The organism is Veillonella intestinalis (assembly GCF_943193155.1).
Taxonomy (GTDB): domain Bacteria; phylum Bacillota; class Negativicutes; order Veillonellales; family Veillonellaceae; genus Veillonella_A; species Veillonella_A intestinalis.
This window is the reverse complement of sequence record NZ_CALPDB010000001.1, coordinates 230,687-288,357: the sequence shown is the minus strand read 5'-3', so window position 1 is coordinate 288,357 and position 57,671 is coordinate 230,687. Positions and strand designations below refer to the sequence as shown.

48 protein-coding genes and 1 tRNA gene (2 of these 49 running past the window's edge) are annotated in these 57,671 nt (G+C 37.4%); all 49 read right to left on the bottom strand.

Features of this window, described 5'->3' with window-relative positions; genetic code table 11:
* Window positions 1-167, bottom strand: the 5' end (the start) of a protein-coding gene (gene thiE / locus NFR44_RS01255) for a thiamine phosphate synthase (RefSeq protein WP_251440286.1). The gene continues 1,390 nt to the left of window position 1, outside the view; only the first 167 of its 1,557 coding nucleotides appear in the window; the start codon lies at window positions 165-167; its stop codon lies off the left edge, out of view.
* Window positions 168-264: 97 nt separating this feature from the next.
* Window positions 265-1,059 (bottom strand): bifunctional hydroxymethylpyrimidine kinase/phosphomethylpyrimidine kinase, encoded by a 795-nt coding sequence (thiD, locus tag NFR44_RS01250; protein ID WP_251440284.1) that lies wholly within the window; start codon window positions 1,057-1,059, stop codon window positions 265-267.
* Between the two features lie 80 nt (window positions 1,060-1,139).
* A complete protein-coding gene (locus NFR44_RS01245; RefSeq protein ID WP_251440282.1) occupies window positions 1,140-2,669 on the bottom strand; it encodes an RNA-binding domain-containing protein in 1,530 nt (509 codons plus the stop codon).
* Between the two features lie 591 nt (window positions 2,670-3,260).
* The gene (locus NFR44_RS01240) at window positions 3,261-5,153 is read right to left on the bottom strand and encodes a type I glutamate--ammonia ligase (protein WP_251440280.1); all 1,893 of its coding nucleotides are present in this window, start codon (window positions 5,151-5,153) and stop codon (window positions 3,261-3,263) included.
* Between the two features lie 133 nt (window positions 5,154-5,286).
* A complete protein-coding gene (locus tag NFR44_RS01235; protein ID WP_251440278.1) occupies window positions 5,287-5,742 on the bottom strand; it encodes a GatB/YqeY domain-containing protein in 456 nt (151 codons plus the stop codon).
* A 21-nt stretch (window positions 5,743-5,763) separates the two neighbouring features.
* Window positions 5,764-5,943, bottom strand: coding sequence for a 30S ribosomal protein S21 (gene rpsU / locus NFR44_RS01230; protein WP_004695751.1), 180 nt, complete (start codon window positions 5,941-5,943; stop codon window positions 5,764-5,766).
* 131 nt (window positions 5,944-6,074) lie between these two features.
* Window positions 6,075-6,419, bottom strand: coding sequence for a histidine triad nucleotide-binding protein (locus NFR44_RS01225; protein WP_251440276.1), 345 nt, complete (start codon window positions 6,417-6,419; stop codon window positions 6,075-6,077).
* Between the two features lie 39 nt (window positions 6,420-6,458).
* Entirely contained in the window at window positions 6,459-7,757 is a 1,299-nt protein-coding gene (gene mtaB / locus NFR44_RS01220; protein WP_251440274.1) for a tRNA (N(6)-L-threonylcarbamoyladenosine(37)-C(2))-methylthiotransferase MtaB, read from the bottom strand.
* 26 nt (window positions 7,758-7,783) lie between these two features.
* Window positions 7,784-8,512: an RsmE family RNA methyltransferase gene (locus NFR44_RS01215; RefSeq protein WP_251440272.1), complete on the bottom strand. Its 729-nt coding sequence runs from the start codon at window positions 8,510-8,512 to the stop codon at window positions 7,784-7,786.
* Between the two features lie 137 nt (window positions 8,513-8,649).
* Window positions 8,650-9,504 (bottom strand): 50S ribosomal protein L11 methyltransferase, encoded by an 855-nt coding sequence (locus NFR44_RS01210; protein WP_251440269.1) that lies wholly within the window; start codon window positions 9,502-9,504, stop codon window positions 8,650-8,652.
* Between the two features lie 10 nt (window positions 9,505-9,514).
* Entirely contained in the window at window positions 9,515-10,696 is a 1,182-nt protein-coding gene (dnaJ, locus tag NFR44_RS01205; RefSeq protein WP_251440266.1) for a molecular chaperone DnaJ, read from the bottom strand.
* Between the two features lie 14 nt (window positions 10,697-10,710).
* Window positions 10,711-12,558 carry a molecular chaperone DnaK gene (dnaK, locus tag NFR44_RS01200; protein ID WP_251440263.1) on the bottom strand — a complete coding sequence of 616 codons (1,848 nt, stop codon included), beginning with the start codon at window positions 12,556-12,558 and terminating at the stop codon, window positions 10,711-10,713.
* Window positions 12,559-12,654: 96 nt separating this feature from the next.
* The gene (gene grpE / locus NFR44_RS01195; RefSeq protein ID WP_251440260.1) at window positions 12,655-13,233 is read right to left on the bottom strand and encodes a nucleotide exchange factor GrpE; all 579 of its coding nucleotides are present in this window, start codon (window positions 13,231-13,233) and stop codon (window positions 12,655-12,657) included.
* Between the two features lie 31 nt (window positions 13,234-13,264).
* Complete coding sequence (gene hrcA / locus NFR44_RS01190; RefSeq protein ID WP_251440257.1) at window positions 13,265-14,287, bottom strand: heat-inducible transcriptional repressor HrcA; 1,023 nt, start codon at window positions 14,285-14,287, stop codon at window positions 13,265-13,267.
* Between the two features lie 218 nt (window positions 14,288-14,505).
* Window positions 14,506-16,434, bottom strand: coding sequence for an OPT family oligopeptide transporter (locus NFR44_RS01185; RefSeq protein WP_251440254.1), 1,929 nt, complete (start codon window positions 16,432-16,434; stop codon window positions 14,506-14,508).
* Between the two features lie 296 nt (window positions 16,435-16,730).
* Entirely contained in the window at window positions 16,731-17,384 is a 654-nt protein-coding gene (locus NFR44_RS01180) for a potassium channel family protein (protein WP_251440252.1), read from the bottom strand.
* Window positions 17,385-17,402: 18 nt separating this feature from the next.
* The gene (locus NFR44_RS01175; protein WP_251440249.1) at window positions 17,403-18,710 is read right to left on the bottom strand and encodes a TrkH family potassium uptake protein; all 1,308 of its coding nucleotides are present in this window, start codon (window positions 18,708-18,710) and stop codon (window positions 17,403-17,405) included.
* A 241-nt stretch (window positions 18,711-18,951) separates the two neighbouring features.
* Complete coding sequence (locus NFR44_RS01170; protein WP_251440246.1) at window positions 18,952-19,551, bottom strand: NAD(P)/FAD-dependent oxidoreductase; 600 nt, start codon at window positions 19,549-19,551, stop codon at window positions 18,952-18,954.
* A 138-nt stretch (window positions 19,552-19,689) separates the two neighbouring features.
* Entirely contained in the window at window positions 19,690-20,214 is a 525-nt protein-coding gene (locus NFR44_RS01165; protein WP_251440245.1) for a hypothetical protein, read from the bottom strand.
* A gap of 130 nt (window positions 20,215-20,344) precedes the next feature.
* On the bottom strand, window positions 20,345-20,569 hold the full coding sequence (relB, locus tag NFR44_RS01160; RefSeq protein ID WP_251440242.1) for a type II toxin-antitoxin system RelB family antitoxin: 225 nt from the start codon (window positions 20,567-20,569) through the stop codon (window positions 20,345-20,347).
* A gap of 234 nt (window positions 20,570-20,803) precedes the next feature.
* On the bottom strand, window positions 20,804-21,385 hold the full coding sequence (locus tag NFR44_RS01155; protein WP_251440239.1) for a hypothetical protein: 582 nt from the start codon (window positions 21,383-21,385) through the stop codon (window positions 20,804-20,806).
* 252 nt (window positions 21,386-21,637) lie between these two features.
* A tRNA-Ala gene (locus NFR44_RS01150) sits at window positions 21,638-21,713 on the bottom strand.
* 158 nt (window positions 21,714-21,871) lie between these two features.
* Window positions 21,872-23,056, bottom strand: a complete 1,185-nt coding sequence (gene hemW, locus NFR44_RS01145; RefSeq protein ID WP_251440237.1) for a radical SAM family heme chaperone HemW — start codon at window positions 23,054-23,056, stop codon at window positions 21,872-21,874.
* Between the two features lie 59 nt (window positions 23,057-23,115).
* Entirely contained in the window at window positions 23,116-24,918 is a 1,803-nt protein-coding gene (gene lepA / locus NFR44_RS01140; RefSeq protein ID WP_251440235.1) for a translation elongation factor 4, read from the bottom strand.
* A 14-nt stretch (window positions 24,919-24,932) separates the two neighbouring features.
* Window positions 24,933-25,994: a tRNA 2-thiouridine(34) synthase MnmA gene (gene mnmA, locus NFR44_RS01135; protein ID WP_251440233.1), complete on the bottom strand. Its 1,062-nt coding sequence runs from the start codon at window positions 25,992-25,994 to the stop codon at window positions 24,933-24,935.
* Between the two features lie 196 nt (window positions 25,995-26,190).
* Window positions 26,191-27,432, bottom strand: a complete 1,242-nt coding sequence (locus NFR44_RS01130) for a methionine gamma-lyase family protein (RefSeq protein ID WP_251440231.1) — start codon at window positions 27,430-27,432, stop codon at window positions 26,191-26,193.
* A 114-nt stretch (window positions 27,433-27,546) separates the two neighbouring features.
* Window positions 27,547-28,476 (bottom strand): tRNA (adenosine(37)-N6)-dimethylallyltransferase MiaA, encoded by a 930-nt coding sequence (gene miaA / locus NFR44_RS01125; protein WP_251440229.1) that lies wholly within the window; start codon window positions 28,474-28,476, stop codon window positions 27,547-27,549.
* A gap of 15 nt (window positions 28,477-28,491) precedes the next feature.
* Complete coding sequence (locus NFR44_RS01120; protein ID WP_251440227.1) at window positions 28,492-29,271, bottom strand: class I SAM-dependent methyltransferase; 780 nt, start codon at window positions 29,269-29,271, stop codon at window positions 28,492-28,494.
* Between the two features lie 2 nt (window positions 29,272-29,273).
* Window positions 29,274-31,283: a DNA mismatch repair endonuclease MutL gene (gene mutL / locus NFR44_RS01115; RefSeq protein ID WP_251440225.1), complete on the bottom strand. Its 2,010-nt coding sequence runs from the start codon at window positions 31,281-31,283 to the stop codon at window positions 29,274-29,276.
* Window positions 31,283-33,946 (bottom strand): DNA mismatch repair protein MutS, encoded by a 2,664-nt coding sequence (gene mutS, locus NFR44_RS01110; RefSeq protein WP_251440223.1) that lies wholly within the window; start codon window positions 33,944-33,946, stop codon window positions 31,283-31,285. Before mutS ends, mutL begins: the two co-directional genes overlap by 1 nt.
* A 25-nt stretch (window positions 33,947-33,971) precedes the next feature.
* Window positions 33,972-35,282 (bottom strand): tRNA (N6-isopentenyl adenosine(37)-C2)-methylthiotransferase MiaB, encoded by a 1,311-nt coding sequence (miaB, locus tag NFR44_RS01105; protein WP_251440222.1) that lies wholly within the window; start codon window positions 35,280-35,282, stop codon window positions 33,972-33,974.
* A 19-nt stretch (window positions 35,283-35,301) separates the two neighbouring features.
* Window positions 35,302-36,147, bottom strand: a complete 846-nt coding sequence (locus NFR44_RS01100) for an Asp23/Gls24 family envelope stress response protein (RefSeq protein ID WP_251440221.1) — start codon at window positions 36,145-36,147, stop codon at window positions 35,302-35,304.
* 61 nt (window positions 36,148-36,208) lie between these two features.
* Window positions 36,209-37,027, bottom strand: a complete 819-nt coding sequence (locus tag NFR44_RS01095; RefSeq protein WP_251440220.1) for a PHP domain-containing protein — start codon at window positions 37,025-37,027, stop codon at window positions 36,209-36,211.
* Window positions 37,028-37,229: 202 nt separating this feature from the next.
* Complete coding sequence (locus tag NFR44_RS01090) at window positions 37,230-38,948, bottom strand: proline--tRNA ligase (protein ID WP_251440218.1); 1,719 nt, start codon at window positions 38,946-38,948, stop codon at window positions 37,230-37,232.
* A gap of 8 nt (window positions 38,949-38,956) precedes the next feature.
* Window positions 38,957-40,033: a flavodoxin-dependent (E)-4-hydroxy-3-methylbut-2-enyl-diphosphate synthase gene (gene ispG / locus NFR44_RS01085; protein WP_251440217.1), complete on the bottom strand. Its 1,077-nt coding sequence runs from the start codon at window positions 40,031-40,033 to the stop codon at window positions 38,957-38,959.
* Window positions 40,034-40,047: 14 nt separating this feature from the next.
* Window positions 40,048-41,067: an RIP metalloprotease RseP gene (gene rseP / locus NFR44_RS01080; protein ID WP_251440786.1), complete on the bottom strand. Its 1,020-nt coding sequence runs from the start codon at window positions 41,065-41,067 to the stop codon at window positions 40,048-40,050.
* A gap of 11 nt (window positions 41,068-41,078) precedes the next feature.
* A complete protein-coding gene (locus NFR44_RS01075; RefSeq protein WP_251440216.1) occupies window positions 41,079-42,224 on the bottom strand; it encodes a 1-deoxy-D-xylulose-5-phosphate reductoisomerase in 1,146 nt (381 codons plus the stop codon).
* A gap of 194 nt (window positions 42,225-42,418) precedes the next feature.
* Window positions 42,419-43,231 carry a phosphatidate cytidylyltransferase gene (locus NFR44_RS01070; RefSeq protein ID WP_251440215.1) on the bottom strand — a complete coding sequence of 271 codons (813 nt, stop codon included), beginning with the start codon at window positions 43,229-43,231 and terminating at the stop codon, window positions 42,419-42,421.
* A gap of 1 nt (window position 43,232) precedes the next feature.
* A complete protein-coding gene (uppS, locus tag NFR44_RS01065) occupies window positions 43,233-44,009 on the bottom strand; it encodes an undecaprenyl pyrophosphate synthase (RefSeq protein ID WP_251440214.1) in 777 nt (258 codons plus the stop codon).
* Window positions 43,987-44,229, bottom strand: coding sequence for a hypothetical protein (locus NFR44_RS01060; RefSeq protein ID WP_251440213.1), 243 nt, complete (start codon window positions 44,227-44,229; stop codon window positions 43,987-43,989). Before NFR44_RS01060 ends, uppS begins: the two co-directional genes overlap by 23 nt.
* Before the next feature lie 17 nt (window positions 44,230-44,246).
* Window positions 44,247-44,807, bottom strand: coding sequence for a ribosome recycling factor (gene frr / locus NFR44_RS01055; protein WP_251440212.1), 561 nt, complete (start codon window positions 44,805-44,807; stop codon window positions 44,247-44,249).
* A complete protein-coding gene (pyrH, locus tag NFR44_RS01050) occupies window positions 44,807-45,535 on the bottom strand; it encodes a UMP kinase (RefSeq protein ID WP_251440211.1) in 729 nt (242 codons plus the stop codon). Before pyrH ends, frr begins: the two co-directional genes overlap by 1 nt.
* A gap of 65 nt (window positions 45,536-45,600) precedes the next feature.
* Window positions 45,601-46,281, bottom strand: coding sequence for a translation elongation factor Ts (gene tsf, locus NFR44_RS01045; RefSeq protein ID WP_251440209.1), 681 nt, complete (start codon window positions 46,279-46,281; stop codon window positions 45,601-45,603).
* A 138-nt stretch (window positions 46,282-46,419) separates the two neighbouring features.
* Entirely contained in the window at window positions 46,420-47,202 is a 783-nt protein-coding gene (rpsB, locus tag NFR44_RS01040; protein ID WP_251440207.1) for a 30S ribosomal protein S2, read from the bottom strand.
* A gap of 334 nt (window positions 47,203-47,536) precedes the next feature.
* Window positions 47,537-50,149 carry an S-layer homology domain-containing protein gene (locus NFR44_RS01035; protein WP_251440205.1) on the bottom strand — a complete coding sequence of 871 codons (2,613 nt, stop codon included), beginning with the start codon at window positions 50,147-50,149 and terminating at the stop codon, window positions 47,537-47,539.
* A gap of 566 nt (window positions 50,150-50,715) precedes the next feature.
* On the bottom strand, window positions 50,716-52,035 hold the full coding sequence (locus tag NFR44_RS01030) for a gluconate:H+ symporter (protein ID WP_251440203.1): 1,320 nt from the start codon (window positions 52,033-52,035) through the stop codon (window positions 50,716-50,718).
* Window positions 52,036-52,187: 152 nt separating this feature from the next.
* Window positions 52,188-53,744 carry a gluconokinase gene (locus NFR44_RS01025; RefSeq protein WP_251440201.1) on the bottom strand — a complete coding sequence of 519 codons (1,557 nt, stop codon included), beginning with the start codon at window positions 53,742-53,744 and terminating at the stop codon, window positions 52,188-52,190.
* A 101-nt stretch (window positions 53,745-53,845) separates the two neighbouring features.
* The gene (locus NFR44_RS01020; protein WP_251440200.1) at window positions 53,846-57,589 is read right to left on the bottom strand and encodes a PolC-type DNA polymerase III; all 3,744 of its coding nucleotides are present in this window, start codon (window positions 57,587-57,589) and stop codon (window positions 53,846-53,848) included.
* Window positions 57,590-57,615: 26 nt separating this feature from the next.
* Window positions 57,616-57,671, bottom strand: partial view of a VanW family protein gene (locus tag NFR44_RS01015; RefSeq protein ID WP_251440197.1) — the 3' end only. The gene runs 1,381 nt beyond the window's last position; 56 of the gene's 1,437 nt are visible here — the last part of the coding sequence; its start codon lies beyond the right edge, outside the window; it ends in the stop codon at window positions 57,616-57,618.

The following is a 57,671-nucleotide window of genomic DNA, read 5'->3' as shown; positions in this document are numbered from 1 at the left end:
AAGGCCTGTGCATGAGGCAATAAATCACGCAAATCTTCTATACAAGAACTCATTGCCGGCGATGCACCAACAGCTAGCAAACCATTTGCAGTAAAATTCTTTACCACATCGTTAGTTAAGCAGATAACCAGAGGATTTTTCTCCCTCAATGCTGCTATATATTTCATAATATGTCTTCTTTCTATATCTCGTAGCAACCCAACACTCTATTAACTAAATAAGCTAAAAAACTAAATAAACTAGAAAACTAAATAAATTAGAAAATCATAACTTAATCGTATGATTAACCGGCCCGTGTCCTTTTCCTAGACCAGGATTTTCTTTAATAGCCTTAGTTATAAACTCTTTACCAATGCCTACGGCCTCTGGCAATGACTTTCCTTTACTTAATTCAGCGGTAATTACTGCTGAAAATGTGCAACCTGTACCATGAGTGTGTGGTGTATCAAAGCGTGGACTTTCATAAGTAATGCATGACTCACCTTTTATATATAAATAATCTTTCGCTGTTTCACCAAAATGGCCACCTTTCATAATAACAGCCTTAGGTCCCATTTCATGTAAAATAACTTGTGCCGCTTTTTCCAATTCACTTTCCGTCTCAATGCTAAAGCCTACCAAATATTCAGCTTCTGATAAATTTGGGGTCACCAAAGTAGCCACTGGCATTAATTCCGCTTTAAATTGATCCCATGCTTGCTGATCAATTAAGTGATCACCACTGGTAGCTACCATAACTGGATCCATTACATACGGCACAGAACCATCTACATATTTACGGATAATATGCATCATATCCACATTAGCTATCATACCTGTTTTCAATGCTGCTGGTGGAATGTCATCAAATACACAAGCCAATTGTTCGTCTAATACAGGTAAATCTATATTTTGAATCATTCGTACACCCATAGTGTTTTGTGCTACTACACTCGTTACTACGGCCAAGCCATATACATCTCTAGCCTGAAACGATTTCAAATCAGCCATAATACCTGCGCCACCTGATGGATCAGTTCCTGCAATCGTTAACGCTGTAGGAAAGATATTTTGTTTCATGTTGTCCTCCAATTACTCTAGCAATAAACTCTCCTTAATTTATTGCTGAAACGTAATACTGTAGAACCCAATACTTAGTCTTATTTTACGTCATTCTGTGGATTTTGACAAACCTGCCAATAACCACCTCGATCTGGTCCTATACGTGTAACATAGCTATTTGCTTTCAAAAAAGCAATATTATTAGCAACCGTAGCTATACTAATTGATAATAATTCAGTTAACTGCTTTTGTGTTATAAAAGGATCTCGTGCCATATGCTCTAATATGGCTAACCTTGTTTTATTCAGTAGAGGCAACACTGATATAGTATGTAAAAATTTTTTACCTTCATCAGTTTCAATGCCTTGCTTATACTTAATTTTTAGTAACTCTTCTTTTTCAGAGTTTATATTATAAATATGGTTTTTATAAGAATTCATTCCATAAAGAGATATAGGCTCTGACACTTGATACGTAGAAATTCTATTAAAAGGCAATGTTACAGTTATCGTATTTTCACTAAAAGTAAATACATCCCTACTATATGCATCAATAATGGTAGGAACCCCTCGTCCAGAACGTTCGCTTACACGAAGTTGTAAAAAAATATTCGCTAATTCAGTATTAACAGGTACTGAGGCACCATTGAAAAAGCCTTCTTTAGTTTGCTTAGCAGCTAATGTACCTCGTGATAAAATTTCAATTCTATCTGAAAGCACACTTATCATAGGCGCATTACCATCAGTCCATTTATTATGTACAAAAGCATTAATTATCGCTTCTCTATAAGCATTACTATTAAACAAAGGAACATCTTTGCGAATCGCTACTCTGCGCCGCTCATCTGCTTGCATAATATTCAATACATCCCCATATTCAAGAATTTGCGTTACTGAAACTAATAAACAACGATTACCAAATTCTTTAACCATATATAAGGGTGCTTCTTTAGTATTTCCAGAAAATACTGATACCCTAATTGGAATATGAGAATTATCTGATAATAATTGAGCAAGCATATTATATTGCCCGTCATCTGTTCGTAATCCCAACGTAACGTCAAACGTATCAAGGTTAAGCTTTATACCTACTCCGCTATAATAATTAAACAAGCTAGTAAATTGTAAATCTTGATATTCAGCAACCATATTTTTTAAAGACATTCCATCTCGACGTAATTTTTCAAATAAAGTGGCTTCTCTCTCAGGATATTTTAACAAATTAACTTTACTGGATCCGATTCTTATAAATCGGTTATTTTTAAATGAAACAGGAGTTTTAGTAGCTCTTGGTACTTCCATAATAACCAATCGCTTATTCAAAAAGGAAATCTCATGAAATCTAAATGCCGTATCTGGTGTTAATTGTCTTGCTAAAAAATGCTCTAAAGGCTCACCATTAACAGCTATTGTAAAATCAAAGGTAGTCCCAACTACGTCATGGTTATAATCACTAATCCCCCATATTAAATAACCATAAGATTTATTGCACATAGCCGCTGCATTAGCTAAAGCAGATATATATTCCCCTAATTGATTTGGCTCATACCAATTCTCTTTAAATTCAAACCATTCACCTTCATTAGCATTTTCTATTAAATCTATAATTATTTTCTTATAATCTTTCATGTAAAATCACCTCAATTCACCTAACTATATCTTTATTATACCTCTCTCTCTTTAATAAGTATATAGATATTATACAGAAAGTATATAGAATTAATACAGAAAATAAAAAGTAATAGGTTCCCTTAACTACGACTTGTTCGTTAGAACTCAGAGTAGTGTGGGAACCTCTCTCCTCCCCCTAAAATACATCAGAATACTCAGCATAATACGCTTTATATTAATATAACGTTCAATGTAAAAAAGTAATAGGTTCCCTTAACTACGACTTGTTTGTTAGAACTCGGAGTAGTGTGGGAACCTCTCTCCTCCCCCTAAAATACACCAGAATACTCAGCGTAATAGACTTTATTTTAATATAGCGTTTAACGCAAAAAAGTAATAGGTTCCCTTAACTACGACTTGTTCGTCAAAACTCGGAGTAGTGTGGGAACCTCTCTCTTTCCCCTAAAATACACCAGAATACTCAGCGTAATAGACTTTATTTTAATATAATGTTTAACGCAAAAAAAGTAATAGGTTCCCTTAACTACGACTTGTTCGTTAGAACTCGGAGTAGTGTGGGAACCTATTACTTTTTACTTAACCTACAAATTAAAGAACATTACGCGCATATTCTGCGTATTTTGCCTCTAATTCGAGCATTTTTTCATTCATTTCAACTTGTAATTTTGAAGCTGTATCATAATCACCAGCAATAATTGCTTGCGAGATACGAGTAAATAAAGACGTTTCTGCGCCTGTATCTTTTGCAAGGTAATATCGCATTTCATTGATTACATCCCAGCGTGATGTATCAAAACTATCATCCCCATGAATTGGTTTCATAGCACGGATTGTATTAATATTGGCAGGAATTAAACGATTGATTAATTCTAATTTCCAACGATTTAAAATACCTGCAATAAAGGATTCCATTAAATCTTTAGCAAAGGCACCACCATTAACCAAAGCGTCTACTTTAACTGGATTGTTTTTATAGCCTAAGATGTTTTCCCATACAGTAGCTGGTGGAACACCATACATGCTATTTCGTTCTTCTTCTGTATAATCATCAAATACATTCTTTTCAGAACGATACGCACGACCAGTTTCTAAATAATCAGCACTGTCTTCTGGCTTTTTAGATAATTCAGCTAATAAAGCGTCTGGCGTTTTGCCCGATGTAATGACATAACGTAAACCATCTAAAACGGCGGAATAAATTAAAGCAATAGCCGTATATGTATTAGTATATGGATTTGGCGAGCGAAGTTCAAAACGAGTCGCCATTGGATTATCAATATCACGAATTAAACCACAAAGAATAGTACGGTTACGGCTTGGCTCATCAGGTTGATTACCTAAGGACGTTACAATACAGATTGGTGCTTCAAAGCCTGGTTTTAAACGGTTTAAAGAGTCGGTTGTAGATGTAATAAATGGGTTGATAACTTCATAGTTTTTCAAAAGACCCATAATCGCACCGATACCTAATGGGCTTAAGAAGGCTTTTTTCATGTCTTCCGGGCTGAAAAGATTGACCATTTTACCATTTTTCATTTTAGCCATCAAGCCAAAATGAGTATGTTCTCCAGAACCAGCTACGCCAATAATTGGTTTTGCTTGGAAAGTAACATCAAGTCCGTTTTCACGGAATACTTCACGAACAATGATTCGAGCTTGTAATTCATTATCGGCAGTTTGCAATGGATTGCTAGTATATTTCCAGTCGATTTCAAGTTGCTCTAATACATGATCCATATGACCTTCGTCATCAATTTTACCTTTAACGCCACCTACTTCTTTATGCCCCATTTCAGCATTTAAGCCATAAGCATCAAGCATTTCTACAGCTTGTTCCATAGCGGTACGAACCGCACCATGTGTACGTTGCCAGTATTGTTCTTGTAGTTTTTGAGATGTGGATAACTCTTTAGTACTTACTACTTTGGATGGTGTTTTTACCCAAAACTCTAATTCTGTAGCAGTCGTAAATACTAAGTCAGCAATATCGTCAACATTTACATGTTCCATGCCTTTAACTGCATTGTTTTTGAGTAAAGTCATTAATTCTACTTTTACAAAATCTAGTGTTTCTTTTAAGATGGAACGAGAGTCAACGTAACGATCACAGTGTTTTAAGAAAGCAGGAATACGAAGTGTTCCTGTTGGTAATCCAGTAGCTGGATCGATGTTTTCATAGTTATAATCTACAAACCAGTTAACACTTGGATCACCCCAAATATCTACACGAGCATTATTTAATGTAGCAATGCCGGTCAATACAACAGAGGAACCATCAGTCTGTACAGCACGACCTTCAAAGAAAGATTCATAATCATCAAAGAACATAGCAATTGGAATTTTTTCATCTGTGTCATTACCAGCCAAATCAACACCTACTAAAGATACAAATTTAATTTCAGGATGTTGCTCTAGTAATGCTAATACCCCTTCTTTACCATATTGACCAGCGGGAATATAGTACAATAATTCGTTTGACATAATACTTCCTCCTTGTTATAAGCAAAAAGACCCCTTAGCACTGCTGAATTAGCAATGCTCAAGGAGCCTTCATTGACCAGTTATTATCTTTAAAGGTATATTAACATACTCACATTAGTATGTCAACAACAGGTTAACCGTTAACCTTTGCAATTTCTTCACGAACAATCATATTCACAAGTTTGCCATCAGCTCTACCTTTTGTTTCAGGCATTACTTTGCCCATAACATCACCCATTTTAACAGGGGCCGTTAAGCTGTTAATAGCATTTACTACGATAGTGCGAATCTCGTTTTCACTAAGTTGGGCTGGTAAATATTTCTTCAATATTTCCATTTCCTCTTTAGTCTGATCTACGAGATCATCACGCTGACCTTTTTCAAACTCAGCCAGTGAATCTTGACGCATTTTCATTTCTTTCGCCAAAATACCAAGTATATCTGTATCGCTAAGCTCGCGCTTTTCGTTAATTTCCGTATTTTTAATTGCTCCGTTAACCATGCGAATAACGCCTAATGCCACTTTGCCCGCTTCACGTGCTTTCATGGCTTCTTTCATATCCGCCTTTAACTGTTCTTTTAAGGACATACCGTGCCTCCAAGATAAATCTTACGCTCTGAATTTGCGCTTACGTGCAGCCTCAGATTTTTTCTTTCTTTTCACGCTTGGTTTTTCATAGTGTTCGCGTTTTCTTACTTCAGACAAAACACCCGCTTTTTGGCAGGAGCGTTTAAAACGGCGAAGAGCACTTTCAAGCGTTTCATTTTTACCGACTTTAATTTCAGACATCTATATCCCTCCCTCCAATTATTCGATGGAAGTGCAGGTATTTACTATACGCACATAAAGATATTATAATATTTGACACTATGTTTGTCAATATTAGAAGGTCATTATGCGCTGTATTTATATACATTTTTTTAGATTTCTGGCCATCCTAATTCTTGGCCACCTAAAATATGAGCATGTAAATGGAATACTGTCTGTCCAGCTTTTGCACCAGTATTAAATACTACACGATAACCATCAGCAGCTAAGCCTAACTCTTTTGTTACTTCTTTAATAAATGGTAGAATTCCTTCTACATATTCAACTTTTTCATCAGTTAAATGTGCAATATTAGCTACGTGATTTTTAGGAATCACTAAGACATGCACTTTTGTTACAGGATTAATATCATGAAATGCTAAGAACTTATCATTTTCTAATACTTTGTTACAAGGAATTTCACCATTAATAATTTTACAAAAAATGCAATCACTCATGTGTCATCGCTCCTTAATAAATTAATACAATGTGTACATTTATTCAATGATAACTGTTTCACCGTCAAGGGCTACTACCGTACCACCAATAATTGTGCCCACTTCATAAGAACTTTCGTCTTTCTTTATTTTACCGTGAATATATTCATTAGTAAAGCCTAGATAATAGCCATCTTCTTCACGCTCAATCAAGATTTGAGCTGGCTTGCCTATCATTGACTCGGCAAATTTAACTAAGCCTTTTTGCCCCAAAGTATTCAAAAGTGCTACCCGTGTTTTCTTTACGGCTTCTGGAACTTGATCTTCCATAACGGCTGCTGGTGTGCCTTCCCGTTTTGAATAAGGAAACGCGTGAATATGAGTGAACCCAATTTCTTCAACCGTCTTCATGGTTTCTTCGAAATCTTCATCCGTTTCTCCAGGGAAACCCGCTATAATGTCAGTAGTAATTGCCAAATTAGGAATACGACTACGAAGCCGAGTAATTAAATCCTTAAACTCTTGTAACGTATAATGACGATTCATCAATTTCAAAATATGATCAGAGCCAGCTTGTAATGGCAAATGTAAATGCGTACAGAAACGTGGCTCTTTTGCCATTAAATCGACTAATTCTTCCGAAACTTCTACGGATTCAATGGAACCTAATCGAATACGCTGTAATTCAGGAATTTCAAGTAAAGCTTTCACTACTTGAGCTAAATTTGGTTTTTCTGGTAATTCAATACCATAATTCCCCAAATGAATACCAGTCAATACAATTTCATGGTAACCGTGCGCTACTAGGCGCTTCGCTTCTTTCACAATATCTTCAATACGGCGAGATTTTAATTTCCCTCGAGTATAAGGAATGATACAGAAAGTACAATAATTATTACAACCTTCTTGAATTTTCATGAAGGCGCGAGCCTTATCGATTTCATTACCATACAAAGGCATTTCTTCAAATGTAGCTTGTTCCATAATATTACGAACAATGCTAATCTGTTTTTCTGTAGATTCTAATTGTTCTACTAATTCTACAACTTGATGACGATTATTTGTGCCAATGACAAGATTTACCCCTTCAATAGCTGCAATCGCATCAGGTGCTAACTGCGCATAACAGCCTGTTACGATAATATAGGCATCTTCATTTGTACGTTTAGCTTTGCGAATGAGTTGACGTGATTTTCGTTCGCCCATATTAGTAACAGAGCAAGTATTAATTACGTAAATATCCGCTTTTTCATCAAAATCTACAGGCTCATAGCCCTTTTGTATAAATAAACCACGCATAGCGTCCGTATCATATTGATTAACGCGACAACCTAAGGTAGTAAATGCTACTGTTTTCATTATTTTTTTGATTAACTCCTCTCAATTTACATATTTAACTCGTATTGCAACATACTCACTGCACTAATAGCTGCCGTTTCAGCTCGTAAAATGGTACTACCAAGCGTTACTACATCAGCACCTAAGTCCATCATTAGAGAAACTTCGCTTTCACTTAATCCACCTTCTGGGCCGATGATGATAAGCACGCGTTGTGAGTCATCTTGTTGCAATGCTTCTTTCAAAGTATGACTTGCTTCATTCTCATAAGCGACCAAAAAGCGTGTTCCACGTTTTGCTTCAGCCGTTAACACTTCACTTATATTTTGCATAATCTCTAGCTTTGGCAATTGTTCCCGTCCACATTGCTGAGAAGCTTCTTTCATAATTTTTTGCCAACGCTCTACCTTTTGTGGCAATTTATCGGCTTTGTATTGAACTACACAATGTTTCATAGGGACAGCATATACAGTGTGAACATTAAGTTCCGTTGCCTTTTGTAGCACCCATTCTAATTTGTCAGCTTTTAAAAAAGCTTGTACCAGCACTACTTCCACATCGCCCGGTGATGTAGTATCTACATCACCAACTCGCTCAGCTCTAGCTTCACCATCTACCACATCTAAAATGCGATAGGTAGCCGTACCACCATCGTTATTACTTACACGAATTGGCTTGGCTACATTATGACGAAACACAGTCAGTAAATGATGCGTTGTTTCTTTAGGTATTATTATTTCAGTATCTAATGGAGTGGAAATAAATATCTTCTTCATTAAATACTCCTTTCTTGCAATGTCAATAGCCCCCTCAAATAGAGTTACATATTAGTATACCATGTTTATCGATGTTTCTCTATGGGAAAAACCTCCTACACAAGAACAATAAGTTCTTGCACAGGAGGTTCCTCCAATTATGACTTATGTGTTAAGGCAAATGTATGCCAGCTACCTTTAACTATTTCTTCCACAATCTGCCAATGCTCGACAATATATGGCTTAATCTCTTCGTAACGCTCATCAATGATACCACTAATAATCAGTGTCCCCTTAGGAGCTAACTTTTCACTAATCGTCGGTAATAACATTTTAAGAGGATCGACTGTCAAATTCGCTAAAATTAAATCAGCAGTGCCCTTAAAATCAGTAGCCAGATCACCACAGATAAGCTGTGCAGTAACGCCATTCGTTTTACAATTAATTTCTGCCTGCACGACTGCACTATTGTCTATATCAATACCAATTAAAGTAGGAATACCTAACTGATGGGCTACTAAAAGCAAAATGCCTGTGCCTGTACCAATATCTAAACAAGTATTTGCCTTAGCGCCATATGTTGCCATTAACTCTGCACAAGCCTGTGTTGTTTCATGAGCACCCGTTCCAAAAGAAAGATCAGAATCAATCGTAATCACTTGTTCACCCTCTTTTGGTATATATTCTTTCCAGGCAGGTCGAATCACTAAATTGGGTAAAATTTCAGTCGGTTCAATATATTGTTGCCAACTATTATACCAATCTGTATCAGTTACTTCTTTCGCATATAAATCTTTAAACTGAAACTGGGCTTGTTTTAATTCATGGGCAATGCATTGTTCCCATTCATCAACACTTTTAGCTGTATCACCATATAAGGTAATCTGTACCCAATCGGGTTCATTCGGTACGTCTTCTTCTATAAAACCGTTGCTACTCATAGTATCAAAAAGAGTAGTCACTTCTTCAAGGACTACTCTTTCAATGGCAACGGATATTTCAATCCATTTCATATATACCTCTTTAATCAAGACTCAAGGCATCTTTTACTTTGTCGCCAATTTTTTCTAAAATGCTCTTACTCTCCTGCAAAATTGTTACATCTTCTTTGCCTTCTTTTGCAAATTGAACTAACAATTCACGCTGTTTATCAGTCAACTTCTTAGGCGTTGCCACAGTAACACGAACGTGTTGATCCCCTCGTTGATTTGGATTACGTAAGTATGGAATCCCCTTTCCTTTTAAGCGGAAAATAGTACCAGTTTGAGTACCTTCAGGGATTTTCAATTCTACTTTACCATCTAATGTATTAACCTTAATCGTAGCACCAATAGCAGCTTGAGCAAATGTAATCTTAGCTTCACTCACAACTTCATTACCTTGACGTTCAAATTCACGACTAGGTTTTACATAGATGTAAACATACAAGTCACCTTTAGGGCCACCTTTAATACCTGGTTCCCCTTCATTCGCTACACGCAAACGTGAGCCACTGTCAACGCCAGCTGGAATTTTAATTTCAATCTTACGACGAGCTACTGTTTCACCACTGCCATGACAAGTCTTACATGGTTTCTCAATCTTTTTACCAGAGCCATGACAAGCTGAACAAGTACGTGCAGAACGCATCTGACCAAATGGCGTATTTTGTACCACTGTTTCTTGTCCAGAACCATGACAACGAGTACAAGTATCTACTTTGCTACCTGGCTCACCACCAGTACCATGACAATGATCACATTCTTCATGACGTTGAATTTCAATCGTCATCTTGCGACCAAAGGCGGCATCTTCAAAGCTAATTTCAACATCATGACGAAGATCGTCCCCTTTTTGAGGACCACGGGCTTGTTGACCACCACCGCCACCAAAGAACATGTCAAAAATATCACCAAAGCCACCAGCTTGGCCACCGAATCCGCCAAAACCACCTTGACCGCCAAAGCCGCCGAAACCACCGGCCCCAGCGCCTCCACCTTGCGTGAAGGCTTCATGACCATACTGGTCATACTGGGAACGTTTAGTTTCATCAGACAATACTTCATAGGCTTCATTGGCTTCTTTAAATTTCTCTTCGGCCTCTTTTGGATTGTCACGGTTTACGTCAGGATGATATTGGCGAGCTTTTTTTCTAAATGCTTTCTTTATTTCATCTTGAGAGGCGTTTTTATTGACCCCTAAGACGTCATAATAATCCTTCGCCATTAGTTACCGTCCTCTTAGTCTTTTTTATCGTCTTTTACTTCAGTATATTCAGCATCTACCACATCATCGTTAGATTGTGCACCAGCTGCATCAGCGCCTTGAGCCGCACCAGCAGCATCTTGAGCTGCTTGCGCTTGTTCATACATCTTAGTAGACAATTCATATAAAGGTTTTGTCAATTCTTCGCTCTTAGCTTTAATGTCTTCTACATTACCAGCTTCAATTGCAGATTTCAAAGCATCTTTAGCCGTTTTTACTTGTTCTAAAGTAGTAGCATCTGCTTTGCCTTCAAAGTCTTTAATTGCTTTTTCAGCTTGGTAAACTAAGGAATCAGCATTGTTTTTAACTTCGATTTCTTCTTTCTTAGCTTTATCTTCCGCAGCATGAGCTTCAGCTTCTTTTACCATGCGGTCAATTTCATCTTGTTGTAATCCGCCAGAGGAAGTAATTGTAATCGCTTGTTCCTTACCAGTACCCATATCTTTAGCTTTTACGTTTACGATACCGTTAGCATCGATATTGAAAGTAACTTCGATTTTAGGTACCCCACGAGGAGCTGCTGGAATGCCAGTTAATTCGAAACGACCCAAAGTTTTATTATCTGCAGCGAAATCACGTTCACCTTGTAATACATGAATATCTACAGAAGGTTGATTATCTGCAGCCGTAGAGAATACTTGGCTCTTAGAAGTAGGAATAGTTGTGTTACGATCGATAATACGAGTGAACACACCACCTAACGTTTCAATACCTAAAGACAATGGAGTTACATCAAGAAGTAACACGTCTTTAACTTCACCAACAAGTACGCCACCTTGGATAGCTGCACCAACAGCTACACATTCATCAGGATTAACGTTTTTAGTAGGTTCTTTACCTAATACACGTTTGATAGCTTCTTGAACGGCTGGAATACGAGAAGAACCACCAACTAATAAGATTTTGTCAATTTCGCCAACACTTAAACCAGAGTCTGCTAAAGCTTTACGAGTTGGTTCAATTGTAGCTTCTACTAGATCATGAGTTAATTCTTCAAATTTAGCACGGGTTAAAGTTAAATCTAAATGTTTAGGACCAGTTGCATCAGCTGTAATAAATGGCAAGTTAATGTTAGTGCTCATTACACCAGACAACTCAATTTTAGCTTTTTCAGCTGCTTCTTTTAAACGTTGATCTGCCATTTTATCTTGAGACAAGTCAATGCCAGTATCTTTTTTGAACTCTTCAATCAACCAGTTCATTACACGTTGGTCAAAGTCATCGCCACCTAAATGGTTATTACCGCTAGTAGCTTTTACTTCAAATACGCCATCACCAAGTTCAAGGATAGATACGTCAAAAGTACCGCCACCAAGGTCAAATACAAGCACTTTGCCTTCTTCGTCTTTATCTACACCATAAGCAAGAGCCGCTGCTGTTGGTTCGTTGATAATACGAAGAACATCAAGACCAGCAATAGCACCAGCATCTTTAGTTGCCTGACGTTGGCTATCTGTAAAGTAAGCAGGTACAGTAATAACTGCTTGCGTTACTTTTTCACCAAGATATGCTTCAGCATCAGCTTTTAATTTTTGCAGAACCATTGCTGAAATTTCTTGTGGTGTGTAATCTTTGTCGTCAATTTTTACTTTGTAATCGCTACCCATATGACGTTTAATGGAAGAAATAGTGCGATCTGGGTTTGATACAGCCTGACGTTTTGCCAATTGGCCTACCAAACGTTCCCCATTCTTTGCAAAACCTACAACGGAAGGTGTTAAACGAGAACCTTCTTGGTTCGTAATAACTACTGGTTCGCCGCCTTCCATAACAGCTACTACAGAGTTTGTTGTACCTAAGTCAATACCAATTACTTTTGCCATTTTAAATGACCTCCTATTAATTATTACTTCTATCTATTGTCATGTTAATTCTTTTAATGTAGTGTATAAATTTTAAAGTTTTGCGTTTTTTAAGAATTAATCATTATGTACTACTTTAACCATAGCTGGTCGAACAGTTTTGCCATCTACAGTGTAGCCTGTTTGCAACACTTCGCATACCATATCATCTTCATATTCATCAGACGGTACACGCATAATAGCTTGATGATAATTTGGATCAAACGGTTGCCCCACAGCTTCAATTACAGCCAAACCATGTTTACTTAACATAGCCATCAAGTTTTGGTGAATCATTACAAAGCCATCCAAAAAAGCTTTCGTTTCCGCTGTAGTCGGCGCCGCTAAGGCTCTTTCAAAATTATCTAAAACGCCAAATAAGTCTTTCATAACATCAGCTTTTACGAAACCTGCTAATTGATCTTTTTCCTGCAAGGTACGTCGCTTGAAATTATCAAAGTCTGCTTGCAAACGAACAAAGCGTTTTTCTGCTTCTGCCAGTGCTTCTTGAACTGCATCTGCTTCAGCACTAACGGCTTCACTTACTTCATTAGCTTCACTAGCAGCTACATCTTCAGCACTTTCTACGGTTACTTCAGGTTCATTAGCTGTTACTTCTTCATTTGTTACAGTTTCTTGGCCCTCTGTTTGTTTCATGTCGTCTGCTCCCATCGTGAGTATCACCTCATTACTTTCTATTTTTATTTTCCGCTAATGCACGCATAAAATCTTGCATATACGATAAAATACCAATAATACGACCATACTCCATACGAGTTGGTCCTAAAATAGCTAATGTGCCAATTCGCTCATCATTGTCACCAAAGTCAGCTTGAATAACACTCAACTCTTTCATGGTCTCCGCTTTATTTTCGCTCCCAATGGTAATACCGATACCGTCTTTTTTAGAAGATGCTAATAATTTATTTAATTGATCTTGTTCTTCTAATAAAGATAAAATTGGCTGTACTTTCTTTATATCTTTAAACTCTGGCTGTTCTAAAAGTTCTGTAGTACCTACTGAATAAAACAGCTTACGTTTAGCAATCGCTCGATATAATGTTTCAGCTAATATCATTAACACAGCTCGAGGCCCTTCAATTAATTGAATAGTTGCTTCTAAACTATGTAAGGTTAAGTCACAAATCCTAAGGTCTTTTAACGCATTGGTAAGCCGCATAGTCACTGTTGCTAACACATCGTCAGAAACAGATTCTTTAAAGTACATAGGCTCATTATCTAAAGCGCCTTGATCGGTTACCACAACCATAATCGCCCGATTATCACCTATAGGTAATACATGAATAAATTTAAGCACTGATGTATCATGAGCTGGTGCTAAGAATAAACTCATGTTGTGACTAATCTGTGAAATTAGCTTAGCTACATTTAAAAAGAAATCTTCAAAATTAGCTGGCTTTTGTTGCCATATTCGATTAATTTGTTCTGCATCTTCGCGCTCTGTACCGTTCGAATGCAACATGGCATCTACATAAAAACGATAACCTTTGGCTGATGGAATACGACCTGCTGATGTATGTGGTTGTTCCAAAAAACCTAAGTCTTCTAAATCAGCCATTTCATTACGAACTGTGGCAGGACTAACACCTAAATTATAATTCTTAGCTAGTGTGCGTGATCCTACTGGTTCAGCTGACTTTATGTAGTCTTGTATGATTGCGTGTAAGATGCGTTGTTTACGTTCATCCATAATCACACCTCATTGTTAGCACTCATCAATGTCGAGTGCTAATCACAGCTATAATGTTATCATAAAACGTCAAAATGTCAAGCAATTATTTTAAAAAAATTTCCTAAAAGTTCGCTTATTTACTGATTAGTCAAAAAATCAAAGAGGCGTTTGACAATCAATAACTGCCAAACGCCTTTTCTTATAATACTTTTAATTTAATAAAGCATATACATATTCTAAACTATACGTTTACGAGTCGCTACTTTGTAAATTAATACGCAAAGCGCTAAATAAATTACAATACCTAGATATGTTGCTTCAGGTGTTTGTTCCCAAGCTTCTAAGAACCAATCCACACCAGCAATACGAAGTACAGCACTAATTAAACTGCCAATAGCACCACCAGCTACAAAACCAGAGGCAACAGTACCGCCTTCATTCACACGAGCTTCCCCTTCAGCTTCATCTTTGGCACTACGTTTTACAAGATAGGAAATGAAACCACCAAGTAAGATTGGTGTATTAATTTCCATTGGTAAATAGGTACCAAGGGCAAAGGCCAATGGTGGCACACCTACCATCCATAATAAAACAGCGAACACCGCACCAATGATATAAAGTGGCCATGGCGCACTACCGCCTGTCATAAGCGGTTCAACAATAGCAGCCATAGCATTGGCTTGAGGTGCATTTAAGGCTCCTTCACCAACGAAGCCATACGCATTATTTAAAAGAATCAAAACACCCACTGATACAATACTGGATACTACAACCCCAACTAATTGCCAAGTCTGCATTTTAGCAGGCGTAGCGCCTGTCAAATGAGCCACTTTATGTTCTGACATGAAGTTACCCGCTACACCAATTGTAGTACCTAAGAAAGCGGCCATCATCAAAATTGCAATGATACCAGTAGTACCACCCATACCAACGCTAGTTAACACTACTGCACTAATAAGGATCATAAAGATTGTCATACCAGATACTGGTTCATTACCAGTAAACGCAATGGAACTAATCCCTACTACGGATAATAGGAACGACATAATCAACACGATTAGGAAGGCCAATACAGATTGCATCAAAGTTTCTGCAAAATAAATATGGAAGAAAATACCAAACAATACAGTCGTTAAAATAATACCTAAACCTAATACTGAATTTGGCAAATCCCGTTCTGTCCGTAAAATATTTACTGTTGTTGTTTTACCGCGGGAGAACATGTCAACAATAGCACGTTTCATAATCTTGCTAACTACATTGGACATAGTTAATAGGCCAATTACCCCTGCCATGGCTAACATACCAATACCAATATGACGTACATAAGTCGTGAATACTGTACGAACAGGTGCTTCAGCTAATAGAATTTCTTTGCCTCCTACCGTCATCAAATGATCGCCACCAATGAAGTAGAAAATAGGAATACATACAAACCATGCGAAGAAAGAACCTGCTGCAATAATAGCACCATAACGCAAGCCAGTAAAATAACCTAAACCAAGTAAAGCAATATCACTATCAAGGGCAAAAGAAACTTTTGTTTTATCTTGGAATATTTGCCCCCATTTGAATGTAGTTGTGGAGAATACTTCACGCCACCATCCTAATGTATTTAGCACAAAGTCATAGAATAAACCAAGTAAACCACTTAATGCCATAAGCTTCGCTTTACTACCATCATTACTACTCAATACTTCTGCAGCTGCACGTCCACCTGGGAACGGATAGGCATGATGCATTTCCACACAGAAATATTGACGGAAGAAAATACAGAGGAATACGCCTAACATACCACCAAGTATAATCGGAATAATCATTTGTAGCACGGTTACATGGTGAATATCTAAAATAAATAAAGCCGGTAAGATAAACATAGCACCACATAATACATTAGTGCCAGAACTAGCGATAGCCTGAATATGTACTGTTTCAGGGAAAGCATTTTTACGTTTAAACAATACAGCCATCCCCATTGAAAGAATAGATACCGGTGCAAAGGCATCAACTGTTTGGCCGATTTTTAAGCATAAATAACCTACTGCAAGAGCAAATAATGCAGCATAAAATAAGCCCCAGAAAATAACATAACTGTTAATTTCTTCATAATTTTTGGTGGGGTCCATAATTGGGCGGACCTCATCATGATGTCCTGACGCTGCCATTTCATCATCTCCTTAATACATAAAACACGTAAAAATATAAAAAATAATACCAGAAAAACATACTTCCTAATGTTCACTGCTCCGCTTGCACCATTAATACCGCTACATTTTTATCAACAACTTCCTCCTCTCAAAGAAATATTGACAATGTACAAAAATCCCGCTAACACGCACAAAAGAGAGGGTTTTCATGCTGCCATGAATAGCCCTCTCTTTTATCTAACTTGATTATATGTTGTATTATTATTAATGTCAATTACTAGTGTACAGTTGATAACTAATCGGCATATTGCCCCTTAAAGTCGACTCATTTTTGTGATATCTTCATTGCGACCAATGAGAATTAATAAATCATCCTTTTTTAACGGTTCCTTTGGTTCTGGTGGTGCTAAGACTTCTTTATCCCTTTTTATAGCTACCACGTTTATTCCATATCGGCTTCGTAGTGAAAGCTCAACCAAAGATTGGCCTACCATAAATTCAGGTGTATTCATTTCGACAAGACCAATATCTTGCGATAGTTGAAAATAATCAACAATATATTCACGAGTCAACATCTGTGCCAAACGATCTGCCATATTCATTTCAGGAAAAATGACTAAGTCTACGCCTACTCGTTCCAATAACTTGCTTTCCATATCACTCGAAGCTTTGGCTACTACATAGGGTGCTTTCAATTCTTTTAAAACCATAGCGCTCAATAATTTGGCCTTTAAATCATCGCCAATAGCAATTACTACTACATCAAACTCTTGTAAATGCAAACTACGAATAGTCTCTTCATCACTAAAATCAGCTACCATGCTATGTGTAAGAAAAGGTGCCACTTTCTGAACTACTTTTTCATCAATATCAATACCACATACTTCATGACCTAAGGCTGCTACCTGCTTTGCTAAGGTGCCACCAAAACGCCCTAACCCAATTATACCTATTGTTTTACGCTTCATATAAAACTCCTAAAATTACTATAACAATACATTGTCTTCTGGATAATACGCTGTTGTTGTACGTCGCCGTTTCAAGAAAAAGGCTCCAATTAATGTAAGCACCCCTATACGACCTGTATACATAACCACAATAAGGGTTAATTTGCTCACGGTCGATAATTCAGGTGTAATACCAATCGTAAGACCGACAGTAGCAAATGCTGAGGTTACTTCAAATAGCAAATCAAGAAATGGAAATTCTTCAATACCCGCCAGTATAAATGTTGCTAGCACTACAAGAATGGACGAAAAAAATACAATGCCACAGGCCTTATAAATAACAGCTTGACTTAAACTACGTTCAAATAACTCAACACGTCGTTTATTGCTAAATAAAGACCATGAGGTAGCCCATAAAACGGCCATTGTACTAATTTTAATACCACCGCCCGTAGAGTTTGGGCCAGCGCCAATAAACATAAAAACAACGGTAATAAAAACCGTAATAGGATGTAAATCCCCATAATTTAATGTCGGAATACCGGCTGTTCTAGGTGTTACAGCTTGAAACAATGCACCTTGTAACTTCGTAAGTGCAGGTAAGGGCTGCAACGTATTATTCCACTCAAGTCCTAAAATGGCAAGCGTACCAACAATCACTAAGATAGCTTCGCCAACAAGCATAACTTTAGTATGTAAAGCAAAACTACGAAAACCTCGTTTATAATTCTTAAAAATATCAAAGGTCGCCATATAGCCAAAGCCACCAATAAGAATTAAACTACAAGTCGTTATGGTGAATCCCCAATTTCCTACTAAATCATAGGGCAGATTGTTATCAAAGAATACAAAACCAGCATTACAAAATGTGGAAATAGCTTGATAGAAACCATAGTAAATAGCACTACTACCTAAGTAAGGCCATAAATCGATGGTATAAGCAATGCCACCTATGAATTCAACACCAAAAGTCAACAACGCAATCTTTTTAAGCACTGTATGTACAGAAATATTGTCTTCCCCAATATCTTCTTGTAATAATAATTTATTTTCTAACCCTACTTTTCTGCGAAGAATTAAAAATATAAAAGTAGTAAACGTCATAGTGCCTAAACCACCAATTTGTATCAAGAAAATCATGATCGTTTGTCCCAATACATTCCAGTGGTGAAATGTATCAACCGTGGTTAAGCCTGTTACAGATACACAAGATACAGCTACAAATAAGGCATCTACCCAATGAGTACTAGTACCATCAATCGTAACCATTGGCAAGGTCAGCAAAGCCCCTCCCAATAACATTAAAATCGCAAAACTAAGTGCTAACATGCGCTGTGGATTATTCATAAGTGATTCGCGCCATATTCGTCGCCACGACTTTGGCTGATTGTGTAAATTAGGTTTTAAAAGCATAGTGAAACCTCTATTTATTATGATAGTAATATATTTGTATTATACCTCTTTTTAAAATTTTGCCAATAAAAAACTATTGATACTAAAAAAGGATATGCGACGTAATTATCGCATACCCTTTCTAAACATATCTATCATTTCAGCACTCTTAACCACTCGTCAAAAGTTGCTATGATTATTCAGTTACTGCAAAAGGGTTTCCTAAACGACTTAAGCAATGATCAAACTTTTCCTTTGGCATAGCATTATCTTTATACCATTGTAATAAAAACTCAATTTTTGCTTGTGCTTCTTCTGCCGTTAAACCTTTTGCTAGTGTTTCACCACCTTTAGGGCGATTGCCACTTTTACCTCCAGCAACTAATACAAAGCCATCAGGCATACCATAGACACCAATATCTTTAATCATTGATTCTGCACAACAACGGGGACAACCACTAATACCAATTCGTACTTTATTTGGCATTGTTTCACCAAAATAGGTTTCATCAATATATTTAGCTACGGGAATAGTCTGCATAAAAGCATGAGAGCAACCATCCGTACCTCGACACGCAACCACTGAGTTGACAGCCGCATGTTTTACTGGTTGCACACCTTCTGGTAATCGTTCTAGAATCGCCGCTTTAGCTTCTTTGGTAATGTCATAAATCTGAATCCCAGTTACTACCACTCGAAAATTGCCGTTAAATTCATCGGCTAAGTCCATAATAGCATGTAATTGTTCACGGGAAAATTCACTAAATAAAGAATGTAGAATAATAGATGTTTTCATGAAAGCTCCTTAGTTAACTGATTAATGAGATTACTTATATCTGTAAATAAATCTTAACTATATGTATTTGTATCACATTACTATTCTACAAAACTGTGACAAATATCACCAAATAACTAAAAGTTATGACTAAAAAGGCTATAGCATCGTAGAAATTGTTTCATCATCAAGACTTTCTAACTTATGTTGTAAATATTTACGCCATACATATTCTGCACTAGCCGTTGCATACAGAAGAAAATAAAAATAAGCGGCACTCGATAGAGCCATGAAGATTAATGAAAATCTTGAAATAACTTCATTATCACTAATTTGTCCCGCTTGTAATTCAGTCATAAAAAGGGCTACACAAGCTATATATAGTAAAGCTAACACAATAGCTAATATAAGGGCAATAGCATATAAAATAAATAAAAAAGCACTGCGGGAAATATGCGTATCAGGAAAACGCTTTTTAAGCCCTTTCACATAAAAAGGCCTACATAATAGGGCAAATGCTGTAATAACTACAAATAAAATAATGCCTGCCGCTATGTGAAACTTGTCGCCAGGCAATATATGATATAACCACTTATAAGAAAAAAAGACCACAGCTAAACTTACTAAATCAAAACCAATGCTAGCAAAACACGCGCGCCAGCCAAACATTACATAATCTCTCATCTTGCAAACTTCCTTACTTCTTTTTGTAAATCTCTCGACGATGTGCGACTTCAAATAAAAAAATTTTCAAAACTTCATCGTTAATTTCAGCAAACAAACGATAATCAAATTCCACCCTATACATTTTATATTATATACCTAGCATTTTCCAAACTTCTTCATGTGAATATGTCTTTTCATGATTTGACAATTTTTTAGCTTTCAAAATTCTCTTTTCATCAAGTTTTAAATCTTCTTCAATTTTATCTAACACAATATCTCTAATAAAAGAAGATACGTTCAAATTATTCATTTCTACATACGATCTAATGAGCTTATTTTCATCTTCTGATAGACGTAAAGAAATAGTACTCATAATAAGCCTCCTTTTCTCCTTAATATGATACTGCTTATTTTACAAAAAAGCAAAATGTAATACAAGAATTACATGTTTGTATTACAAGTATCACTCTATTCTACAATATTTTCAATCCTTTCAGCTCTAATAAAAAGACCTATTGGATGTATTACACAAACTATACATCCAATAGGTCTTTTAGTAAGTAACAATCTATTGCACATTTAAGCGCAATAATTTGATTTATAAATCTTATCGTTTAGTTTCTTTAATTAAGTTACCTTGTGCATCAAATCTTAAATCATATTTTTCACGAGCACCCTCTACAGTAATCATAGCTGTAAATACACCATCATTAACAGAGAACGAGTAAAATACACCACTCTTTACTTCGCCACCTTCTATACTTTTAGCCTTCTCTTGAGCTACTTTGTACATATCAGAAACTTTATTAAAGTCAATTGTACTAATAGAACCTACATTATCAGCTAACACACCATCACCTGTTAATTGAACTGGTTGTGGACCATTCCATTTGCCATTTTCATATTTATAGCCATCAACCTTATCAGTAGTTCCTGGTTTTTGGACTTGAATCATTACTATAGTACCTAACTCTTTATAGTAATTAAACATAATACCATCCATTGCTTTTAAATCATGGCCTTTTAATTCGTCTCTGTTTTTTAGTTCATCAATAATCTTATTGGCTAAACCTGGCTCGGTAAGCACATTACTTTTACTGCCGCCGGTCAAACTACTGACAGTATCCCCGCACCCTACTAAAAATACCATTGAAAATACAACTAGTAACATTACCCAAAGCTTTCTCATTGTCATGCCTCCCTATTAATTACAATACCAATGAAACACTCTCTATATTCATTTATATTTCATATTATACCTTGTTCTTGAATTTTTTAATAATACCTATCTTGAAACAAACACGCTTTAATCGAAAAGAACACCCTACTATAACTCTTCATTAATTCTAGTAAATTCTGAAATGTACTACTGCATGTACTATAAAATACATTTAAACTACATTACATATAATAAAAAAACCGCACTTCTGTGCGGTTTATATGGTGGAGATAAGCGGGATCGAACCGCTGACCTCTTGAATGCCATTCAAGCGCTCTCCCAGCTGAGCTATACCCCCATGCATTACTCCTATATATTACTAAATACATATGGACTATGTCAATATAATCTAACTTTTAAACATATAATATATCACATTACCAATAATGACTGATAAAAATAAAGGCCGAGTACATAACCTCGACCTTTACAGTTTTATCCTATAAGTCACATTTTTTATCGTATAAACTGACTAAACACATAATTTCCATGTTTAGCCCCTTCTCTTGTTAAGCGCCAAGAATCATCAATTTGTTGTAATAACTTTTGCTTAGTTAACTGTTCTAATTCATTGCCAAAAATAGCTAACAACGATTGATTAAAGCGGTTTTCAAAATTAATTTTTGACAATCCCCATTTAGTACGCAAAGCCAAAAAACAAAAATCTTCAACAGCTCTCGTTTCATTAATCACTTCTTCAAAAACTACAGGTAATAAGCCTTGACGCAATCGATTGATATACGGCACTACATAAGGTTCATTATTACGCCGTACATCTCTATAAAAGGAATATGCACCAGCACCAAACGCCAAGTATTCTTTATATTGCCAATAGCGTAAATTATGATAGCTATAGGCCTTCCGATTTGTAAAATTAGAAATTTCATACCGCTCAAAGCCATAAGTAGCTAATTGATCAAGCATACAATCATACATAGCTTCATTTTCATCATCACTAGGCAATGTTAACTGTCCTTGCTCCACTTGTTTATGAAGATTTGTTCCTTCCTCTAATTGCAGCCCATAGATGGAAACATGGCTCACTCCTAAATCAACCAAGGTTTTAACATTAGTTTCAATATCCTTAAGATGTTGACCCGGTAATGCATAAATTAAATCACCACTGACAGAATGAAAGCCAACATCTAAGGCATCTGAAATAGCTTGTTTTGCCATTTTAGACGTATGGCCTCGACGTAAAAGATTCAATAGGACATCATCAAAAGTCTGTACACCATAACTCAAACGTGTAACACCTAGGGATTTTAAATCATTCAAATAGGACTTGTCTATTTCTCCTGGATTCGCTTCCATAGATATTTCAACTACATTATTACACTGATAGTGTTTGTATAGCACGTTTAATATTTGTTCAATTTGTGCAATGGACAGTTGAGTCGGTGTTCCCCCACCAAAATATATAGTTTGTACAGGCACCAATGTACTCTCTGGATATTGCTTCGCCCATACTTCAATTTCAGTACAAAGGGCAGCCACATAATCATCATAATAAGCCTCTAACCCTTCATAAGAGGCAAAATCACAATAAGAGCATTTTTTACGACAAAACGGGATATGAAGGTATACCCCCATATCCCGTGTATGCGACGTCGTAAAAGAAGACATGCGTTTGTTATTCATACACAAACTCCTTTTTATATCGTCATAAATATTGACGCCTCTTATCAATAAATGCTGATTTATTTGTCGTCAACTTTAAGAATTGCCATGAATGCTTCTTGAGGGATTTCAACACTTCCTACCGCTTTCATGCGCTTCTTACCTTCTTTTTGTTTTTCTAATAATTTACGTTTACGACTAATGTCACCACCGTAACATTTTGCTAATACGTCTTTACGCCATGCTTTTACTGTTTCACGGGCAACAATTTTATTTCCCACCGCTGCCTGAATTGGAATTTCAAACATTTGACGAGGAATTAACTCTTTTAATTTTTCAGCCAAAGCACGACCACGCATAGCAGCACGATCTTTATGGACAATAATACTAAGAGCATCCACAGGCTCACCATTAAGCAGAATATCCATTTTAACCATTGGTGAAGTTTGATAGCCAATTAATTCATAATCGAGCGACGCATATCCTTTTGTAGCTGATTTTAGCTTATCAAAGTAATCATAAATGATTTCACCTAATGGCAAATGATATACGATAGATACACGAGTTTCATCTAAATATTCCATAGATTGATATTCCCCTCGTTTATCCTGAGATAACTCCATAATAGCTCCTACAAAATCTTTAGGTACGATAGTAGTCGCTTTTACATAAGGCTCTTCAATAAAATCAATCTCAGTTGGTGGTGGTAACTTTGCTGGATTATCAATTTCAAGCACTTCACCATTTGTTTTATGGACTTTATAGTTAACACTTGGAGCTGTAGTAATAAGCGTTAAATTATACTCACGTTCTAAGCGTTCTTGAATAACATCCATGTGCAATAAACCAAGGAAACCACAACGGAAACCAAAACCTAAAGCAATCGATGTTTCTGGTTCATATTCAAGAGCTGCGTCATTTAAGTTTAATTTTTCTAAGGCATCTCGTAAATTATCATAATCCTTACTATCTGTTGGATATAAGCCACAATATACCATAGAGACTGCTTTGCGGTAACCTGGCAATGGCTCTGCAGCTGGTGCATCTGCTTTCGTAATGGTATCGCCTACATGACAATCCCCTACATTTTTAATACTAGCAGCTACACAACCTACAGTACCACAAGTCAATTCTTCAACAGGTAGTAAATTAGGCGTAAATACACCAAGTTCAGTTACTTCAAAATCTTTATTATCATGCATCATACGAATGATGTCACGTTTTTTAAGTGATCCTTCTTTAACACGAACGTAAGCAATAGCGCCTTTATAGGAATCAAAACGAGAATCAAAAATTAAAGCACGAGTAGGTTCATCCGATTTATCTGGGGGTGCTGGAATGCGCTCTACAATAGCTTCCAAAATATCTTGAATCCCAATTCCTGATTTTGCACTGGCAAGAATAGCATCTGATGCATCAAGACCGATAATATCCTCAATTTCTTTCTTTACCCGTTCCACATCAGCACTTGGTAAGTCAATTTTATTAATGACAGGAATGATTTCCAAGTCATGTTCTAATGCTAAATATACATTAGCCAAGGTCTGGGCTTCCACACCTTGTGCAGCATCAACGACCAACAAAGCGCCTTCACAAGCAGCTAAGGAGCGAGACACTTCATAACTAAAGTCAACGTGACCTGGCGTATCAATTAAATTTAGCGTGTATTGTTTACCATCTTTAGCCGTATGTAATAGACGAACCGATTGGGCTTTAATGGTAATACCTCGTTCACGTTCTAAATCCATAGAATCCAATACTTGGGCTTCCATTTCACGTTTAGTGAGGGTCCCCGTTGTTTCAATCAAACGGTCAGCCAAAGTAGATTTGCCATGGTCTATATGGGCAATAATACAAAAATTGCGGATATGCTCAGTGGACATCAAATTACCTCTCTCTAACAAACAGTTTCGATAACGCCTCCTCCAAGGACTTGTGTGCCGTCATAGAATACGACCGATTGACCTGGCGTGATGGCCCGCTGTGGCGTTTCAAATACAACTTCCATCGTTTCATCATCAAGAATACGAGCTACACATGGTGATGGGTTCGCTGCATAACGAATCTTACCAGATGCATGTAACTCTTTAGGAATAGTACCTGATAAGAAGTTATAATGCTTACAAATCATGCGATTAGTAAATAAACTTTCATCAGGACCAACAATTACTTCATTTTTCTCACCATCAAGACGCACTACGTAAAGCGGATATTTATAAGCAATACCAAGGCCTTTACGTTGACCGATAGTGTAATTAAATAAACCATTATGTTGACCTAAAATTTCACCATTTTCATGAACAATATTGCCTGACTTAGGCGCTGTTGTCAACTGTTTTTTAATAAACCCTTGATAGTTATGATTTGGCAAGAAGCAAATATCTTCACTATCTGGTTTATTAGCTACTGGTAAATCACGATCGTTCGCCATTTCACGAGTTAATGTTTTCTTTTGAGATCCTAGAGGGAACATCAAATGGCTTAAAATATGCTGATTCAAAGTATATAATACATAGCTTTGATCCTTAGAAGGGTCATCCCCTTTATGAAGTTCGTATAATTTTGTTGCTTCATTATAACGAACTTGTGCATAATGACCTGTTACCATATGCGTAGCACCTAGTTCTAACGCTCTGTTTAATAATAAATCAAATTTTATATTTTTATTACAGAATACACAGGGATTCGGCGTGCGGCCAGCGGCATATTCATTAACAAAATAATCTACCACATTATCATAAAAAATATCCCGAGCATCGACTACATGATGCTCAATACCAAGAAAATCACACATTTTCTTAGCATCAGTTACGGCTAATGGCACATCATCAGGATCTGTGTCACTTACCCATAAACGCAAGGTAATACCAAATACCTTATACCCTTGTTCTAACAGCATCGACGCTGTTAAGGAGCTATCTACGCCCCCACTCATTGCAACTGCTACAACGTTTTCCATGCTTTCTCCTTCTGTTGGTCGCTTGACCTGTACAGTAACTCAATATACATGATACAGAGTGAAAGTCCGAATATGTATATACTGACTCAAAAATAAAAATGTAGATACAGAGCGCTTTAAAACTAAAGCAACAGATAGTATAACATAAAATAGGTGTAATATATATAGATATTTAGAAATATCATCAAAAAAGCTTTTATTTTCTATGCGATAAAATTTCTTCAGCAGCCCCTAAAATCCCCAGCATAGAATGTTCAAATACGAGACCACCTTGCATAAAGATGGTATATGGTGGTCGTACTGGACCATCAGCACTTAATTCAATTGATGAACCTTGTACAAAGGTACCACCAGCCATAATAATTTGATCTGTATACCCAGGCATGTCCCCTGGTACAGGTCGTACATGGGCATCTACAGGTGAATAAGCCTGCATACCACGACAGAATTGTTCCATTTCATCAGCATTATGAAGATTAATAGCTTGTATCAAATCGTATCGTGAAGAGTCTACTTTAGGAAATACTTCATAGCCTAATAAAGTGCCGACAGCCGCTGTATATACGGCGCCTTTTAGAGCCTGTAAAACCACATGAGGAGCTAAGAATAACCCCTGAAAGAATAAGCGATAGCCTGGTGAATACGAACCCATATGGTCCCCTAAGCCTGGTGCCGTCAACTCATAGGCCACATCTTCTACCAGCTCTGCTTTCCCCGCTACATAGCCACCAGTTGGTGCGATGCCACCACCAGCGTTCTTAATCAATGAACCAGCCATAATATCAGCGCCATGTTCTAGCGGTTCAGTCATTTCAGTAAATTCACCATAGCAATTGTCTACAAAGCAAATCGTTTTGCCATTTTTTTCTTTTACTGCTTTACAGATAATTTCAATATCCTTTACTGATAGAGGCTCTCGTGTACTATAACCACGGGATCTTTGAATGACAACAACGCGTGTTTCTTCCGTTACAGCAGCTACAATAGCCTCTAAATCGTAAGTATTATTCTTTAACGGAACTTCTTTATAAATAAATCCTCGTTCTACTAAGGAATTACGAACTGTATGCGGTACACCAATTACGGATTGCATCGTATCATAAGGAGCACCTACTGCATAAACAAACTCCTTGCCTTCTTTACCACTACCTAATAAAGCAACTAAAGTAGTTGCTAAGGCATGAGTACCAGATACAAAGTGAGCTCTCACCAACGCTTTTTCAGCTTTAAATACATGGGCAAATACTTCATCAAGTTTTTCACGCCCACTGTCATTATAGCCATATCCACTGGATCCATTAAAGTGATAATCACTTAACTGACATTCTTTAAAAGCTTCTAATACTTTTTTGGTATTATGCAATGCAATAGGTTCAAACTTCTTAAATTGAGGCTCTGCCATGCGCAAAGCTTCATCACGGATACTTTCTAAATTCATTCTATATAAACATCCTAACTTAAAATAATAAATAGATTAATCTGGTTCTACTAATAGCCTATAAAAACTTTAGTCCAACATATATAGTGTTGCGCTCTAATTGTAATTACTTCACTAACCTATCCTTAGCTGTGATTGAATAAGCGCCATAGCCTCCTCATAAATAGACTCACTTGTTCTATTGTCGCAATCTAACCAAGTAATATAAGGCATACGCTTATACCAAGTGATTTGTCGCTTAGCAAAACGACGTGTATTTTGTTGAATAGCCTCTATGGCCTCTGCTTTTGTACATTGCCCGGCAAAATAAGCTACCACTTCTTTATAACCAATCCCTTTAAAAGCCTGGCAATGAGGAGATACACCGTTAGCTAATAACTCTTCTACTTCTTCAAATAAACCTTGATCTACCATAATTTGCACACGTAAATTAATACGATTATACAATTCTTCACGATTACGTCGCAAACCAATAACAGGTCCTTCATAAGATAAACCTGCCTTTGTTTGATGTATGAGGGCCTCATAATTGCCTTGTTCCATCAATTCAATAGCACGAAATAATCGATGTTTATCAGTAAAGCGTAACGTAATATTGCCTTTTTCAGCTAATTCGTTGCCATAGGCCAATACAGCTGATTCGCCATCTGCTTGCCACATATGTTCTAAGCGTTCACGAATACCTGTATCTGGCCCCTCTACAGAGAAATCAAAGCCTTCCAACAAGGATTGTACGTAAAAGCCAGTTCCCCCTGATAGTATTGGCATCTGCCCTTCATTATGAGCAACTGTAATCGCCCGACTAGCTTCATTTTGAAAGTCAGCCACGCTATAGCTATCGTCAGCATCACGAATATCAATCAGACGATGTGGCACCATAGCTAGTTCTTTAGCTGTAGGTTTAGCTGTACCAATATTCAAACCTTTATAAATTTGATAGGCATCCCCTGAAATCACTACGCCATTCATAGCCTGAGCTAAACGCAAGGTTAAATCAGTTTTTCCTACTGCTGTAGGGCCTAGAATAGTAATTAATTCTTCCATGGGCTACCTCCTTTTTTAAACTTCATAAACACCATAGGCTACATTGCTATAGGTACCTCCTTCTATATACGTAGGTACCCATGTCTTAAAAATAGAACTAAAAGGTCGTTCTTTAATAATTACCCGGTTCCGCGCTACCCGTTTAGCTTCCACTAACATAGCTTCTGTCATGGGCGTTGCCAACACATGGCCTCGCAAACTTAAAAACTGAGGACTGTCATTAACGGGTACTTCAAACATAGGATCAAAATACACTATATCAAAGCTATTCGTTTTAGCTTGCTTTAAAAAAGTTTCATACCGCGTAGCACACACATGAATTCGCCGCAATGCTTTTGTTACTAGCTCAGACTTATGAGTAAAATGACGGCAGCCATAATTTGTCACATACGCCAATAATGGATTTCCCTCTAAGGCCACTAAATGATTAATTTCTGGCCTCGCATAAGCCACCAACAAACTATCACTACCTAGTCCAGCCGTGCAGTCTAAAAAAGAATGTACAGGCTCCGAACCTAAGGCAGCTATTAAATGATCTCGTTGTCCTCGATCATACGCAATAATCCGCAATTGTGCCATGGATAAATGAAATTCATGAGCTTTCCCTTCACCAGTATAAAGTTTAGGGCCTTGTTTACTAAGGATTAAAATATCTTCCCCTTCAAATTGTCCTTGTAACCGTGGCAAGGATACACCATTACGGGGCACATAAGGGAGTTGCAATAAACGAGCTACCTCTTTTGCTTTTATCGCTTCCGTTTCTTTTCCTTTTTGCGAAATCGTAACAATAGCCATATTTAGCTCCGCAAAAATAATTTACCCAATTCTTCAGGAGTAAATTTAATAATAGTAGGACGACCATGAGGACATACATAAGGCTTGTCAGTGTGAAATAAATCTTCAATGAGCACAGCCATTTGGTAGGTATTCAAATTATGCCCCGCTTTAATCGCCCCACGACAAGAAGCATAGGCTAACATTTCATGGCGCAACTGTGCTTTTGTAGGCTCTTGAAAATCTTTTAACAGAGAAAATACATAGCGAAGTATCTCTTCCCCTTTACTTTCTACTAAATCTATAGGTAGCCCTTCAATTTTTAACTGTGTAGGCCCCCCTTGGACTACTTGAAAGCCAAGATTTAACAAGGTATCAGACTGTTCTTCCACTATAATTAATTCGTCTTCATTAGCCTCTAAATATTGAGGGATTAATAGATCTTGCATAGGAATAGCTTCTGCCGATTTGCACAATGTATCATACCGAACTCGTTCATGCGCAGCATGTTGATCGATTATATATAAATTATCCCCTTTTTTAGCTAAAATATAGCAAGAAGCGACTTGACCTAAGGGTAATAAACCAGTTGTATTTACAGGCAAAGGTGACTGCACAGTGGAAGAATCTACGGCACTTTGTTGATTTCGTAAATTTTCGGCCAACTGTCTAAACTTTTCTTTATCCTCTGCGGTATAACTCTTTGGTACTACCCCATCAGTAAAATCACCAGACTCAACCCAAGAGCTTTGCTCATAGGTTGTGCGTTTTGGTGCTTCATAGCCTTCAGAGCGTAGCTTCTGCACGAAATCTTCTGTTTTTTCACGAGCTATAGCTGATACTTTTGGTCGCTCATATTCAAAATCAACAGGGGCAGTCGCCGTATTTAAAATATCAATGTCATTTAGCTTTTCTAAGCCCTGTTTAGTAAATGATTTGTCATAACTTACAGCTGTTGTAATACTATCTGGTGTAACAGGTTGTGTGCCCTCTAATGTTGTATATCCACTATCCTGCCTTAATAATTGATCCTGCCCCTGCTGCAAAGGATTTTGTAACGCCTGCAATACAGCATGATATACAGCTTTAAAAACAGGCTTATCATCTTCAAATTTCACTTCACTTTTTCGAGGATGTACATTTATATCTACCGTACCTGGTGGTACTGTAATCGTCAATAATACTAAAGGATAGCCCCCCTTAGGTAATAAAGCGTGGTAGGCATTATCGATTGCTTTCGTAATCGCTTTGTCAGAAATTACCCGATTATTAACTACCACAGTTTGCCAAATACGACTACTTTTTAATAAAGTAGGTTTGCTCACAACACCTTGAATTGTAATTCCTTCCGACTCATAGGCAATAGGAAAAATATCATCACTTACTTTATAGCCGTATAAAGCTGACACTGTATCAATTAAATTACCATTGCCTGGCACTACAATGCTAACTGTATCATTACTAATAAGCTTAAATGCTACATGAGGATTACTTAACGCTAGTTTACCTACTATATCTTGAATTTTAGCCCCTTCAGTCCGCTCTGTTTTTAAAAATTTACGACGCGCCGGCGTATTAAAAAATAAGTCGCGCACTTCAATTGTCGTACCAGGCTGTGCCCCAAAAGGCAAGCAATCAGTAAATTTACCGCCATCAATTAAAATTCGAGTTCCCAACTCTTGGTCTACTTTTCGAGTAGTTAAACTAAAATGAGATACGGAAGCAATACTGGCTAATGCTTCACCACGAAAGCCTAAAGATGCGATATCAAATAAATCATCGACAGAACGAATTTTACTCGTAGCGTGGCGTAATACAGCTAATCGAGCATCTTCTTCTGTCATACCCGATCCATTATCCGTAACACGCATATACGTAGTCCCGCCATCAGCAATCTCTACTTCAATGGAAGTAGCACCTGCATCTAAGGAGTTCTCTAATAGCTCTTTAATTACTGACGCAGGGCGTTCAACTACTTCACCAGCGGCTATTTTATTAATCGTTACTTCGTCAAGAACGTGAATTAGTGCCATTACTGGCCACCTCCCTTACGGGCCTCTTCTTGTAATTTATATAAAACATTCAATGCTTCTATCGGGGTTAAACTCATTACATCAACAGCCAATAAATCATCTAATACAGACGTAGTAAATAAATTAGAACTTGCTGCATTAGCTGATGAAGTACCTAGTACAGTAGCTTTTACTTCAACAACATTGTCAGTGCCTTCATAGCTATCTGTTGTTAAACCACTAATACGAGCTAATGCATCAGCCTCTTTCGCTTCAGCACTACCTTCTAAGGCGCTCAAAATTACTTCTGCTCGTTTTAATACAGAACTAGGTAAACCAGCTAACTTAGCTACGTGAATCCCATAACTACGATCCGCGCCACCACGAATAATGCGACGTAAAAATACAACATCTTTCCCTTTTTCTTTCACTGCCACAGTATAATTTTTTAGTTTCTCATACTGTTCTTCTAATGGAATTAATTCGTGATAGTGAGTCGCAAATAAGGTCTTCCCATGAATATGTTTACAAATATATTCCACCACAGCTTGGGCAATGCTTAAGCCATCAAAGGTACTTGTTCCACGACCTATTTCATCAAGAATTAATAAGCTATTCGATGTGGCATTGTTTAAAATATATGCCACTTCTTTCATTTCTACCATGAAGGTACTTTGACCCGTAGAAATGTCATCACTAGCCCCTACACGAGTAAAGATACGGTCAACCGGCGAAATAACAGCTTCTCTAGCAGGAATAAATGACCCAATTTGAGCCATAATCATAAGCACCGCTACTTGGCGCATATATGTAGATTTCCCCGCCATATTAGGCCCTGTAATAAGCAAAAACTCTTCTCCATTATGATTTAACGTTACATCATTAGGGACAAAGACTTCTCGTTTTAGGAATTTTTCAATAACTGGATGACGCCCATCGCGAATTGTAATTTGCCCATTCATCGTCATAGTGGGACAAATATATTGTTCTTCATACGCCACTTGTGCTAAGCCAGAAAGTACATCCAATTTAGCTAAGGCACGAGCTGTGGCTTGAATAGGCTTTACCGCCTCTTTTACAGCTTGGCGTAATTCTTGATATAACTTCTGCTCTAAAGTAACAATTTTATCTTTAGCACTTAAAATATTAACCTCAAATTCTTTTAATTCAGGTGTAATATATCGCTCTGCATTAGCCAATGTCTGTTTACGAATGAAATAATCTGGCACATCAGCCGCATTGGCATGAGAAACTTCAAAATAGTAGCCAAAGACTTTATTATATCCCGTTTTAAGGCGAATTCCTGTCTTGGCCCTTGCTTCTTCTTCTAATCGATGTAGCCATTCTTGACTATTAGACGCCAAGGAGCGTAAATTATCTAGCTCTTGACTATAGCCATCACGAATAACACGACCATCTTTTAAAGTCAAAGCAGGCTGTTCAGCAATCGCTCGATTGATTAAGTCATACATATCTATATGACAATCAATTTGGGCCACCACTTCTTGTAATAAAGTGCCTTCAAAAGTGCTGGCAATATTTTTTAATTCAGGTAGAATCCGTAAAGACTCTCTTAAAGAGGTAAAGTCTCGTGGTGAAACAGAACCTGTTTCTACGCGAGCAAGAATACGTTCAAAGTCAAAAATCAGTTTTAATAGTTCACGCAGTTTGCCTTGTTCAGTTGGTTTTGCAATCAATTCGGTCAAGGCCATTTGACGGCGTTGAATATGATGAATATCCATGAGAGGACTTTCAACCCACTGTTTTAAAAGACGAGCGCCCATAGGTGTTAAAGTCTTATCCAACACCTGAAGCAATGTCCCTTTTACACCGCCATCACGAAGATTATGAGTTACTTCCAAATGTCGCAAACTCGATGTATCAAGCACCATTCGATCGCCAATGCGCAAAGGATGGATATAATTAATATGAGAAATATCAGTTTTAATAACGGTTGCTAAATACGTTAATAAATACCCCAGTCCTTCTAATACATCTTCCTCTAAAAGACCGGCTTCCGTAAAATGAATTCGTCCCTGATTTCGTACATCTTCCAAGGTCAACTCAGGCGCAAAGGGTGATAAAGCCACTTTATCTAGCTGTACATCAATAAAATCTTGTAACTCTTTGCCTAAAGGCATAGCTCCAACAGTCACTAACTCAGAAGGACGATACATAGCAAGTGCATCATACACGCCCGTTTGACGCTCACCATGGCTAATGCGATCCCAAATAACTTCTCCAGTAGATACATCACAGAAAATAAGTATTAACGCTTCATCAGTACGATAAAATAGAGCTAAAAAGTTATTCTCTCTCGCTTCAGTACCATTTTCAGTTAACACGGTACCAGGCGTAATTACACGAATTACATCCCGTTTTACAATTCCTTTAGCTGTTTTCGGATCTTCTACTTGCTCACAAATGGCTACCTTGTAACCTTTCTTAATGAGCTTTTCGATATAGCCTTCGGCCGCATGATAAGGTACTCCACACATGGGGGCTTTTTCTTCTTCACCAGAATTTCGACCCGTTAGGGTAATATTTAGCTCTCTTGAGGCTGTTAAGGCATCATCATAAAAGAGCTCATAAAAATCGCCTAAACGAAAAAATAAAAGCTCTTCTTTATATTTATCTTTTATGGAAAAATATTGATCCATCATGGGCGTTTGTTTTTTGCTCATGTACGCCTCCATTTTCTAATTTCAATTAAATGATTGTACCATATAAAATCCAAGTTTGCGCTTTATCTACACGTGCTTTTACAGTTTGGCCAATGGCAAGATTTTCATCTTTAGGGAATAAAATCATCTTATTACCTGATGTGCGACCAAACCAAACATTTTCATCATTACGACTTGGCCCTTCTACAATAATCTCGTATACTTCGCCTTCCATAGCTTTATTTAACTCTAAGGAGATTTCATTTTGCACATCCATTAACGCTTGTAGGCGAACTCGTTTAACCTCTTCAGGGACTTGATCTTCCATAGTAGCAGCTGGTGTGCCAGACCGTTTAGAAAAAATAAAGGTATACGCCATATCATAGCGAACATCTTTTAATAATTGCAAGGTTGCTTGGAAATCTTCTTCTGTTTCACCAGGAAAGCCTACAATTAAGTCAGTAGTCAAGGTTAAGCCTTTAATTTTTTCACGACAGTATTCAATGAGTTCTTTATAATGTTCTACCGTATAACGGCGATTCATTTTTTGTAAAATACGGTTGGACCCTGATTGAATAGGTAAATGTAATTGTGTAACTACATTAGAAGAACGACCTAAAGCATCAATCATCTCTTTATTCATATCTTGTGGATGACTCGTCATATAGCGGATTCGCTCAATGCCAGGAATACCATCTAAGGCATCAATTAAATCACCAAAGTGAGTGCCATCTTTAAAGTCTAAGCCATAGGAGTTTACATTCTGCCCTAAAAGAGTAATTTCTTTGTGGCCACTGGCGCCCAATTTCTTCACATCTTCTACAATAGCTGAAATTGGTCGGCTAATTTCACGCCCACGAACATGAGGTACAATACAATAGGTGCAGAATTTATTACAGCCATTCATAATAGGAACCCAAGCTGAAAAAGTCCCTGTTGGCTTTGCTTCTAACTCATGCAACACTGAATTATCCATTTCAATATTAATTTGATGTTTATGAGTTCGTTGTACTTCCTCTACCATCTCATTAATATGACGTAAATTATGAGTCCCTAATACGATATCAATATGAGGCGCACGTTTAAACATATCCGCTTGATTTTTCTGCGCCATACATCCAGTAATAGCAATAATCAAGTTCTTATTTTTAGCTTTCAAATGCTTTAATTCACCAATACGTCCATAAATTTTATGTTCCGCTGTTTCACGAACACAGCATGTATTTAAAATAATTAAATCAGCTTCTTCAAAATTATCAGTACTTGTATAGCCAGCTAACTCTAGCTGATGAGCTAGGCGTTCAGAATCACTTTCATTCATCTGACAGCCATAAGTAAATATATAATACTGCTTCATAGGGTCTCCTTAATTACTATTATCCTAATTTAGGTTTTACTACATTATCTACCACAATAGAAAGGCGCTCTACCGACATGCCTGTAATATACTCAATTTCATTAGATATAGCTTTGTGCATATCATGCATAATATCTTTAACAGGCCGCCCTTTATACACAGACACCCCCATATCTAGGAGCAGTGCATTGGTTCCTTTAGAGGTTTTCTTTATTTTAATGTCATCACATTCTGCCATACCAGGCACTTTTGACAAACTATTTTTAATGAGTGCTTCAATCACTTGGTCAGAAAACGTTAAACGACCATAATAACTAAATACAGGACGTACTACAGATTTTTCAAAATCTTCAGGCGCACCTGTAGATTTTGTGGAACGAGTACGGCGCAATATAGATTTAATTGGATCTATCAAATAACCTTTAAAATGAGGTTTCAACTCCATCGTTGGCACAGGAATAATGTGCTTACCTTCTTTTAGGCGAGCACTTTGTGCTTTTTCAATTTCTTTTGAAGACGCAATATCTTCAATATGGATATAGCGTGCTGGTTTACCAATGCCTAAGGCTGTTGAAATTTTACCCACCATATTTTCAGATGTACCTAAAATTAAAATACGTTTAGGCTTAATAATATCTAGTTGTTCTTTAACAGACCGAACCTGTTCTGGATCTTGAAATATTGCACGACGTACGGCTTTAAGACGGCTTTCTTCTTTTTTTGCAGAAAAGCCTGCTACAATACGATTATTATGGATTAAAATCCCATCATCAATAATACATTCTGCACTATTTTCATGAGCCACTACTAAGGCACGATGACTTTTACCAGTGCCACTAGGACCAACAAAAGCAATAACTTCCATAGTTTTCTCTCCCTATCTTATGATGTATAGCATTTGCTAATTATTATTTAGACTATAACACTTAAGACTGTAACACTCGCAAAAATTCTGCTACATCCTTACTTTCAATTAAATAGTCCCCTACAGCTAATGGCTCTTTATCTTTAATGCCATGAAAATCGGAGCCTCCCGTAATAAGTAATTTATGCTTATTAGCTAATTTACGAAACGCTGCGGAATCTTCTTTACTATGTTTCACATGGTATACTTCTATACCATCAAAAGGCAATTCCAATAATTCATGTACATCTTCTGCTGTACGAATTAAAATTGGATGCGCCATGACAGCTAAACCATTAGCACGATGTATTAAATCAATAACATCACTCGGCTCTGCTTTAAACTTAGGTACATAGCAAGGACTTGTGCGATGTAAAATTGTTTTAAATGCCTCACTCACTGTAGTAACATATCCCTTTTTGATTAATAATTGTGATAAATGAGGACGTCCTAAGGAGTTAGCATGAGGAAACATTTCTTTTAATTCTTCCACTGACACGTCATACCCATTGGCTGCACATAAATCAATCATTTTAAAAATACGAGATTGTCTCGACTCTTTAAAAAAAGCCATATAATCTAATAACTCTTTATTCGTATAATCAAAAGCATAGCCTAAAATATGTACATCACCATTGTGATATGTTGAACTGAATTCACAACCAGGTATAACTGTAATATCTGGATCTAATTGATTCAACAATTCTAACGAACCTTCTATTGTGTCATGATCAGTTAAGGCCATAATTTTTATTTGAGCTGCTTTATTAGCTTCACGTAAGTCTAAAGGTCGCATAACACCATCAGAAGCGGTACTGTGCATATGAAAATCAACTAACATATAATCTTACCTCCTAAGCTTACTATATCTAGATAAAAGTTGTATTAACTCATGTATTGAAAACAATCTATCTTTTTATTATGACCTAAAATAGTGATTTATACAAGTATCAATCCTATAACCAATCATGAATAGAAGTCCTATAGGCACAACTAAATAAACGGCAAAAGCAGTCGATAGAAACTCCATCGACTGCCATAGCTTATAAAGTATTTAACGTGTCTGCTACAACTGTAGTTACTTCGTCAATTGGTACTTCAACGGCTTCGCCATTTTTGCGAAGCTTCATTTCTACAGCACCAGATTCTAACGTATTTTTACTTACTGTAATGCGCAATGGATAGCCAATTAAATCAGCATCTTTAAATTTAACACCAGCACGCTCTTTACGATCATCTAATAACACATCAACGCCAGCTGCTTTTAATGCTTCATATACACGGGTACTAACATCCATAAGAGCTTCGTCTTTTGCATTAATTGGCACTACCACTACTTCAAATGGCGCAATAGCTCGTGGCCAAATAATACCATTTTCATCATTAAATTGCTCAATCGCTGCTGCTAATGTACGCGATACACCAATACCATAGCATCCCATCACAAATGGATTAGGGCGACCATCCTGATTAAGGAAGGTAGCACTCATAGCTTCACTATACTTAGTGCCTAATTTAAATACTTGCCCTACTTCAATCCCTTTAGCAATACTTAATTCGCCACCACAATTTGGACAGACATCATCAGCTGTAATTAAACGAATTGGCGCTACAATAATATCCTCAACATTGAAATCACGTTTTGGATTGATATTAATGTAATGCGCATCTTTTTTATTAGCACCACCACAAACGTTATAGGCTTCCATAACGCTTTCGTCTACAACAATTTTAAAAGTCTCAGTCTGTTTTAAACCAACCGGACTAATAAAACCAGCTGTTAAACCAGCACCTTGAAGTTCTTCTTCTGTTGCCATTTCCGGTTCAATTGTGCTGCCTACCGCATGTTGTACAGCAATTTCATTAACTTCGTGATCACCGCGAACAATCGCTAATACAACAACACCATCAGTTGATAATACTACAGCCTTAATTGTTTTAGCTAATGGTAAGCTTAATTGTTCTGCTACAGCTTCAATTGTTTTCGCATCAGGTGTTGGTACTTCTGTAAGCTCTAATGCGTCTTCCACCTCGGCTTTAATGACACCAGGTTTACCAATTTCAATATTAGCAGCATAGTCACAACTACTGCAATGAATAACATCAGCTTCACCAGATTCCGCCAAAGCCATAAATTCATGGCTATTGCTACCACCAATAGCACCTGAATCAGCTTCTACTGGTTTAAAATATAAACCACAACGGCTGAAAACACGTTCATACGCATGATACATATTCCAGTATGATACATCTAAACCAGCTTCATCCATATCAAAAGAATAAGCATCCTTCATGATAAATTCGCGACTACGCATCAACCCATAACGAGGACGTCGTTCATCACGATATTTATTTTGAATTTGATATAAAGTCAATGGCAATTGGCGATACGAATTAACTTCCCCTTTTACCAATGTAGTAATCATTTCTTCATGAGTTGGTCCAAGACAGTATTCACGATCATGACGGTCTTTTAGACGAATCATTTCAGCGCCATATACTTTCCAACGACCAGACTCTTGCCAAATTTCAGCGGGCTGAATAATAGGCATCATAATTTCTTGTGCCCCAGCATTTGTCATTTCTTCATGAACGATAGCTTCAATTTTACGAATACTTTTCCAAGCCAATGGCAAATAGGAGTAAATACCGCCAGTCATTTTACGAATCATACCAGCACGTAACATATACTGTTGACTAATTACGTCTGCATCAGCAGGTGTTTCCCTTAACGTTGGGGCATATAATTTACTAGCTAACATTTAATTCATTACTCCTTTGCTTCTGTCTCTAAATACGTTTCTATCTCATGGAATAAAGCATCCACTAATTCACTTTCATCTACAGTCTTAATGACTTCTCCTTTGCGGAAGACAATGCCGCGACTATCACCACCAGCAATACCAAAATCGGCTTCTCTAGCCTCACCGGGGCCATTCACAACACAACCCATTACAGCCACACGAATAGGTGCTTTTATGCTCTTTAAACGAGCCTCTACCGTTTCAGCCATACTAAAGAGGTTAACACGACAGCGACCACAAGTTGGACAAGAAATCATGGTAGCACCGTAATTGCGAAGTCCTAAAGAACTTAAAATTGTTTTCCCTACTTCTACTTCATGAATAGGATCACCTGTTAAAGATACGCGCAAAGTATCACCAATCCCTTGCGCCAATAAAGCACCAATCCCAATAGAAGATTTTACAGTGCCTTGTGAAATAGTACCAGCTTCGGTAACCCCTAAATGAAGAGGATACGGTACTTTATCTGATAATTTCTGATACGCTTCAATCATAAGTGGCACATCAGTTGCTTTAATTGATAATTTCATTTCTTTATAGTCTAAGGACTCTAAAATACGAACATGTTCTAAAGCAGCTTCTACCATTCCATCAGCACAAGGATGACCACCATATTCTTTCAAAATATGAGCTGGTAAAGAACCAGCATTTACGCCAATACGAATTGGTATATGCTTTGGTTTTGCTTTTTCAATGACAGCCACTACATTATCAATACCACCAATATTACCAGGATTAATACGCAAGCCATCGACACCACTATCTATAGCCGCCAAAGCTAAGGTGTAATCAAAATGAATATCTGCAATCAAAGGAATTTGAGCTTTCTCTTTTACTGCTTTAATTGCCTTAGCCGCTGCCATATCTGGCACTGCTAAGCGAACTAAATCACAGCCAGCCTCAGCTAAACGATTGATTTCAGCAATCGCTTTTTCAGTTTCCACTGGGTTAGTAGTAATCATAGATTGCACGCTAATAGGTGAAAAATGACCAATTGGCACATTCCCTACTTTAATACGCGTTGTTTCTTTTCTGTTAATCATAGGTAACTCCTATATTACAGACGGCTAATATCATGAGTCGTAGCATAGACAAATAAGAGTATTAAAATAATGACCCCTGTCATCTGAATATACTGCAATGCCTTCACTGGCAAACGTCGTCTCGTAATTCCTTCAATTAATAATACAATTAAATGACCACCATCTAAAGCAGGAATAGGCAATAAATTAATTACGCCTAAATTTAAGCTTAGTAAAGCAGTAAATTGTAATAAATACATAAAACCATTTTCAGCCATTTGACCAGCCATTTGAGCGACCCCAATAGGGCCTGCTAATTCAGCATTAGTAGTTCCTGTAATCATAGACCACAAGCCCTCTACCATACTTACTAAAACATAACCAGTCGTATTAACTGCTTGAACAGCTGATTGACCAATTGTATATTCTTGCACAATAGATACAGGGTTAATGCCTATCACTGCACGCCCTTCATTACCAGTCTGTGTTGGAATAACAGATAATTCTTGCTCTTGTCCATCACGACTGATTACGATAGGAACAACGGTATTAGCAGTTCCTTGTAACTGCTTAGAAATATCTGTCCATTCTGCTACCGGTTTGCCTTTAATTGATATAATGCGGTCATTCACCTGCATATGTGCCATAGCGGCTGGTGAATTACTCAACATATTCCCAATAATTGGCTCCTTTGAAGGCGTTTGCACACCATAAGTAGCATATACTATAAAGAATATAACAATAGCCAATAAAAAGTTAAAAATCGCGCCCGCCGCAATAACGATAAAACGTTTCCACACCGGTTTATTTAAAAACGAACGATTATCTAATGGTTCTTCTGGATCCATACCAGCAATTTTATTATAGCCACCTAAAGGAATAGCTCGAATGGAGTATAAAGTTTCTCCTTTTTGAACCTTAACAAGGGCTGGACCAAAACCTATAGCAAATTCGTCAACCCGCATACCACTTGCTTTAGCTGTAATAAAATGCCCGAATTCATGAATAAACACAATGATGCCAAATACAAAGATTGTGGCAACGATAGTTAACAACATAATCTCTCCTATTTAATCAAGGTTCTCGCTGTTTCACGAGCCCATAAATCAATCTCGCGTAAATGAGCCAATGTAAAGGTTGGCTCTGATTCCATACGCTCTAATACAGTGACAACAGTTTTATATATATCACCAAATTGAATTTTTCCAGCTAAAAAAGCATATACAGCTTCTTCATTTGCTGCATTAAAAACTGCTGGTTTAAACCCACCGGCACGCCCCACTTCAAAAGCTAATTTTAAAGCAGGAAAATCATCATACCGTGGTGGAAAAAATTCTAATTGCAAGGCTTCTTCAAAGGTTAAGGTATCCATTTTTAACGGTTTACGTTCAGGATATGTTAAAGCATATTGAATTGGCTCGCGCATATCGGGATTGCCTAATTGAGCAAGAATGGCCCCATCTTTCATCATAATCATAGAATGAACTATACTTTGAGGATGGACTGTCACCTTAATATGGTCAAAATCAAAACCAAATAGCCAGTGTGCCTCTATAACTTCCAACCCTTTATTAAATAAGGTCGCTGAATCTATGGTAATCTTATTTCCCATATTCCAGGTCGGATGCCGTAAACAATCTGCGGCCGTCGCCGTAGCAATTTTTTCTGATGGCCATGTCCGTAAAGGACCACCTGACGCGGTAATCAATAGTGAATCAACATTCTCTCGTTGCTGTCCTTCTAAACATTGAAAAATAGCACTATGTTCACTATCAATCGGCAATAATTGCACATCATATTCTTTACAAAGGGATGTAATTAAAGAACCACCAGCTACTAATGTTTCTTTGTTCGCTAAACCAATTGTTTTTTTAGCGCGAATAGCTTCTACAGTTGGCTCAATACCAGCGGCGCCGACTACTGCAGTAACAACAAGTTCAGCCGTAGACCAAGTAGCGGCAGCTAATAAAGCCTCTTTGCCCCCTAGCAGTTTAGTTGGCCCATTATATCGTTGCTTTAATTCTAAAAACGCTGTTTCATCAACTAAGCCAGCCATTTCAGGTTGAAATTCTTTAATTTGAGCTTCTAAGACATCTACATTATGATTAGCCACCAGTGCTTTTACAGAAAATAAATCAGGATGCTGTCGCACCACATCTAATGTTTGTGTGCCGATAGAACCGGTACTCCCAAGAATACTCAGTGTTTTCATAGAAACTCCTATCCAATACAGTTTACACTGTACTTTTATATATTACGTAACTTATACCTCAATCATATTAATAGCAATGTTACACATACAAACGCATTCATGCAAACGAATTCATACAAAGGTCTTCATACAATTCTCTTTATACAATTATGCTTATAATGTATCAAAGCCCTTATAATAGATTGAGATACTTATTATAATAAATAAACTAATACCATAGGTGCTGAAAAAAGCAAGCTATCAAAGCGATCTAAAACACCACCATGGCCAGGTAATAATACACCCGAGTCTTTTACACCACAATAACGCTTTAATTTAGATTCAAATAAATCACCTAATGGTGCTACGATGCCAGTTAATAGACCAGCGCCTAAACCAAGCATAAGTGGCATGCCAACAATCACAGCATAAATTATGCCCGTAAATAAACAACCTATAAAGCCACCAACATAGCCTTCTAAGGTTTTATTAGGGCTAATATTAGGGACAATCTTACGTTTTCCCCATTGACGGCCTGCAAAATAAGCAAAAGTATCACTAGCCCAAGTTGTAAATAGTAATAACCAGATTACTAATTCCCCCATGTTGGCACTCACTACAGGAACAGACAATAATTCATAAATGGAAGTTTCACGAAGCATCAACAAAGCAGCAAAACCACCGTTAATGTAGAAAAAACCAAAAGTGGCACAACTTACAACAGATATATTTAAACGTGCTGACCCAAAAATATAAATCAAGCCCATGGTCATAGCAGCAGCTGCGGCCACCATAATCGCCCATTTATAAAAACCAAAGGTCAGCATTATCATTAATAGTGTGGAATATACATAGCCCCAACGTTCAGGAACTACAATATCAATTTTACGCAGCATACTTGCATATTCCCGCCAACCTAATAAAGCTAACAGCAATATAATCGCATTAAAAAGATAACCACCTACAGTGATTGCTAGCACAGCAATAATAAACCCAATTAAAGCTGTAATGACACGAGTCTTGAGCATATTATTCCTCCGTCTTTAAACCACCAAAGCGACGTTCTCGCTGCTGGTAAGCATATACAGCATCTAATAATGTTTGTGCTGTAAAATCAGGCCAATGCGTTTCTGTAAACCAAAATTCCGCATAGGCGATTTGCCATAATAAGAAATTACTAATGCGATAATCATTACTTGGTCGGATTAATAAATCTACATTACTAAATTCTTGCGTAAACAAACGATTACCAAAAGACTCTTCTGTAATATCTTCTATAGCCAAAGTCCCAGCAGCCACGTCTTCAGCAGTGGCACGCACAGCTCGTACTATTTCATCGCGTCCCCCATAGTTAATGGCTAACTGTAAGGTAAGACCCGTATTATTCTGTGTTAAGGATTCAGCGTCAGCAATAATTTTTTGCAATTCTTCAGAAAGTCCCCCTATATAGCCAACAAAGCGAATACGCACATTTTTCTCATGCATATCACGCACATTGCCTAACAGGTATTCACGAATCAAACTCATAAGTAAGGATACTTCCTGTTCTGGACGCTTCCAGTTTTCCGTAGAAAAACCGTATACTGTTAATGCTTTTATGCCAATTTCATCAGCAGCAATAACTATTTTTTTTAATACATCAGCCCCAGCACGATGTCCCATCGTACGAGGCAAACCACGGCGTTTAGCCCAACGACCATTGCCATCCATAATAATAGCTACATGGTGAGGTATATTGTGAGGATCCAGTATAACATCAGTTAATGTTTTAGTATCCTCATTCTTACGTAGTAATTTCTTTAGCATATTGTACCTCATTGCAGTTTTCAAAACCACTTGCTACCATCGGACGATATAACAATATTTGCCATATCCCCATTTCCTCTACGTACGCTACTCGGCCTACGTAAAAATCATTGTCTGCAACAGTGAAAAATCGATTATAATTTTCACCGATAGTTACTGCAAAAGGGATATTGGCAGCTTGCAACATCTGCTGCGCAAGCTGCCAAGGTAATCCAACCATTAAGTTTGGCGTATTCATTATACTTCCAATACGTCCTTTTCTTTCTTATCTTTCAAATCATCAATGGCTTTAATCTTTTTATCCGTTAATTTTTGAATTTGGTCTTGACCTTGTTTAGCATCATCTTCTGTAATTGTTTTAGCTTTTTCTTCTTTTTTGATAGCATCATTAGCATCACGACGAATATTGCGTACTGCCACTTTTGCTTCTTCTGCTTTTTTACTTACTACTTTAACAAGTTCTTTACGACGTTCTTCAGTAAGTTGAGGAATTGCTAAACGAATTGTATCGCCATCATTACTTGGATTTAAACCTAAATCCGATTGTAAAACTGCTTTTTCAATAAGGCCAATCATAGATTTTTCCCAAGGTTTTACTAAAATTAAGCGAGGTTCAGGTGCTGTTACATTAGCTACCTGATTAATTGGAGATGGTGTACCATAATAATCAACCATAACCTTGTCTAATAGGGCAGTGCTAGCACGGCCGGTGCGGATGGAAGCAAATTCTTGCTTTAAAGCTTCGATGGTTTTGTCCATGCGGCTTTCTTCACGGGTTAATAACTCTTGAATGTCCATTATTCTTCACCTCTTACGATAGTACCAACAACTTCCCCTTTCGCAGCGCGTGTAATATTACCAGGAATATCCATGCTAAATACTACGATTGGGATATTATTATCCTTACACAAGGTCGTAGATGTAGAGTCCATTACTTTAAGTTCTCGACTAATTACGTCCATGTAAGTAAGTTCATCAAACTTTTTAGCTTCTGGATTAGTACGTGGGTCACTATCATACACACCATCAGCAAATTTTTTCGCCATTAAAATAGCGTCAGCTTCAATTTCAGCAGCACGGAGCGCAGCTGTTGTATCAGTAGAGAAATATGGATTCCCTGTACCAGCTGCAAAAATAACAATACGACCTTTTTCTAAGTGACGAATAGCACGACGACGAATGTATGGCTCTGCTACTTCCTGCATAGCAATGGCTGTTTGCACGCGGGTCGCTGCACCAGCATGTTCAAGTGCATCCTGCAAGGCTAGTGAATTCATTACAGTTGCAATCATACCCATATAGTCAGCTGACGCACGATCCATGCCTTTAGCACTGCCAGCTAAACCACGCCAAATATTACCGCCACCTACTACGATAGCAATTTGTAAATCTGTTGTTCTAGCAATTTCTGCAATTTCTTTGGCAATTTCTTCTACTACAACTGGGTTAATACCGAAGCCTTGATCACCTGCTAAAGCTTCACCACTTAATTTCAAGACGATACGTTTAAAATTTCTATTACTCATTGCGATACTCCTCTGCTATTACAAAATAAGAGAACACATGACGGTGTTCTCTTATCTCTTAAATCTTATTGACCAGCGGCTGCACGAACTTCAGCTTCGAAGTCGTCCTGACGCTTTTCAATTCCTTCGCCTAAAGCGTAGCGAACGAAACGACGTACGTTAATGTTTTCACCGATTTTAGCGATTTTTTCAGTAATAACATCAGTAATAGTTTTGTCACCATCTTTAATGAAAACCTGTTCCAATAGGCAGTTTTCTTTATAGAATTTTTCAACGCGGCCATTAACCATTTTTTCAAGAACTGCTTCTGGTTTTGGTTTGCGACCAGCTTTTACATCTTCTTCTGCTTCTGCTTTAGCTTGTTCTAAAAGAACTGCTTTTTCATGTTCAATAACTTCAGCAGGTACTTCTTCACGATTTAAGTACGTAGGATTTGCTGCTGCAATCTGCATAGCAATATCTTTTACAAGGTCTTGGAAGTCTTCAGTTTTAGCAACGAAGTCTGTTTCACAGTTAACTTCTACAAGAACACCAATACGACCGCCACCATGAATATAGGAAGCAACCACACCTTCAGCCGCTACACGACCAGCTTTTTTAGCTGCCGCAGCTAACCCTTTTTCACGAAGTAAGTCGATTGCTTTTTGGATATCGCCTTCAGCTTCTGTTAACACTTTTTTGCAATCCATCATGCCTGCGCCTGTAATTTCGCGCAATTCTTTTACTAATGCAGCAGTAATCGCCATATAATATATACCTCCTACACATTAATTAAGGTAAGGTCTATTTAGCCTTACCTTAATTTTATATCGTTCTACATATTTTATCAAATAATATTTAACATATTATTAAATAAATTTTAAGTTTTAAGGCAATGTCAGCTATTAGCCCTGACCGTCTTGTACCATTTCAGCGGAATCAGCTTCCATTTGTTTCATAGCTTGATCAGCTGCTTCTTGGTGTTCACCTTGATCATCTAAAGATTCGCCTTGACGACCTTCTAATACAGCGTCAGCCATTTTACCAGTTAATAATTTAACAGCACGGATAGCGTCATCATTAGCTGGGATTGGGAAGTCGATTTCATCAGGATCACAGTTAGTGTCTACAGTTGCTACTACTGGGATACCTAATTTTTTAGCTTCTGCAATAGCGATACGTTCTTTTTTAGGGTCAATTACGAATAATGCACCTGGCATTTTAGGCATATCTTTGATACCGCCAAGGTATTTTTCTAATTTTTCCATTTCATGACGTAAGCCGATAACTTCTTTTTTAGGAAGAAGTTCGAATGTGCCATCTTCAGCCATTTTTTCAAGCTGTTTTAAACGTTTAACACGTAATTCGATAGTTTTGTAATTAGTTAACATACCACCTAACCAACGTTCGTTAACGTAGAACATGTTAGCGCGGATAGCTTCTTCTTTAACGGATTCTTGAGCTTGTTTTTTAGTGCCCACGAAAAGAATTACTTCACCGTTTTGAGCTACTTCACGAAGGAAATCATAAGCTTCTTCTACTTTTTTTACTGTTTTCTGAAGGTCGATGATATAAATACCATTACGTTCAGTGAAGATGAACTTAGCCATCTTAGGGTTCCATCTTCTAGTCTGGTGACCGAAATGTACGCCGGCCTCCAATAATTGTTTCATTGATACTACTGCCATGTTGGCACCTCCTGTTAATAAACCTCCGCAGCATCATATTCAATATAAATCAGGACAATTCCTGACACAGACATTGAATCAGACTGCGTGCGTAATTTTTCATACCTGAAAATTATAGCACATGAGGCACTAGTGTGACAAGAGGGTTTCATTAAAAATATTATGCATGAAATGTGCAATATAAGGTACAAAAATATGCCCCTTCTCTTACACACGAATTAATAAGGAACAAAGGTCCCTTCGAAATGTGTCACGATTTCTAAAAAAACTCCCACCCATTAACAATAGGTAGGAGGATTTTAGTATGGCTAAATTTTAATTAGAATATGCTTTTCTACATTTTTGTATGACCACCATACACATCGCGACTCTCTTTATCTTCGCTATTTACACGAATACGTTCTACTTTGTAACGATCACTTGGTTTACCATGAACTAAGTCCACACGGAATCTATCTGCTTTTTCAACAGCCACCATTTCTTGACCGAATTCTTCAGTAGCACGAGCCATATTACCATCAACAATAGCTCCATTTTGTAAAGCACGGTAAATAACAGCCGCAAATTCGTAGCGCGTCATAGATTGATTACCTTTAAATTCTCCATCTGGATAACCAACAAGCAGACCTTTAGACGCTAACTCTTTTACATATGCGTAGGCCCAATGATTTTCAGGCACATCTGGGAAGTTCACATTCATATTAACTGCATTAGATGAAATGTTAGCCTTATTACCTCGTTGCTGCGCTTCTAATTGATCAATACGAGCTTTTAATACTTCTATCTCTTTTGCCATAGCTACACGGGAACGTGAAACACCACTACTTTGACCAATATTAAAGTTAAGGCCAGCAGAAATCATATTTTCACCATTGCCCGTAGAAGACGCTACATTTACCATCACATCTTCATTAGGACGATAAAAAGCACCTACTGCCATTGCATTAGCATTACCATAATTGCCGTAACCTACAGAGAAACTCCATTTATCATCAGGATTAAAATCAAGTGGATGTAAGCCTGCTAAGGCCGCTGCACCAGCGCCCACTTTGTCCATGCGGTTATCTAAGCTATTAATACGACCATTTACGCCATTTACACGATTATTTAGATCGCTAATTTGCTCTGTATGAGTATTGATAGTTTGCGTATTATTAGCAACCTGCGATTTTAAATTCGTAATATCGCCTATATTAATTTGTACTTGACTATTTAGATTTGTAATAGTATCGCCAAGCTTACTAATATTATTCGTATTATTGGTAATGGAATTCTTAATGTCATCAGCTAATGCAACAGTAAAGGTATGTTTAGTCTCATTGCCCTCTGCATCTGTACCAGCTGGCGTTTCTGTTACGATAATGCCATTGCCTTGTTTTACATCGACTGCATTAGCATTTACATATTCTCGAACTGAAGTTTCTACCGATTTTAATTGCGCCACATTCACTGCATCACTATCATCAGAACCAGCTGCTACATTCGTAATTTGTCGAGTAGCTCCGTCATTACCTACAGATACTGCACCTAGTTTCCCTTTTACTGTAGCTGCAATAGCCGCTTTAGCAGTGTCAGTACTATTCGCTGCCCCATAAACTTGATTATTAGCGGAGCTTGCGGTGTTCGTCACCGTTACATCACTTAAAGCACCACGAGTAGATACCGACGCACTACCTAGCGCCACCCCACCAGCTACAGAGCTCTTAGCATTATGACCTACAGCTACACTATCAGCTTCTGTACTTGTAGCATTACGACCTACTGCAATAGTATCGGTATTATTTGCTAGCGCGTCAGTGCCCACAGCTACAGAATAATCACCTGATGCATTCCATTGTCCCAATTCAGTAGCATATGTACTGGTTTCACCACCTTTAGTATTCCAGGTTTTTACACTTTTAGTGGAAGATCCAAGAGCAATAGCATTTTTACCACTCGCACCAGCGCCCCAGCCAGCCGCTAAGGATTGTGCACCAGTAGCAGCTGCCCCAGAGCCTAAGGCAGCAGACTGCATACCTAATGCTTCAGCACCATTCCCTAAGGCAGTAGCCTGTATACCAGAGGCATAACTATGGGTACCCACAGCACTAGCTGCATAGTTCATTGCCTTAGCATCATCTCCCAAAGCTGTAGTTTGACTGTGCAAAGCATAAGCTTTATAGCCTAATGCCGAAGCACCCCAGCCAGATGCTTTTGTATCGCCCCCAATAGCTACAGCATTATTACCTTGATTTTCTAATTCACCTAAGCCAGTCAAATACTGCTGATTGTCAATTCGCAAATTATCAATTTTAGCTTTTAATTCCTTGGCATCCTCGTCAATGCTCGCATTGTACACCTTAGCATTTTGCCCATATACAGTACTTTTTACGCCATGGCCCCAAGCCCCATCGCCAATAACAGTAGAACTATCCCCAGTAGCACTTACATTATTGCCAATAGCTACTGAATTATAGCCCTCTGCCTTAGCCGTAGTCCCTACAGCAATCGCTTGGCTCCCTGATGTATAGGCATTAGTTCCAATAGCAATGGCATTTTGACCACTAGTCTTAGCTTTACCACCATTTGAAAGGTTATCTCTGTAATCTGAATCTCTAACTACGTTAGCATTATAGCCAATAGCAATAGCATTAGCTGCAATTTCATCAATCTGTGCAGATGTCCCTGTAGCAATACTGCGAATTGCTTGCCCTTTGGCTTCATAACCTGTGGCAATACTGCTAGCCCCTTTAGCTATAGCTCCATTGCCAGTAGCCAAAGAGTTTTCACCAGCAGATTCTGCATTAGGTCCTATAGCTACACTATTATAGCCTGTATCTTTTGGAAGTGCTTCCGTAGAATAAACACTAATATAATCTGTTGCCCCTTGTACTTCATAACCATTCCACAAAGAACCAACTGCACTTAATACCAATAGCGCAAGTATTTGCTTACTTTTTCGTTTCATTCTATCACCTAAATTACTACACACAAAATATCACTTATTATTTTATTTTCATATTATAATTTATACTAATTTGTTTTTCAAGTAATCATTCATTATTTTTATAACAATTCATAAATTCCTAAAATGCAAAATTAATCTAGCCTATATTTATCAGGAGTTATTAAGCACCATAAAATTCAGTTAGCATATAGGAATTTATCAACAAACTATAATTAAATATACTCTACAAGATATAAACTCTTAAGTCTTCATATTTTATAATATACATTATTTTTATATGTATTTAATATTTTTGTTTATGCATATAAACCCGATTAAGATCTAGATATCCTATATCGAACTAATACATGCTACTCAAGCAGTATTTAATCTTTAAACTACAGCCTCAAATATCTTTTCTAAAAAAATAAAAAGGTGATTTCCTAATAAGAAAGCGCTTTGTAAAAGCTAATCTAAAGGAAATCACCTTATTAAATTATTAATCTATTAAATTCTAGAAATTGTTAAACTTCTTATAAGCCTAATTTACTCATCATGCAATGTAGTAAACAATGTCAGCTTATATATTACATAAATAAATTTAAGATTTCTACACCAATTAAACCACATACGGCAATGGCAGTTTCTACAGCACACCAAGTGCGAACTGTTTGTTTTACTGTTAAACCAAAGAATTCTTTAAACAGCCAGAAGCCTGGATCATTTGGTGGGCTGAAAATTACACTACCGGCACCTACAGCCAATACCATAAGTTCAGGACTTACACCAGTCATAGGAATTAATGGTGCCACAATACCACCAGCTGTTAAAGCAGCCACTGTAGCAGAGCCAACAGCAATACGAATAACGGCAGCAATAATCCATGCTAAGAGTAATGGCGATAAATTAGCCCCCATCACAAGGGATCCAATATAATTACCTACACCACTATCAATAAGCACTTGTTTTAAAGCACCACCAGCACCAACAATAAACAAAATCATAGCTACTGTTAAAATTGCTTTTTCAGAAGTTTCCATGATTTCTTTAGTTGTTTTGCCACGAGCATAACCAAAAGTATAAAAAGCTACCATAATAGAAATTGTTAATGCTACACTTGGATCGCCAATAAAGTTAAAGATATGCATAATTGGCGCATCTTTAGGAATACCCATCATTTTACCAACAGCACTAATAGCCATTAAAATAACCGGTGTTAACGCTGTTAAAATACTGCTCATAAAAGAAGGCATTTCTTCATCAGTGAAGTTTTTATCATTATGAAGCCCTTCTGGGATTTCAGTTTTAATATCTTTAACCGTATTATACAATAAAGGTCCCGAAATAATAACAGTTGGAATGCCGATAATTAATCCATAAATTAAAGTTTTACCAATATCAGCATTAAAAATAACGGAAATCGCCGTAGGACCTGGATGCGGTGGCAAAAATCCATGAGTTACTGACAATGCCGCTGCCATAGGAATACCCACTTCTAACAAAGGAATATCTGCAGCTACGGCAATCGTAAATACCAAAGGAATTAAAAGCACAAAACCAATTTCATAAAATAAGGCAATACCTACAATAAATCCAGTCAAACAAACTGCCCATTTTACATTTTTACGGCCAAACATATTGATAAGGGTAGTAGCAATTCGTTGAGCCCCACCACTATCAGCCATCAATTTACCAAGAATGGCACCAAAACCAACAACGATAGTTAAACCACCTAATGTTGACCCTAAGCCTTTTTGAATGGTAGGGAAAATTTTATCGATTGGTAACCCTTCTCCAAAGGCCAATAAAATACACACTAAAATAAGAGATAAAAAGCTATTTAACTTCACTTTTACAATCAGGAAGAATAATAGCACGATGCCTAATGCCAAAATAACCAGTGGCATAAGAGCGCCTCCTTTCAAACTACACATTTCACAAACGACGAGGCCCCATAGTAAAACACCCTAACAAAACTGAGATAACAAATATACTCTCTCTCTAAAAACTCAGTATTACAATCCTGTAAGCTATTCAATCTCAAATAATAAGTACTAAACTATAAACGATTAAATGGATGTTCTTGCTGGAAGTTAACAAGACGAGCTAAATCATCCTTCATATTAGTATATAAAGATTCATAAATTCTAAATAATTCATCATAAATTTCACGATTAGCCGTTTTTGGTGTATATACTTCTTGAGCTGTAACTAACGTGGCCGTATCTTTAATATCTTTTAAGGTACCATCAGAGATAAAGCCTAAAACAGCAGCCCCAAACGAAGCGCCTTCACTATTAGTTGGTAATGTAATAGACTCATTAAATACATCAGCCATGATTTGTAACCATAATTCTGATTTTGTAAAACTACCGCTAACACGAATGTCTTTTACTTCTTCAAAATCACGCAAAGCTTGTAACACGCAAAGCAAGCTATAGCAAATTCCTTCCATAGTTGCTCGAATCATATAAGAACGACTATGATTTAACGATAAACCAATAAAAGCACCTCGCAAATCAGAATTCCAGTACGGCGCCCGTTCACCAGTAAAGAATGGCATCAAAAGTAGTCCGCCCGAACCAGCAGGCACATGACGAGCTTTCATCGTCATCAAATCATAAGGATCCACATCCAGTTGCTCCATTTGAGACCCATGCAAGTGAAGAATTCGGTCACGCATCCAACGCATAATAATGCCACCATTATTAATCGCACCACCAGCAACCCACATATTGTCAGTTAGATTGTAACACCAAGTTCTTTGGTTCTTATCCATGCGAGCTTTTTCAGTTAACATACGAATAGCGCCACTAGTGCCAATTGTACAACTTAATTGCCCGGCTGACACTGCACCAATTCCCACATTAACTAATACACCATCAGTAGCGCCAATTACTACTGGCAAGCCAGCAGGTAAACCTAAGCGTTTTGCAACGTCTGGAACTAATTCATTGCTATGAGTTGTAGATACAACCTCTGGTAAACGGTCTTTAGTAATTCCTAGGAAATCAAGAATTGTTTCATCCCAACATTCTTTATGCGCATTATATAAGCCACTACTACTTGCTACTGACTTATCAGTTACCCATTCCCCTGTCAAGTTGCGGAAAATAAAATCTTTAATCGAACCAATATGTGCCATTCTATCAAAAATAGAAGGTTGGTTTTCCTTTACCCACAAAATTTTTGCCAAAGGATAACATGCATGAAGTGGACAGCCTGTATTAAAATAAAATTCTTTACATTTAGGATCTAATTCTAAACGGCGTACAATGGCAGCACTACGACTATCTGCCCAAGTCATCATATTTCCTAGAAATTGAAAATTTTCATCTTGAGGAATAAAACTATGCATAACTGAACTCAAAGCCAATCCCGAAATGGTCACTAATTTATACTGTAGTTCAGCGACTGTCCCCTTTACCACTTCCTCTACAGCATCATAAATTTGTTGCGGATTTTGCTCTGCCCAGTCATACTGGGGTGTTTCTAAACTATAAAAAGCCTCCGTAGTGGCTACGGCTTTGCCAGTTGAAGTATAAGCAGTAGCACGCACACCAGTAGTACCAACGTCTACACCTATCCAAACGGGTTCTTTTACTTTTAAGGTCATTATAACCGCCTCTTTTCATTTGCTTATTAGTGATTATTTACTGTTGTAGTATAAAGATTATACTGTTATACTACAACGATTATCACTGCCAGCTCTTAATCTTAACCAAATAAACTCATTTGCTCATCTTCAGGCAAGTCGCCAAAACAGCCTAAATCACGCATAGTTGCCAAAATACTTTCTGAAATCTTACAACGACGCTGCAAATCTTTCACCGATGTAAATGGGCTCTTTTCACGTTCAGCCACAATAGCATCAGCTACTTTTTCACCCAAACTATCTACGGCTACAAATGGTGGCAACAACGCCCCGTCATGAATTTTGAAACGATGTGCATCCGAATGATTTAAGTCCGCTACTAAGAAATTAAAACCACGCTGTTTCATTTCCATAGACACTTCTAAAGCGCTCATCATATCCTTATCTTTATTAGACGCTTTTCTATCTAAAGCTTTTAAACGTTCAAACTCAGCCCGTTGTACTTCTAAGGAGCTAGCCATAATTTTCATATCATACGCCTTAGCTCGAATAGAATAATAGGCTGCATAAAAAGCTAATGGATAATTAATCTTGAACCAAGCGATACGGAACGCCATCATAACATACGCTACGGCGTGAGCACGTGGGAATAGATAGGAGATTTTCTTACAAGAATCAATAAACCAATCAGGAATACCACCGGCCCGCATTTGGTCCTCATAATCTGTTTCCTTTTCCCCTACCTTATTGAGTTTATCTATGCCCTTACCTTTACGCACATTTTCCATAACTTTAAAGCAAGTCAATGGCTCAATGTCTCGATGCATTAAAAAGTTCATAATGTCATCACGAGTAGAAATTGCTTCATTCAATTTGCAAGTGCCATTTTTAATCAGCGTTTGTGCATTGTCTAGCCACACATTCGTTCCATGTGAAAAACCAGAAATTCGAACTATATCAGAAAAATGTTGTGGTTTTGAATCTTCCAGCATGCGCCGCACAAAGCCCGTACCACACTCAGGTACTGCTAATGAAGCTACTTTATCCCCCATTAACTGCTCTGGTGTTAAACCAATGGCTTTAGTCGAGGAAAATAAACTCAAGGTTTCAGGATCATCAAATGGTATTGTCTGAACATCTACGCCTGTAATATCTTCTAACATACGAATAATAGTAGGATCATCATGGCCCAGAATATCAAGTTTAGTCATACAACCTTCAAAAGAGTGATAATCAAAATGAGTCGTTATAATGCCGCTATCTTTTTTATTCGCTGGATATTGTACTGGCGTAAACTGATGCACATCCATATCACGTGGACAGACCATAATACCGCCTGGATGCTGACCTGTTGTATTTTTAACGCCCGTAACACCTTTAGCTAGTGCTTCAAGGAAGCCTTGACGCGCTTGAATATCCTGAGCTTCAGCATATTTCTTTACATAACCAATAGCTGTTTTTTCAGCAATCGTACCAATCGTACCTGCCCGGAATACATTATCACGACCAAATAATTCTTCTGTATACTTATGAGCGCGAGGCTGATAATCACCAGAGAAGTTAAGGTCAATATCAGGCACTTTATCACCATTAAAACCCATAAAAATCGCAAATGGAATATCGTGACCATTCGTATTAAGGGGCGTACCACATTCCGGACAATTCTTGCGTGGCAAATCAAAGCCCCCTGCATATTCGCCTTTTTCAAAAAACTCACTATGCTTACAATTTGGACAAATATAATGCGGTGGCAATGGATTTACTTCTGTAATATCTGCCATAGTAGCTACAAAAGAGGACCCTACCGAACCACGGGACCCTACCAAATAACCATCATCCAAGGATTTACGTACTAATTTATGAGCAATGAAGTATAACACGCCATAGCCATTACCAATAATACGAGTCAACTCATAATCCAAACGATCAGCCACAACTTTTGGTAAAGGATCTCCATAAATATCTTTTGCCTTTTTATAACACATCTCTGTGAGTTCATCATCGGCCCCTTCGATTTTAGGTGAATAAGTCTTACCTTGTGGAACTGGCTGTAAGGTATCAATGCTATCATTAATCATACGAGAATTCGTAACAACAACTTCATAGGCTTTTTCTTCACCTAAATATTTGAATTCTTCTAACATTTCATCCGTTGTGCGCAAATATAAAGATGGTGTACGCTCAATATCTTTAAACCCAGATACAGTAAGCATAATCTGCCGATAAATTTTCTCATCATCATTCAAATGATGGACGTCACATGTAGCCACAACTGGCTTATTTAATATTTCACCGATTTCTACTACTTTTTTATTTATATCAACTAAAAAAGATTCTTCGCGAATCTGCTCCCCAGTTCGTCTATCATATAGTAAGAATCGGTTATTTTCTAATGGCTGGATTTCTAAATAATCATAGAAAGAGGCAATTTCTAATAAACGCTCCTGTGATTCCCCTTTTACAATAGCGCGAATTAATTCACCCGCTTCACAGGCAGAGCCAATAATAATACCTTCTCTATGATCTTCAATCACCGCTCTTGGCAAGCGTGGACGGCGTTTATAATACTGTAAGTGGGAAATGGTAATCATCTTATACAAATTACGAAGCCCTACTGTATTCTTCGCTAATAAGATAATATGTGAACGAGTATCATTTTCTTCATCTTCAATGAGATAGCCTTCCACACCATAGATAACTTTAACCCCTAATTTACCAGCAATATCTTGCGCTTCTGGAAAAGCTTGAATAACACCATGGTCAGTAATAGCTACTGCTGGATGACCCCAATCTTTGACTGTTTGAAGTAACTCTTTGACATTAACTAAGGCATCACGATCACTCATTTTAGTATGCAAGTGTAATTCTACACGAGAATCAGCTCTATTTTCTGTGCGCTTTCTTTCCTTTTTTAACTCTTGAATACTGCGCAAACTAAAGATGTAATCTTTTTCAAATTTATCATCATAGTTTACATCCCCTTGCACACGCACACCCTTAACTTTTTCCATTGTTTTTAAGAGTGTTTCAGCATCTTCATAATTATCTACAAATTTTACAAACTGAATACTATTCGTGCCATCTACAATACTACCTTTAATAAGGCCTTTTTCTGTCTTTGTCTTAATTAATACTAAGCCAACAAAAATCCCCTCAAAGATTGCATTATTCATTTCTTCATTCACTGAAGCAATAGGTAGGGAATCGCCTTCAATAGTTGGTCCTAATAACATACCAGGATCCGTCACATCCCGCTTAAAACTGCGACGTCGTTTGCCCTTATAGGCAAAACCGCTTTCACCGCTACTACCACTAATGGGCACTGTCGATTTTGCCGGCACATAATCACAATACACGGGATCTTCATACATAGGAATTGGTTCATCAGCGGCTGTAGCAAAGGGAAAAAACTCATCCTCAAAACTAGCATCCATTGCCTCAAGCCTATCTATAGCTATCATTTCATCTGGCATAGTACTGTCATAATAAATTTGAGTTGCTAGCGCTTGTTCCTCTGCAATTTCTGCATCAGTAAGCTTGAGTTCTAGCTCTTCTCTATGTTGCTCTTCTAATTCAGCAATTAACTCAGCAATATCACAACCTCCAGCAAAACAATATTCCTCAGCCGTATGATCATGAATTGGTTCACTGTCCCAGTCATACACAAAGACAGTAGATTCATAGGCTTCAACTTGTTTAGCTTGAATTTGTTTTTCCTTATACCAATGATCTAACTTACTATGTAATAATTTAAATGCTTCCTCTGAGGACAGCACATTTTTAACTTTTATAGACTTATCATCGCTCTCAATAAGCATCGCTGTTTCTTGCTTAGCTTTGGGAACTATATGATAGCGTACTTTCATGACTATCCTTCTTTCTTACTACGTAATTACTCTGCCGTTTCGCTTTTCACCGGTTCAGACTTTCTGGTATCACTACTCGTAT

Excerpts from the sequence above, each read along its gene's own strand:
- thiD (WP_251440284.1), bottom strand. The coding sequence starts at position 1,059 with ATGAAACAAAATATCTTTCCTACAGCGTTAACGATTGCAGGAACTGAT.
- NFR44_RS01245 (WP_251440282.1), bottom strand. The coding sequence starts at position 2,669 with ATGAAAGATTATAAGAAAATAATTATAGATTTAATAGAAAATGCTAAT.
- NFR44_RS01240 (WP_251440280.1), bottom strand. The coding sequence starts at position 5,153 with ATGTCAAACGAATTATTGTACTATATTCCCGCTGGTCAATATGGTAAA.
- NFR44_RS01235 (WP_251440278.1), bottom strand. The coding sequence starts at position 5,742 with ATGTCCTTAAAAGAACAGTTAAAGGCGGATATGAAAGAAGCCATGAAA.
- rpsU (WP_004695751.1), bottom strand. The coding sequence starts at position 5,943 with ATGTCTGAAATTAAAGTCGGTAAAAATGAAACGCTTGAAAGTGCTCTT.
- NFR44_RS01225 (WP_251440276.1), bottom strand. The coding sequence starts at position 6,419 with ATGAGTGATTGCATTTTTTGTAAAATTATTAATGGTGAAATTCCTTGT.
- mtaB (WP_251440274.1), bottom strand. The coding sequence starts at position 7,757 with ATGAAAACAGTAGCATTTACTACCTTAGGTTGTCGCGTTAATCAATAT.
- NFR44_RS01215 (WP_251440272.1), bottom strand. The coding sequence starts at position 8,512 with ATGAAGAAGATATTTATTTCCACTCCATTAGATACTGAAATAATAATA.
- NFR44_RS01210 (WP_251440269.1), bottom strand. The coding sequence starts at position 9,504 with ATGAAATGGATTGAAATATCCGTTGCCATTGAAAGAGTAGTCCTTGAA.
- dnaJ (WP_251440266.1), bottom strand. The coding sequence starts at position 10,696 with ATGGCGAAGGATTATTATGACGTCTTAGGGGTCAATAAAAACGCCTCT.
- dnaK (WP_251440263.1), bottom strand. The coding sequence starts at position 12,558 with ATGGCAAAAGTAATTGGTATTGACTTAGGTACAACAAACTCTGTAGTA.
- grpE (WP_251440260.1), bottom strand. The coding sequence starts at position 13,233 with ATGAAACAAACAGAGGGCCAAGAAACTGTAACAAATGAAGAAGTAACA.
- hrcA (WP_251440257.1), bottom strand. The coding sequence starts at position 14,287 with ATGGATGAACGTAAACAACGCATCTTACACGCAATCATACAAGACTAC.
- NFR44_RS01185 (WP_251440254.1), bottom strand. The coding sequence starts at position 16,434 with ATGGCAGCGTCAGGACATCATGATGAGGTCCGCCCAATTATGGACCCC.
- NFR44_RS01180 (WP_251440252.1), bottom strand. The coding sequence starts at position 17,384 with ATGAAGCGTAAAACAATAGGTATAATTGGGTTAGGGCGTTTTGGTGGC.
- NFR44_RS01175 (WP_251440249.1), bottom strand. The coding sequence starts at position 18,710 with ATGAATAATCCACAGCGCATGTTAGCACTTAGTTTTGCGATTTTAATG.
- NFR44_RS01170 (WP_251440246.1), bottom strand. The coding sequence starts at position 19,551 with ATGAAAACATCTATTATTCTACATTCTTTATTTAGTGAATTTTCCCGT.
- NFR44_RS01165 (WP_251440245.1), bottom strand. The coding sequence starts at position 20,214 with ATGAGAGATTATGTAATGTTTGGCTGGCGCGCGTGTTTTGCTAGCATT.
- relB (WP_251440242.1), bottom strand. The coding sequence starts at position 20,569 with ATGAGTACTATTTCTTTACGTCTATCAGAAGATGAAAATAAGCTCATT.
- NFR44_RS01155 (WP_251440239.1), bottom strand. The coding sequence starts at position 21,385 with ATGAGAAAGCTTTGGGTAATGTTACTAGTTGTATTTTCAATGGTATTT.
- hemW (WP_251440237.1), bottom strand. The coding sequence starts at position 23,056 with ATGAATAACAAACGCATGTCTTCTTTTACGACGTCGCATACACGGGAT.
- lepA (WP_251440235.1), bottom strand. The coding sequence starts at position 24,918 with ATGTCCACTGAGCATATCCGCAATTTTTGTATTATTGCCCATATAGAC.
- mnmA (WP_251440233.1), bottom strand. The coding sequence starts at position 25,994 with ATGGAAAACGTTGTAGCAGTTGCAATGAGTGGGGGCGTAGATAGCTCC.
- NFR44_RS01130 (WP_251440231.1), bottom strand. The coding sequence starts at position 27,432 with ATGAATTTAGAAAGTATCCGTGATGAAGCTTTGCGCATGGCAGAGCCT.
- miaA (WP_251440229.1), bottom strand. The coding sequence starts at position 28,476 with ATGGAAGAATTAATTACTATTCTAGGCCCTACAGCAGTAGGAAAAACT.
- NFR44_RS01120 (WP_251440227.1), bottom strand. The coding sequence starts at position 29,271 with ATGGCTATTGTTACGATTTCGCAAAAAGGAAAAGAAACGGAAGCGATA.
- mutL (WP_251440225.1), bottom strand. The coding sequence starts at position 31,283 with ATGGCACTAATTCACGTTCTTGACGAAGTAACGATTAATAAAATAGCC.
- mutS (WP_251440223.1), bottom strand. The coding sequence starts at position 33,946 with ATGAGCAAAAAACAAACGCCCATGATGGATCAATATTTTTCCATAAAA.
- miaB (WP_251440222.1), bottom strand. The coding sequence starts at position 35,282 with ATGAAGCAGTATTATATATTTACTTATGGCTGTCAGATGAATGAAAGT.
- NFR44_RS01100 (WP_251440221.1), bottom strand. The coding sequence starts at position 36,147 with ATGGAAGTTATTGCTTTTGTTGGTCCTAGTGGCACTGGTAAAAGTCAT.
- NFR44_RS01095 (WP_251440220.1), bottom strand. The coding sequence starts at position 37,027 with ATGTTAGTTGATTTTCATATGCACAGTACCGCTTCTGATGGTGTTATG.
- NFR44_RS01090 (WP_251440218.1), bottom strand. The coding sequence starts at position 38,948 with ATGTTAGCTAGTAAATTATATGCCCCAACGTTAAGGGAAACACCTGCT.
- ispG (WP_251440217.1), bottom strand. The coding sequence starts at position 40,033 with ATGATTAACAGAAAAGAAACAACGCGTATTAAAGTAGGGAATGTGCCA.
- NFR44_RS01075 (WP_251440216.1), bottom strand. The coding sequence starts at position 42,224 with ATGAAAACACTGAGTATTCTTGGGAGTACCGGTTCTATCGGCACACAA.
- NFR44_RS01070 (WP_251440215.1), bottom strand. The coding sequence starts at position 43,231 with ATGCTCAAGACTCGTGTCATTACAGCTTTAATTGGGTTTATTATTGCT.
- uppS (WP_251440214.1), bottom strand. The coding sequence starts at position 44,009 with ATGCTAAAGAAATTACTACGTAAGAATGAGGATACTAAAACATTAACT.
- NFR44_RS01060 (WP_251440213.1), bottom strand. The coding sequence starts at position 44,229 with ATGGTTGGATTACCTTGGCAGCTTGCGCAGCAGATGTTGCAAGCTGCC.
- frr (WP_251440212.1), bottom strand. The coding sequence starts at position 44,807 with ATGGACATTCAAGAGTTATTAACCCGTGAAGAAAGCCGCATGGACAAA.
- pyrH (WP_251440211.1), bottom strand. The coding sequence starts at position 45,535 with ATGAGTAATAGAAATTTTAAACGTATCGTCTTGAAATTAAGTGGTGAA.
- tsf (WP_251440209.1), bottom strand. The coding sequence starts at position 46,281 with ATGGCGATTACTGCTGCATTAGTAAAAGAATTGCGCGAAATTACAGGC.
- rpsB (WP_251440207.1), bottom strand. The coding sequence starts at position 47,202 with ATGGCAGTAGTATCAATGAAACAATTATTGGAGGCCGGCGTACATTTC.
- NFR44_RS01035 (WP_251440205.1), bottom strand. The coding sequence starts at position 50,149 with ATGAAACGAAAAAGTAAGCAAATACTTGCGCTATTGGTATTAAGTGCA.
- NFR44_RS01030 (WP_251440203.1), bottom strand. The coding sequence starts at position 52,035 with ATGCCACTGGTTATTTTGGCATTAGGCATCGTGCTATTATTCTTCCTG.
- NFR44_RS01025 (WP_251440201.1), bottom strand. The coding sequence starts at position 53,744 with ATGACCTTAAAAGTAAAAGAACCCGTTTGGATAGGTGTAGACGTTGGT.
- NFR44_RS01020 (WP_251440200.1), bottom strand. The coding sequence starts at position 57,589 with ATGAAAGTACGCTATCATATAGTTCCCAAAGCTAAGCAAGAAACAGCG.